43 protein-coding genes, 1 tRNA gene and 1 pseudogene (2 of these 45 running past the window's edge) are annotated in these 57,671 nt (G+C 57.0%); 15 read left to right on the top strand and 30 right to left on the bottom strand.

Features of this window, described 5'->3' with window-relative positions:
• A protein-coding gene (locus tag AWM79_RS15335; RefSeq protein ID WP_060783186.1) for a penicillin acylase family protein crosses the window boundary here: on the bottom strand, positions 1 to 314 show its start. The gene continues 2,053 nt to the left of window position 1, outside the view; only the first 314 of its 2,367 coding nucleotides appear in the window; its start codon is at positions 312 to 314; its stop codon lies off the left edge, out of view.
• 300 nt (positions 315 to 614) lie between these two features.
• Positions 615 to 1,190, bottom strand: coding sequence for a DUF6436 domain-containing protein (locus AWM79_RS15330; protein WP_017132552.1), 576 nt, complete (start codon positions 1,188 to 1,190; stop codon positions 615 to 617).
• 111 nt (positions 1,191 to 1,301) lie between these two features.
• Between AWM79_RS15330 and bipL the strand changes: the two genes are divergently transcribed.
• Complete coding sequence (gene bipL / locus AWM79_RS15325) at positions 1,302 to 2,240, top strand: phospholipase BipL (protein WP_017132551.1); 939 nt, start codon at positions 1,302 to 1,304, stop codon at positions 2,238 to 2,240.
• Between the two features lie 343 nt (positions 2,241 to 2,583).
• Here bipL and AWM79_RS15315 read toward each other — a convergent pair whose 3' ends face one another.
• From AWM79_RS15315 to AWM79_RS15295, 5 genes are all read right to left on the bottom strand, one after another.
• Entirely contained in the window at positions 2,584 to 3,492 is a 909-nt protein-coding gene (locus AWM79_RS15315; RefSeq protein ID WP_017132549.1) for a hypothetical protein, read from the bottom strand.
• Positions 3,493 to 3,736: 244 nt separating this feature from the next.
• Positions 3,737 to 4,204, bottom strand: coding sequence for a glycine zipper domain-containing protein (locus AWM79_RS15310; protein WP_060783185.1), 468 nt, complete (start codon positions 4,202 to 4,204; stop codon positions 3,737 to 3,739).
• Between the two features lie 199 nt (positions 4,205 to 4,403).
• Positions 4,404 to 6,752: an FdhF/YdeP family oxidoreductase gene (locus AWM79_RS15305; RefSeq protein WP_017132546.1), complete on the bottom strand. Its 2,349-nt coding sequence runs from the start codon at positions 6,750 to 6,752 to the stop codon at positions 4,404 to 4,406.
• Complete coding sequence (gene fdhD / locus AWM79_RS15300; RefSeq protein WP_017132545.1) at positions 6,749 to 7,582, bottom strand: formate dehydrogenase accessory sulfurtransferase FdhD; 834 nt, start codon at positions 7,580 to 7,582, stop codon at positions 6,749 to 6,751. The genes AWM79_RS15305 and fdhD overlap by 4 nt, the downstream gene beginning before the upstream one ends.
• A gap of 94 nt (positions 7,583 to 7,676) precedes the next feature.
• On the bottom strand, positions 7,677 to 8,564 hold the full coding sequence (locus tag AWM79_RS15295; RefSeq protein ID WP_060783184.1) for a LysR family transcriptional regulator: 888 nt from the start codon (positions 8,562 to 8,564) through the stop codon (positions 7,677 to 7,679).
• Positions 8,565 to 8,862: 298 nt separating this feature from the next.
• Here AWM79_RS15295 and lysM point away from each other — a divergent pair, with 298 nt between their 5' ends.
• Entirely contained in the window at positions 8,863 to 9,303 is a 441-nt protein-coding gene (gene lysM / locus AWM79_RS15290; RefSeq protein WP_060783183.1) for a peptidoglycan-binding protein LysM, read from the top strand.
• Between the two features lie 51 nt (positions 9,304 to 9,354).
• On the opposite strand, the gene yrfG is transcribed toward lysM, so the two are convergent.
• Positions 9,355 to 10,017 carry a GMP/IMP nucleotidase gene (gene yrfG, locus AWM79_RS15285; RefSeq protein ID WP_060783182.1) on the bottom strand — a complete coding sequence of 221 codons (663 nt, stop codon included), beginning with the start codon at positions 10,015 to 10,017 and terminating at the stop codon, positions 9,355 to 9,357.
• Positions 10,018 to 10,155: 138 nt separating this feature from the next.
• On the opposite strand from yrfG, the gene nudE reads away from it, so the two are divergent.
• Both nudE and cysQ read left to right on the top strand, forming a co-directional pair.
• Complete coding sequence (nudE, locus tag AWM79_RS15280) at positions 10,156 to 10,722, top strand: ADP compounds hydrolase NudE (RefSeq protein WP_060783181.1); 567 nt, start codon at positions 10,156 to 10,158, stop codon at positions 10,720 to 10,722.
• The gene (gene cysQ, locus AWM79_RS15275; RefSeq protein WP_244159563.1) at positions 10,719 to 11,561 is read left to right on the top strand and encodes a 3'(2'),5'-bisphosphate nucleotidase CysQ; all 843 of its coding nucleotides are present in this window, start codon (positions 10,719 to 10,721) and stop codon (positions 11,559 to 11,561) included. The genes nudE and cysQ overlap by 4 nt, the downstream gene beginning before the upstream one ends.
• A 15-nt stretch (positions 11,562 to 11,576) precedes the next feature.
• Here cysQ and AWM79_RS15270 read toward each other — a convergent pair whose 3' ends face one another.
• From AWM79_RS15270 to rfbB, 7 genes are read right to left on the bottom strand one after another with little or no spacing between them, the layout of a single operon-like run.
• The gene (locus AWM79_RS15270) at positions 11,577 to 12,032 is read right to left on the bottom strand and encodes a YiiD C-terminal domain-containing protein (RefSeq protein WP_060783180.1); all 456 of its coding nucleotides are present in this window, start codon (positions 12,030 to 12,032) and stop codon (positions 11,577 to 11,579) included.
• A 22-nt stretch (positions 12,033 to 12,054) separates the two neighbouring features.
• Positions 12,055 to 13,446 carry a sigma-54-dependent transcriptional regulator gene (locus AWM79_RS15265; RefSeq protein ID WP_060783179.1) on the bottom strand — a complete coding sequence of 464 codons (1,392 nt, stop codon included), beginning with the start codon at positions 13,444 to 13,446 and terminating at the stop codon, positions 12,055 to 12,057.
• Complete coding sequence (locus AWM79_RS15260; RefSeq protein ID WP_060783178.1) at positions 13,443 to 15,257, bottom strand: sensor histidine kinase; 1,815 nt, start codon at positions 15,255 to 15,257, stop codon at positions 13,443 to 13,445. The genes AWM79_RS15265 and AWM79_RS15260 overlap by 4 nt, the downstream gene beginning before the upstream one ends.
• 37 nt (positions 15,258 to 15,294) lie before the next feature.
• Complete coding sequence (gene rfbD, locus AWM79_RS15255) at positions 15,295 to 16,179, bottom strand: dTDP-4-dehydrorhamnose reductase (RefSeq protein ID WP_017132529.1); 885 nt, start codon at positions 16,177 to 16,179, stop codon at positions 15,295 to 15,297.
• Entirely contained in the window at positions 16,176 to 16,721 is a 546-nt protein-coding gene (rfbC, locus tag AWM79_RS15250; RefSeq protein ID WP_017132528.1) for a dTDP-4-dehydrorhamnose 3,5-epimerase, read from the bottom strand. Before rfbC ends, rfbD begins: the two co-directional genes overlap by 4 nt.
• Positions 16,718 to 17,593 (bottom strand): glucose-1-phosphate thymidylyltransferase RfbA, encoded by an 876-nt coding sequence (gene rfbA / locus AWM79_RS15245; protein ID WP_060783177.1) that lies wholly within the window; start codon positions 17,591 to 17,593, stop codon positions 16,718 to 16,720. Before rfbA ends, rfbC begins: the two co-directional genes overlap by 4 nt.
• A complete protein-coding gene (gene rfbB / locus AWM79_RS15240; protein ID WP_017132526.1) occupies positions 17,590 to 18,672 on the bottom strand; it encodes a dTDP-glucose 4,6-dehydratase in 1,083 nt (360 codons plus the stop codon). The genes rfbA and rfbB overlap by 4 nt, the downstream gene beginning before the upstream one ends.
• Before the next feature lie 185 nt (positions 18,673 to 18,857).
• Between rfbB and AWM79_RS15235 the strand changes: the two genes are divergently transcribed.
• The 7 genes from AWM79_RS15235 (at position 18,858) to AWM79_RS24470 (ending at position 33,862) form a co-directional block, all read left to right on the top strand.
• Positions 18,858 to 21,770: an aminotransferase gene (locus AWM79_RS15235; protein WP_017132525.1), complete on the top strand. Its 2,913-nt coding sequence runs from the start codon at positions 18,858 to 18,860 to the stop codon at positions 21,768 to 21,770.
• 456 nt (positions 21,771 to 22,226) lie between these two features.
• Positions 22,227 to 23,333 carry an agmatine deiminase gene (gene aguA, locus AWM79_RS15230; RefSeq protein ID WP_017132524.1) on the top strand — a complete coding sequence of 369 codons (1,107 nt, stop codon included), beginning with the start codon at positions 22,227 to 22,229 and terminating at the stop codon, positions 23,331 to 23,333.
• Between the two features lie 246 nt (positions 23,334 to 23,579).
• Complete coding sequence (locus AWM79_RS15225; protein WP_017132523.1) at positions 23,580 to 23,780, top strand: hypothetical protein; 201 nt, start codon at positions 23,580 to 23,582, stop codon at positions 23,778 to 23,780.
• Positions 23,781 to 24,602: 822 nt separating this feature from the next.
• On the top strand, positions 24,603 to 25,889 hold the full coding sequence (locus AWM79_RS15220; protein WP_060783176.1) for an OprD family porin: 1,287 nt from the start codon (positions 24,603 to 24,605) through the stop codon (positions 25,887 to 25,889).
• A 161-nt stretch (positions 25,890 to 26,050) separates the two neighbouring features.
• The gene (locus AWM79_RS25940) at positions 26,051 to 32,527 is read left to right on the top strand and encodes a ShlB/FhaC/HecB family hemolysin secretion/activation protein (RefSeq protein WP_082712627.1); all 6,477 of its coding nucleotides are present in this window, start codon (positions 26,051 to 26,053) and stop codon (positions 32,525 to 32,527) included.
• Complete coding sequence (locus AWM79_RS25020) at positions 32,524 to 32,922, top strand: contact-dependent growth inhibition system immunity protein (protein WP_143063316.1); 399 nt, start codon at positions 32,524 to 32,526, stop codon at positions 32,920 to 32,922. The genes AWM79_RS25940 and AWM79_RS25020 overlap by 4 nt, the downstream gene beginning before the upstream one ends.
• Positions 32,923 to 33,160: 238 nt before the next feature.
• Positions 33,161 to 33,862: a transposase gene (locus tag AWM79_RS24470; RefSeq protein ID WP_074862435.1), complete on the top strand. Its 702-nt coding sequence runs from the start codon at positions 33,161 to 33,163 to the stop codon at positions 33,860 to 33,862.
• A gap of 9 nt (positions 33,863 to 33,871) precedes the next feature.
• Here AWM79_RS24470 and AWM79_RS24465 read toward each other — a convergent pair.
• The 8 genes and pseudogenes from AWM79_RS24465 to pilV all read right to left on the bottom strand — a co-directional run.
• A pseudogene (locus AWM79_RS24465) lies at positions 33,872 to 34,030 on the bottom strand (DUF4172 domain-containing protein); the annotation flags it as partial.
• 122 nt (positions 34,031 to 34,152) lie between these two features.
• Positions 34,153 to 35,181 carry a glycosyltransferase family 4 protein gene (locus AWM79_RS15205; protein ID WP_060783175.1) on the bottom strand — a complete coding sequence of 343 codons (1,029 nt, stop codon included), beginning with the start codon at positions 35,179 to 35,181 and terminating at the stop codon, positions 34,153 to 34,155.
• 1,244 nt (positions 35,182 to 36,425) lie between these two features.
• Positions 36,426 to 37,733 (bottom strand): ankyrin repeat domain-containing protein, encoded by a 1,308-nt coding sequence (locus AWM79_RS15200; RefSeq protein ID WP_017132517.1) that lies wholly within the window; start codon positions 37,731 to 37,733, stop codon positions 36,426 to 36,428.
• 704 nt (positions 37,734 to 38,437) lie between these two features.
• Complete coding sequence (locus AWM79_RS15195) at positions 38,438 to 40,162, bottom strand: DUF2326 domain-containing protein (protein WP_060783174.1); 1,725 nt, start codon at positions 40,160 to 40,162, stop codon at positions 38,438 to 38,440.
• A complete protein-coding gene (locus AWM79_RS25415; protein ID WP_208599908.1) occupies positions 40,153 to 40,392 on the bottom strand; it encodes an ABC-three component system middle component 6 in 240 nt (79 codons plus the stop codon). Before AWM79_RS25415 ends, AWM79_RS15195 begins: the two co-directional genes overlap by 10 nt.
• Positions 40,385 to 41,365, bottom strand: coding sequence for an ABC-three component system protein (locus AWM79_RS15185; RefSeq protein WP_060783172.1), 981 nt, complete (start codon positions 41,363 to 41,365; stop codon positions 40,385 to 40,387). The genes AWM79_RS25415 and AWM79_RS15185 overlap by 8 nt, the downstream gene beginning before the upstream one ends.
• Before the next feature lie 454 nt (positions 41,366 to 41,819).
• Positions 41,820 to 42,920, bottom strand: coding sequence for a site-specific integrase (locus AWM79_RS15180; RefSeq protein WP_156430113.1), 1,101 nt, complete (start codon positions 42,918 to 42,920; stop codon positions 41,820 to 41,822).
• Between the two features lie 160 nt (positions 42,921 to 43,080).
• Positions 43,081 to 44,343: a shufflon system plasmid conjugative transfer pilus tip adhesin PilV gene (pilV, locus tag AWM79_RS15175; protein ID WP_060783170.1), complete on the bottom strand. Its 1,263-nt coding sequence runs from the start codon at positions 44,341 to 44,343 to the stop codon at positions 43,081 to 43,083.
• 41 nt (positions 44,344 to 44,384) lie between these two features.
• Between pilV and AWM79_RS15170 the strand changes: the two genes are divergently transcribed.
• On the top strand, positions 44,385 to 44,723 hold the full coding sequence (locus tag AWM79_RS15170; protein ID WP_060783169.1) for a hypothetical protein: 339 nt from the start codon (positions 44,385 to 44,387) through the stop codon (positions 44,721 to 44,723).
• Between the two features lie 26 nt (positions 44,724 to 44,749).
• Here AWM79_RS15170 and AWM79_RS15165 read toward each other — a convergent pair whose 3' ends face one another.
• On the bottom strand, positions 44,750 to 47,014 hold the full coding sequence (locus tag AWM79_RS15165; RefSeq protein ID WP_060783168.1) for a DotA/TraY family protein: 2,265 nt from the start codon (positions 47,012 to 47,014) through the stop codon (positions 44,750 to 44,752).
• 1,110 nt (positions 47,015 to 48,124) lie between these two features.
• Here AWM79_RS15165 and AWM79_RS15160 point away from each other — a divergent pair.
• Both AWM79_RS15160 and AWM79_RS25410 read left to right on the top strand, forming a co-directional pair.
• A complete protein-coding gene (locus tag AWM79_RS15160) occupies positions 48,125 to 48,352 on the top strand; it encodes a hypothetical protein (protein WP_060783167.1) in 228 nt (75 codons plus the stop codon).
• Between the two features lie 8 nt (positions 48,353 to 48,360).
• Positions 48,361 to 48,792 carry a hypothetical protein gene (locus tag AWM79_RS25410; protein ID WP_208599907.1) on the top strand — a complete coding sequence of 144 codons (432 nt, stop codon included), beginning with the start codon at positions 48,361 to 48,363 and terminating at the stop codon, positions 48,790 to 48,792.
• An 81-nt stretch (positions 48,793 to 48,873) separates the two neighbouring features.
• Here AWM79_RS25410 and AWM79_RS15150 read toward each other — a convergent pair whose 3' ends face one another.
• The 6 genes from AWM79_RS15150 to AWM79_RS15125 form a co-directional block, all read right to left on the bottom strand.
• The gene (locus tag AWM79_RS15150; protein ID WP_060783165.1) at positions 48,874 to 50,610 is read right to left on the bottom strand and encodes a reverse transcriptase domain-containing protein; all 1,737 of its coding nucleotides are present in this window, start codon (positions 50,608 to 50,610) and stop codon (positions 48,874 to 48,876) included.
• Positions 50,611 to 50,775: 165 nt separating this feature from the next.
• Entirely contained in the window at positions 50,776 to 51,948 is a 1,173-nt protein-coding gene (locus tag AWM79_RS15145; protein WP_082712626.1) for a site-specific integrase, read from the bottom strand.
• A 95-nt stretch (positions 51,949 to 52,043) separates the two neighbouring features.
• Positions 52,044 to 52,119: transfer RNA gene (locus AWM79_RS15140), tRNA-Phe, on the bottom strand.
• A 103-nt stretch (positions 52,120 to 52,222) separates the two neighbouring features.
• Positions 52,223 to 52,495, bottom strand: coding sequence for an oxidative damage protection protein (locus AWM79_RS15135; protein ID WP_017132505.1), 273 nt, complete (start codon positions 52,493 to 52,495; stop codon positions 52,223 to 52,225).
• Positions 52,492 to 53,559 (bottom strand): A/G-specific adenine glycosylase, encoded by a 1,068-nt coding sequence (mutY, locus tag AWM79_RS15130; protein ID WP_017132504.1) that lies wholly within the window; start codon positions 53,557 to 53,559, stop codon positions 52,492 to 52,494. The genes AWM79_RS15135 and mutY overlap by 4 nt, the downstream gene beginning before the upstream one ends.
• Positions 53,556 to 55,778: an AsmA family protein gene (locus AWM79_RS15125; RefSeq protein ID WP_060783164.1), complete on the bottom strand. Its 2,223-nt coding sequence runs from the start codon at positions 55,776 to 55,778 to the stop codon at positions 53,556 to 53,558. The genes mutY and AWM79_RS15125 overlap by 4 nt, the downstream gene beginning before the upstream one ends.
• Positions 55,779 to 56,265: 487 nt before the next feature.
• Between AWM79_RS15125 and AWM79_RS15115 the strand changes: the two genes are divergently transcribed.
• On the top strand, positions 56,266 to 57,671 hold the 5' portion of the coding sequence (locus AWM79_RS15115; protein ID WP_017132501.1) for an OFA family MFS transporter. Its footprint extends 256 nt past the window's final position; the window shows 1,406 of its 1,662 coding nt (coding positions 1–1,406); it begins with the start codon at positions 56,266 to 56,268; its stop codon lies beyond the right edge, outside the window.

Here is a 57,671-nt window from a genome sequence, read left to right as displayed (position 1 = left end):
AACAGCTTGTCGGTTTCCAGGGTCTTGGGACCGAGGACCTCGGACAGCTCGCCGCGTGCCAGGCGCCGGATGATTTCCATCTGGAACAAGCGGTCCTGGGCATGCACATAACCCAGGGCACGATACAGGTCGGTCTCGTTCTCGGCACGGATATGCGGCACACCGCGCTCGTCGTAACGCACGGTGACCGGCCCATGCAGATTGCCCAGCGTGACCTGGCCCTGACGCGTCGGCAGTTTGCCCTGGACGTACCAGGTACCCCCGCCGGCCAGGGCGACGACCAAGACGACGAGAATGATCAGGCTGCGTTTCATGCGGGGTTCCTTGTGCGGGCCAGGGCTGCCGGTACGGTCGGGAAGGATCATCACCGGTCGGGCTGGATATGCATTGGGCAAAGACAGGATTTTTTCATGGTACACAGCGTTTGTAGCTTTTTGCTTACTGTGTTGTAGAAGTAGGGTCTCGCTATTTTTTTGTTCCTATCTTTGACGTCGCGAAAGTGGGTAAGTCTCGCGCTTATGCCCATGACAGTCTCTGGTATTTCTCCGGGCTCGTATGGCCGAGTCAGCGTGAGTGGAGCAGAAATTGATCAACAGCACTCGCCACACGGGTCATTAGGTACCCGGCGACCACTGGCAATAACACCCTACGGCCATATTGTTTGTTGCACTGACCGTGCGCCCTTCGCTCAGGGCTTGCAGGATCGGCTCGATAAAGCTGTTGCTGGAATTGCAGGTGGCGCCCTGGCTGTAGGGACCGAAGTAGGCGAGCTGGCCATCGCGGTCCCAGATCGCCACCGCGGGGCTGACCGTCAGGTGTTCGGCACCGGGGAGGCGCGCCAGTGGACGAATGGCGCCCAGAGTGGTGGGAAGTTGGCCATGGGTGCCGGGTTTTTGCACCGAATAGAAGTCCACGCCCAAGGGCGCGAAATGCGCGATCAGTTCGCCCAGGTGCTGTTGGTTGCCGACATTGCAGGGGCAGGTCGGGTCCCAGAAATGCACCAGGCGGATTCTGCCCGGGCCGGCCAGGTCTGCCGGCAGGCTGAGGCGGTCGCCGGCGAACAGCGCGGTCTGGTCGCTGAAGGCACGGATATAGCGGCCCTGGAACCAGTCGTAGGCCAGCCACAGTCCCGCCGCGCAAACCACGGCGAGCAGGCCGCTGAGCAATGTCTTGTGACGAGTCTTGGGCATGGCGATTGGGTCCTTGAAAGTCGTGTAGCTTGCCATGCCCGCCCCGACAGAAGAATATCGCAACTCAGTAAAACCTCTCGACGTTGCCGCACCCTTGCCTGGACGCCCCTTATGCCCGTCACCTTCGCCCCCGACTCCCTGCGCGCCAGCCTGCGACCCTTGGCTGCGGCGCAGCCGCTGTCGGCGTCGGCGCAGGCTTACCAACGCCTCTATGGCCTGGACCTGGCCCATCGCACGGCGCCCTTCAGCAGCCGCCTCGGCGCATTCAAGAGCGCCAGCTTCGATTTGGTCAGCCAGCTCTGGCTGCCGTGCGACCCCGTGGCGACATTGTTTCTGTTCCATGGTTTCTACGATCACATGGGGCTGTATCGTAACGTGATCGACTGGGCGCTGGATCGGGGATTTGCGGTACTCGCCTGCGACCTGCCGGGCCACGGCCTGTCCAGCGGTGAGCGGGCCAGTATCGACGATTTCGCCGAGTACCAGCGGGCACTGCAAGGGTTGTTCGACGAAGCCCGGTCCCTTGACCTGCCACAGCCCTGGCACCTGTTCGGGCAGAGCACGGGCGGCGCCATCGTCGTCGATCACCTGCTCCGGCACGGCCTTGAAAGCCCGGCGCAGGGCAAGGTGGTGCTGTTTTCGCCGCTGGTACGGCCACGGGACTGGGGCTGGTCGAAGTTCAGCTATTATCTGCTCAAACCGTTCGTCAAAGGCATTGCCCGACGCTTCAGCGAGAACACCCATGACCCGGCGTTCATGCCGTTCCTGCAGGCCGATCCGCTGCAACCGCAGCGCTTGCCCACCGCCTGGGTCGGCGCCCTGGCGCGCTGGATCCCAGGTATCGAAGGCGCGGCGCAAAGCCCACGTCGGCCGCTGATCGTCCAGGGCGATGGCGATATGACCGTTGACTGGCGGCACAACCTGACGGTGCTGCGCAGTAAGTTCGATCAGCCCGAAGTGTTGATGCTGGCCGAGGCCCGCCATCATCTGGCGAATGAACTCCCGGAGTACCGAGAGCGCTATTTCAGTTTTCTCGGCGCTCATTTCTGAGCGCTTGTTTGCGAGCCAAGGCCCTTATGACCGAGCACCTGCCATAACGCGCTGATTATCGGTATGTCCAGCCGATCGTCACGCGCTGGCATGACAACGGTGTCGGCGGGCATGTGAACAATGTCACTTACGGAAAAGCGGGGAAAACTAGAAGAAAGTCAGGTCGTTGCTGTCCGCTGCCTGCGGGAGGGGTGGATTAGGCAGAGCGCCGACAACGACAGCGACCCTCAAAGCAGGGTCGCTGTCGATACATCAATGTACAAACAGTGCGATCAGGATAATGATCGGGATGGGCACACCCAAAAAGAACAGTAAAAGTGAGCGCATGTTGATTCTCCTTGGATTAACGCGGGGTCACGGCGTCGGTGTGGTATTCGCTGGCTTGCAGGTACGTCACGCCATCGCGTTGGCGCCCACCGAACGTAGCGGCCAGGCTGGCGAAGAAGGCACCGATCAGCAGCGCGATAAACATCCACAGGGTCGACCATGCGGCGGCTTTGGCAGCCCGGTCGGCAGCCTGCCGGGCGTCTTCGATCGCTTGGCGGGCCTGACTGTAGACTTGGTTCACGCGCTCTTCGGCCTGGGCCTGGCTGAGGCTGGTACGCTGGCTCACCACTTGCGCCAGATAGGCGCGGTCGTCATTGCTCAACTGGCCGTTGCCCAGGCTGCGAACCAAAATCCGCGTGACCACGGCGTGGACCGCGTCTGCACTTACCGCGGCTGGGCGGTTATCGCGAAACAACAGGTCGATAAAGTAGTCGGAATGGCTGTTGGTACTCTGCGCGGCGGCGCTGGTGAGACTGTTCGTGGCCCCGGAGGCCGCCGTCACTCCCGCCTTGAGGCCGCCGCCGAGAATACCGCCGACCGAACTGGCTATCACCGTGACAGTCAGCAAGGTCGCCACCGCCCAGGCTAGAAAGCCATGGGCGGTGTCGCGGAAGTAAACCTCATCAGCGTGCATGCGGGTCCATTTCACCCGCAGGCGCCCGGCCAGATAACCGCCCATGCCCGAGGCGATGATTTGCGTCACGGCCAGCCAGATGATCGCCGAGACGCCAAGCCCCTTGGCGCTGATACCTTCGCCCGACCACGGCGAGACGGCGGAAAAGCCCAGTCCGGCACCGAGTATGAGCAGCAGGAAGGAAAGTGCGGCCGCGGTAGCGGCTCCGGCGAAGATCGCTGCCCAGGAAACTCCTGAGTGATTCGACGAGTCGTGCACTGCACCAGCATAGGTTTCGGGGTTCCCTATCATTGTTGTCGCGCTCCTGAAGTGAAAAGACGTACAGCCTTCATTCAGGAGATAGCAGCGGACATGCCAAGCTATTCCTTGATAAATAGTCAGCTATTTCAACGGGTTAAAAATTTATCTGGGTCTGCGTTCCATGCAATTTGCATGGTCGAGGCCTTTCGCGACGGGTTTTATGCATTGCTTGCCGGGGATGGACGGTACTGCAGCAAAAAGGGACGCCCTGGCGTCCCTTTTGCGGTTGGCTCGATCAGCGCCAATGGCGATCGTGCTTGCGATGGCCATAGGCATGGCCGCGGCCACGGTGATCACCGCGATAGTCGCGACGATGGTCCCGGTAATGATGATCGTCGCGATCACTGGAGTTACCCATGTAGTTACCCAGTGCACCACCGGCGCCACCGCCCGCCGCGGCGCCGATCAGGCTGCCGGTGGAGCCCCCCACGCTGCGCCCGACCACGTTGCCGCCGGCGGCGCCCAGGGCGCCGCCAATAGCGGCTTCGCCACGGCTGTGTCGGTCGGCACCCACCGCACTACCACCCGCGCCGCCCAGTGCCGCGCCGATGGTCGAGCCGGTATTGCCGCCCAGCGACTGACCGACAGCGGAACCCAACACGCCACCCAATGCGCCGCCAATGCCGGCTTCGGTGGTACCGCCAGCCGAGGCGACGCCACTGGCCAGGCTCAGGGACAACAAGAGAATCGACGAGAACTTCATGTGAGAGGAGCCTCAAAGGGATGACAGCGCGATCCTGAGGCTTGTTACGGAGTCGTTACAATGGAAATCCGACGAATAGCACGAATGCTATACAAAATCATAACTTACTGTTTTTACTAAGGAACTTAGTCCCTTCAGGACGGTCTCACTTTGCTTGAACCCTTCTGTTTTCCGGCTGTCAGCGGTTGCTTGTCGTCACCTAACTGGCCCTGGCCATGATCAAACCGGTTTCGCTGGCCATTTCCAGGCGGATCGCGACGAACTTGGAGGTCGGTGTGTGGCTGCCGTCGCCGATGCTCTCCAGGGGCACCAGGGGATTCACTTCCGGGTAGTAGGCGGCGGCCTGTCCGGCGGGAATATCGAAGGCCAGTAGGGTGAAACCCTTGACCCGGCGCTCGCGTCCGTCTTCCCAGAGCGCGACGATATCGGCCTTCTGCCCCGGCTTGAAGCCCAGGCGGATGATGTCCGCTTCGTTGACGAACAGCACGTCGCGCTGACCCTTGACCCCTCGATAGCGGTCATCGAGGCCGTAGATGGTGGTGTTGTACTGGTCGTGGGAACGCATCGACTGCATGATCAGGTCTGGCACCCTGCCGGTGGCGTGGATGCGTTCGTGGATCAGGTCGGCCGGCAGCCGGTTCGAGCGGAAGTTCGCCCGCCCCGACGGGGTATTCCAGCGCCGGGCGCCGGCAGTGTTGCCCAGGTAGAAACCGCCTGGGAGGGCGAGGCGCTGGTTGAAATCCTTGAAACCGGGAACGGTGTCGGCAATCAACTCGCGGATACGCCCGTAGTCGGCCACCAACCAGTTCCAGTCCACCGGCTGTGCGCCGAGGGTGGCGGCGGCGATGCCGGCGATGATCGAGGGCTCCGAACGCATTTGTTTCGACAGTGGCTGCAACTGGCCGTTGGAGGCGTGGACCATGCTGAACGAGTCTTCCACGGTAACGGCTTGCGCGCCTTCGGCTTGCAGGTCGATATCGGTACGGCCCAGGCACGGCAGGATCAGAGCCGCCTTGCCGTGAGTCAGATGGCTACGGTTGAGCTTGGTGCTGATCTGCACGGTCAGATCGCAGTTGCGTAGCGCTTCGAAGGTGCGCGGGCTGTCCGGGGTGGCTTGGGCGAAGTTGCCGCCCAGGGCGATGAAGACCTTGGCGTGGCCGTCGAGCATGGCATGGATGGCTTCGACCACGTTATGGCCGTTGGCGCGTGGCACTTTGAATTGGAAACGCCGCTCCAGGGCGTCGAGGAAGGCTACCGGCGGGCGCTCGTTGATGCCCATGGTGCGGTCGCCCTGCACGTTGCTGTGGCCGCGTACCGGACACAGGCCGGCGCCTGGGCGGCCGATATTGCCGCGCAGCAGCATCAGGTTGGCGATCTCTTGGATCGTCGACACCGAATGCCTGTGCTGGGTGATACCCATGGCCCAGCACATGATGACGTTCTTGCTCTTGGCGTACATCCGCGCCGATTGTTCGATCTCCACCAGGGTCAGGCCCGATTGCGAGACGATGTGCTCCCAAGGGGTGTCGTCGATGGCGGCCAAGTAGTCGAGGACATTGGCGGTGTGCTCGTTAAGGAAGTCGTGGTCGAACACCGACGGCTCGTTCGCCGTCTGGGCATCGCGTTCCCATTGCAGCAGGAACTTGGCCATGCCGCGTAGCAGGGCCATGTCGCCACCCAGGGCGGGGCGAAAGTAGGCGGTGTTGGTGGGTTTGTCGCCGTTGGTGAGCATCTCCAGCGGGTGCTGCGGGTGCTGGAAGCGTTCCAGGCCGCGCTCCTTGAGCGGGTTGATACAGACCACTTGGGCGCCGCGTTTCACGGCTTCACGCAGGGGTTCGAGCATTCGCGGGTGGTTGGTGCCGGGGTTTTGGCCCAAGACGAAAATCGCATCGGCGTGTTCAAAGTCCTCGAAGGTCACGGTGCCCTTGCCGGCCCCGATACTTTGCGCCAGGGCCACGCCGCTGGCTTCGTGGCACATGTTCGAGCAGTCCGGGAAGTTGTTGGTGCCGAATGCTCGGACAAACAACTGATACAGGTACGCTGCCTCGTTGCTGGCCCGGCCCGAGGTGTAGAACTCGGCCTGATCGGGGCTGGAGAGATTGCGCAGGTGTTTGGCGATCAGCGCGTAGGCCGCTTCCCAACTGATGGGACGATAGCGGTCGGTGGTTGAGTCGTAGCTCATCGGTTCGGTCAGGCGCCCCTGGTATTCGAGCCAGTAGTCGGATTGCTCGAACAGCGCGCTGACGCTGTGCTTGGCGAAGAACGCGGCATCCACCCGGCGCTGGGTGGCTTCCCAGTTGACCGCCTTGGCGCCGTTTTCGCAGAACTTGACCTTACCGCTTTGCGGCGAGTCGCCCCACGCGCAGCCTGGGCAGTCGAAGCCGCCGTTCTGGTTGGTCTTGAGCATCATGCGCAGGTTTTTCACGGCGTTGCCGCTGGTCATCCAGGCCTGTGCCACGCGGATCAAGGCGCCCCAGCCACCCGCTGCGCCCTTGTAGGGCTTGTAGCGTGGGGTCGGGATCTGGTCGGCTTGCTGCTGATTGCTCACGCTTGGTTCTCCATCGCGGGGCTGTAGACCCGTGGCGCACTTTTGTGCGGCAGGTGGATGAGATTGAGGTTGTGCCGACGAGCCCATTGCAGGGCCAGGCCGGTAGGGGACGACAGACTGACCAGGGTCTGGATGCCGGCCCGTAGGACTTTCTGGATCAATTCGAGACTGCAACGGCTGGTGACGATGGCCAGGCCGCCTGCGGTCGGGATCTGCTGGCGAACCAGCGCGCCGATCAGCTTGTCGAGGGCGTTGTGCCGCCCGATATCTTCACGGCCCAGCAGCAGTTCACCCTGGTGGTTCATAAACAGTGCGGCGTGTACCGCGCCGCAGTGCTGGCTCAAGGGCTGGAGGGCGCTGATGCGCTGGCGCAGGTTGTCCAGCCATGCGGCTGGCGGCAGGGACGCGCCGGGCAGCGCGTCCAGTTCAGGCAACGCCTGCTCCAGCGCCTCTACGCCACACAGGCCGCAGCCGCTGGTGCCGGCCAGTTGACGACGTTGTTCCTTGAGGTTCCAGAACGCACGGCTGGAGATTTCTACTTCGGCATGTTGCGCTGAACCGCTGCCGCTGAGCTTCAGATCATAAAGCTCGGAGGCGTCATGGATAATCCCGCTGCCGATGCTGAAGCCAACGATAAAGTCTTCCAGGTCCGTGGGCGTGACCAGCATCACCGCCTGGCTGATGCCGTTGTAGGCAATGGCCAGCGCGACCTCTTCGGCCAGCGCCGTCTCGGCGGCTGCGCTGCGGTCGAGGTTGCCGTATTGATAACTCTGGCTGGCGGCGGGCGCTGTCAAGGCAGGGATCGCGCAGGCCTCTGGCTTGGCGTTCATGGAGTATCACCGGTGGAATATCCAGTATCCAGACTAAGCGCGGCGAAGGGTCGCGTCTAATTGCTAGTACTGATCCATCGATAGATGCCCTCGATCAAGATGCGTTCTGCAATTTCTGATAGAGCGCGAAACAGGCCTCGGCCAGGCCCGAGCGTGGGGCGCCACGGCGCATGATCAGGCCAAGACGGGCCAGGGTCTGGGCGTTTTCGATCGGTTGCAGGCGCAGATGATCGGTCAGGCCTTCGAAACCGCCGTGCAGCGGCATGATCGCGCAGCATAGGCCGCCGTGTACGGCTTGCAGTAACTGATGAACGGCATCGGTCTGCAGAAGCGGTTGCGGGCTCAGGCCACGGCTGTGGAAGTTGTGGTCGATGGACTGGCGAAAGTGCATGCCGGTGCTAAGCATGCCCAGGGGCAGCTCGATCAGTGCCTCCCATCTCAGGGGGTGTTCGCCGAAGCTGAAGAAGCGTTGGTCGTAGAGCAGGCCCATGGCGGTTTCACTCAGGGCCAGGGCTTCGAAGCGGTCGGTGTCGAGGCGTTCGAGGTAGGACACGCCGAGGTCGCAGCGATTGCTCGCCAGTTGTTCGAGGATCTGTTCGGAACTGAGGGACGACAGTTCGAAGCGCAGGCGCGGGTGCTCGCCGTGCAGGCGCTGCATCAGTTGCAGCGGGTCGAAGCTCGACAAGGGCACTACCCCCAGGCGCAGGGTTCCAACCAGGTTGCCGCGACAAGCGGCGGCCTCTGCCTGCAATCCGTCATAGGCCGCCAGCACGGTACGCGCCCAGGCCAGCACCCGTTCGCCGGGGGCAGTGAACCCTTCGAAGCGCTGACCACGATTAACCAGTTGCAGTTCGAGTTCCTCTTCCAGGCTGCGCAAGCGCATGGACAGGGTCGGCTGAGTGATATGACAGCGGGCCGCCGCCTGGCCGAAGTGGCGGGTCTCGTCCAGGGCAATCAGGAATTTCAACTGTTTGATGTCCATCGTCGCTCCAGGTGCGGTCCAGGGCGGGATTCTAGCGCGCTTGGACTACGCTAAGTCATTGGGCGGTCCGGAACCTGTCACAGACGTCGCCGGTTGAATGGCCGGTGTGGTGGGTTCTGTTAGTCAATTTCGTCGCCATCAGCCCCTGGCCTGCATTGTTGTTGCTCGCCATAGCCGGCTATGACTCGTCGCAACGCCTTGACCATGGACGTGTGGCATCCGAACTTGAACTGACGAACTCACCGTACAGGCCACTAGCCTTTCGCGTCTGGACATCAATCCATAAGGAGAAAGAACGATGAGTATCTTGAGCTTTATGAAAGAGGCGGGCGAGAAACTGATCGACCTGCTGACCCCCGGCAACGCCAATGCTGGCGAGCAACTCAAAGGCTATATCGCCAAGGTCGGCCTGGGCAATCCGAATGTCCAGGCCACGGTGGATGGCGACAAGGTCACGGTGACGGGTGAAGTGGCCAGCCAGGAAGAGAAGGAAAAAGTCCTACTGGCGCTGGGCAATATCGCCGGTATCGGCGGTGTCGACGACCGGATCACCGTCAGTGGGCAGGCCCAGCCGGCGGCGCGGTTTGTCGAGGTGAAGAAGGGCGATACGCTGAGCAAGATCGCCAAGCAGGTCTATGGCGACCCTAACCAGTACAACAAAATCTTCGAGGCCAATAAGCCGTTGTTGTCGCATCCGGACAAGATTTATCCAGGGCAGAAACTGCGAATCCCTGATTGATCGATAAGTGCCAGCCGTGGCGAGCTCGATCTGGCGGGCTCACCACAATGATCACAAGCCGTTGATCAGTTCGCGGTAGTCGGTGACTGCCGCGAACTCCTCGGTATCCTTGGGCCCCTTGCGACTGTCCGGCTCGCTTACCGCCAACAGGTGTGCCACGCCAAAGCGCCCGGCGCTACGCAGGATCGGCAGGGTGTCGTCGATAAACAAGCTGCGCGCCGGATCAAAGCCGATGTCGGCCTGTAGCGCATCCCAGAACTGCGGGTCTTCCTTGGCAAAGCCGTAGTCATGGGAACTGATCAGCCGTTCGAAATACGCCGCCAGTTCGATTCGCTCCAGCTTCAGCGACAACGAGTCGCGATGGGCATTGGTGATCAGGATCACCCGTTTACCCGCCTGCCTGATCGCCGCCAGAAAGGTGTCGGCGTCCGGGCGCAGAGCGATCAGATCGGCGGTCTCGCGCTTGAGTTCGCGCACGGGCAGCTTCAACTCGGCACTCCAGAAGTCCAGGCAATACCATTTCAACTGGCCGGCATGGTCCCTGAATAACGCTCCCAGCTCTGCCTCGGCCAAAGCCTGGCTGATGCCGTGCAGTTGGGCATAACGCCGGGGCAGGTGCTCCATCCAGAAGTGATTGTCGTAATGCAGGTCGAGCAGGGTGCCGTCCATATCCAGCAGAACGGTATCGATGTCGTGCCAAGGTAATGAAGGCATGGAAAACTTCTCGACCAAGAAAAAAAGTAGGCAACAGGCAATTGGAAAAGCCACGGTATACAGTTTCTTGGAAAGCCTCGCGAGCGCAGCAGCGTTCAAAGAGGCTGTATAGTAACCCGCTCACGCCAAGGAGTTTGCATGCGCCAGAAACCCACCGTACTCGCCCGCGAAATCGTCGCCAGCAGCCGTCTGTTTCGTGTCGAACAGGTGCAGTTGCGTTTTTCCAACGGTGTCGAGCGTACCTATGAACGCTTGGTGGGCAAAGGCGCGGGTTATGGGGCGGTGATGATCGTGGCGATGCTCGATGCCGAGCATGCGCTGCTGGTCGAGGAATATTGCGGTGGCACCGATGAGTACGAGCTGTCGCTGCCCAAGGGTCTGATCGAGCCGGGCGAGGACGTGTTGGCGGCTGCCGAGCGCGAATTGAAAGAAGAAGCCGGTTACGGCGCCCGGCAATTGGAGCACCTGACCGAGCTGTCTTTGTCTCCCGGTTACATGAGCCAGAAGATCCAGGTCGTCCTGGCCAGCGACCTTTATGAAGAACGCCTGGAGGGCGACGAACCGGAGCCGATGCGGATCGACCGGGTGAACCTGCGCGAGTTGTCCGGCCTGGTGCTGAACCCGCAGTTCAGCGAAGGACGCGCGCTGGCGGCGTTGTACCTGGCCCGGGACCTGTTGACCCAGCGTGGAGTGTTTCAACCATGAGTGAGCCGTTGTTGAGTTTGCCGCACCCGTACCTGGCCCCGGTGATCGAGCTGGCGCGCCGGGCGGGCGAGGCGATCCTGCCGTTCTGGCGTGCCGATGTCGAAGTGATGGACAAGGCCGATGCCTCGCCGGTGACGGCGGCGGACCTGGCGGCCCACCACCTGATTCTGGCCGGCCTGACCGCGCTGGACCCGAGTATTGCGGTGTTGTCCGAAGAGGACGCCGATATCCCCCAGCAGGTGCGCGCCGGTTGGCAGCGCTGGTGGTTGGTGGACCCGCTGGACGGCACCAAGGAATTCATTGGCGGCAGTGAAGAGTTCACCGTGAACATTGCCTTGATCGAGCAGGGCCGGGTGGTGTTCGGCGTGGTGTCGATGCCGACCAATGGCCGCGTTTACTTCGGCGGTGCCGGGCTGGGTGCCTGGCGTGCGGATGCCGGCTTGGCGCCCGAGCCGATCCAGGTGCGCGAACTGCCGCCTGTCGGCGCCGCGTTTACCGTGGTTGCCAGTCGTCGGCATTCGAGTCCCGAGCAGGAGCGCTTGCTGGCTGGGTTGAGCGCCAGCCTGGGTGAACTGCACTTGGCGAATATCGGCAGCTCGTTGAAGTTCTGTCTGTTGGCCGAAGGCGCGGCGGACTTTTATCCGCGCCTGGCGCCGACGTCCCAGTGGGACACGGCAGCGGCGCAGGGGGTGTTGGAGGGCGCCGGCGGCGAGGTGCTGGCGTTGAGCGGCGAGCGCTTGAGCTACCCGGCGCGCCCGTCGCTGCTCAATGGGTTTTTCCTGGCATTGCCGGCGAAGGCGCGGTGGCGTGGACAGTTGCCTGATTTACTGCACCCTTGACGATTGGCGCGATGGTCAGCGGTGCAGCACGTACTGCCCGCTGAACTGCACGGCGGCATCCTCGCTGCCTGCATTCATCACCTGGGTTTCCAGGGTCAGGCGCGCCCGCCCGTAACGCTGATAGGTCGCCAGGAATTTCTTCCAGGTCCGGTCATCCGGTGCCGCGCAGCGTGCCTCGGCATCGCCGGTGACCGGCAAGGGATAGCTGATCCGACCTTCGTGGATCACGATATGCCCATCCTCGATCCCTGCCTCGCGCAGGCTCAGATGTAGCCAGCCCCAACCGGCCAGCACCGCGCCGCAGTACAGGCTGCCGCCGAACATCGTGCTCTTGTGGTTGACATTGGGCTCCAGCGGCAGTTGCAGGCGCAGTTGTCCGGCATCCCAACCACTGACCTTGAGACCCATCTCACGGGTCAGGGGAATGTCGTGGTGCAGAATGGACTCCAGGTAACGACTGTCGCGGTTCATGCAGTGACCTCTGTGGGGGGATTCATTCGAGTTCGTCGCTGGCGCCGTGGCTGGCGCTGTCGAAGCTCAGCCCGTGTTTGCGCAGCTTGTCGTGCAGCGTCTTTCGCGGGATACCCAGGGCTTCGGCCAGGCTGCGCAAGGAGTTGTGTGAACGCGCCAGCTCGGTGGCGATCAGCGACTTCTCGAAGCGTTCGACCTGTTCGCTGAGACCGCCGGGGATCACGCCGACGATGTTGCTGTCGAGAGTTTCCGAGAGGTTGTTGTCCAGCGCCAGTTCCAGGCCGAGGGCGAAGCGTTCGGCGGCGTTCTGCAGTTCTCGCACATTGCCCGGCCAGGTGTGGCGTAGCAACAGCGCCCGTTGCGTCGGTTGCAGGCTGCGGGGCGCCAGGCCATGGCGGCGACTGGCTTCGTCGGCAAAATGCTGGAACAGGATGAGCGCATCCTCGCCGCGTTCGCGCAGGGGCGGAATCCGCAGCGGCGCGACATTCAACCGGTAGTACAAGTCGGCTCGGAAACGGCCTTGGTCGGCGGATTGGAGCAGGTCTTCCTTGGTCGCGGCGATGATGCGGATATCCAACGGGATCTGCTGGTTGCCGCCCAGGCGCTCGACCACCCGCTCTTGCAACAAGCGCAGCAGCTTGACTTGGACATCCAGGCTCATGCTTTCGATTTCATCGAGGAACAGGGTGCCGCCGTTGGCGAATTCAAACTTGCCAATACGGCGCTTCTGCGCGCCGGTAAACGCGCCGGGCTCGTGGCCGAACAGTTCGCTTTCCACCACCGACTCGGCCAGGGCGCCGGCATTGATGGCCACGAACGGGCCGGTGCGACGGTTCGACAGATCGTGCAGGGCACGGGCCACCACCTCCTTGCCGGCCCCGGTTTCACCGAGGATCAGCACGTCGGCCTTGGTGGCCGCCAGGGCACCGATCTGTTCACGCAGGCGCAGCATCTGCGGCGATTGGCCTACCAGACGCGCGCTGAGTTGCTGGCGATCGCTCAGCGCCAGGCGCAGACTGCGGTTGTCCAGCACCAGACGCCGCAGGGCCAGGGCGCGGCGCACGCTGTCGAGTAGGGCGTCGCTGGCGAAAGGTTTCTCGAGGAAATCATAGGCGCCGGCGCGCATGGCCTGGACGGCGAGAGGCACGTCACCGTGACCGGTGATCAGCAGCACCGGCAGTTCTGGGTCCAGGGCATGCAGTTCGTTCAACAGCTCCAGGCCATCCATGCCCGGCATGCGAATATCGCTGACGATCACCCCCGGCCAGTCTCTTTCGATACGTCCCGCCAGACCTTGGGCCTCGGCCAGCGGCAGGATCTTCAGGCCGGCGAGGTCGAGCGTCTGGCTCAGGGCCAGGCGCAGGTGGGGATCGTCGTCGATCAGTATCACCTGGAGCTGGTGGTCGATATTCATATCATCGAGTCCTCGGCAGGCTGCCGGCTGACGCCGGGCGAACCGGCGCGCAGCCGCAGCGTAATCAGGGCGCCGCCTTCACGGTGGTTGGCGAACAGCAGTTCGCCGCCGAAGGCGCGCATCAGAGCGTCACAGATCGCCAGGCCGAGGCCGAGGCCCTGGGTGCGGGTCTTGGTGGTATAGAATGGCTCGACGGCGCGGTCCAGGGCTTCGAGACAGAAGCCCGGGCCGTTGTCGCGAAGGGTCAGGGTCACACCTTCCGGCGACGATTGGGCATTGAGCCAGAGTTTGCGCGGCGGGCCTTTTTCGGTCAGGGCATCGAGGGCGTTCGCCAGCAAGTTGCCGAGCACCTGGCGCAGGCGGGTTTCACCGGCTTCGACCCACAGGGCCGCCGCCGGCAGGTCGCGGATCAACTCGACCTCCATGGCCCGTCGACGCTTGGCCAGCAGCGCCAAAGCGTCATCGAGCGCCGGTTGCAGGGCCACGCTTTCCGGAGCATGCCGGTCGCGGCGGGCAAAGGCGCGCAGATGGGCAACGATCGAGGCCATGCGTCCGGTCAGTTCGCTGATCAGCTTGAGGTTACCGCGAGCCTCGTCGGTCCGTTCATGGTCGAGCAGTACTTCGGCGTTTTCCGCATAGCTGCGGATCGCCGCCAGCGGCTGGTTGAGTTCGTGGCTGATGCTCGCTGACATGGTGCCCAGGGCCGACAGCTTGCCGGCCTGGACCAGGTCGTCCTGAGCCCGGACCAGTTCCTGCTGGGCATGTTCACGTTCCAGCACTTCCAGTTTGAGCCGACAGTTGAGTCCTTCCAGGTCGCTGGTCCGTTCGGCCACGCGCATTTCCAGTTCACGACGAGCCTTGGCCTCGAAGGCGATCCGCTCCAGGTAGTGGCGCCGACGTTGCATTATCAGGCCCAGCAGGAGCATCAGCACCAGTAGGGCGGCGCCACCGATCGCGACGACGGTCCGTACTGGGCGGTCGATCAGGGTGCGCGGCGCGAGGATGCTGACGCTCCAGCCGGTTTCCTCGATCTGCCGGGTCTGGGTCAGCCACGCCTTGGGATCGATATCCAGCGGCTGCGGATTGCGCGTCGGGTAGGGCTGGATGACGGTGATGGCCTCGCGTTCCGTATTGCTCAGATTACGGCTCGCGCGAAAGCGCCATTCCGGCCGTGAGGTGAGGATCACCACATCGTTATGGTCGGTCACCAGCAGTTGCTCGGGGGTGTTGCCCCAGAGGCTTTCAGTGTGGTCCAGGTCGACCTTGGCCACCAGTACACCGATGATTTTTTCGCCATCGCGAACGGCGGCGGCAAAGAAGTAGCCGCGCTTGCCCGAGGTGGTGCCGAGGCCGAAGAAGCGACCCAGGCGACCGGCCATGGCTTCGCTGAAGTAGGGGCGGAAGGCAAAATTGCGCCCGACGAAGCTGTCGTGTTTGTCCCAGTTGGAGGCGGCCAGGGTCTTGCCATGGGTGTCCATCAAATACATGACTTCGGCGCCGGTCTGGCGGCAGATATCGCGCAGCAGGCTGTTGGCGCTTTCCACATGTCGGCCCTGTTCCGGTTCGGCGAGGGCCTCATGCAGGGCAGGCAGGTCACCGAGGATCTGCGGCAGGACTTCGTAGCGATGCAGGGTACCCAGCAGGTTGGCTACATAGAGGTCGAGGGTCTGGCGATTCTGGCCCTCCAGCTCGCCACGGTAATACCGCTCGGCGAGGTGTTCCAGCGGCCACAGCAGGGGCGCCAGGCATAGGAACAGCAGGGCCAGGCTGCGCCAGCGGGGTCTGCGGGGAATGGGAGAGGTCGTGATCATCGAGAAACTGCGCCGTTGGAATCCGACGCATTATGTCTCAGCCCTGCTCCGCAAGACACTCGCGTAATGCGCTATGCCAATCTGGCTGGCTCACTTGCCATTGGCGCAGCAGGCGGCTGCAGTCGAGGCGCGAGTTCAGCGGGCGGGGAGCGGGTGTCGGGTAGGCACTCGATGGGATGGCCTCAAGGACTGCGCAAGGTTTGTTCAAGGCCTGCAAGTGCTCGCCGATGGCCTGGGCAAAGCCGAACCATGAGGTTTCGCCGCTGGCGGTCAGGTGGTAAGTGCCCCAGGCCCCAGCCTGGCCGGCCTGCCAGCGCTCGATCAGGGCGCGTGTGCTGTTGGCGATGGTTCCGGCCCAGGTCGGCGCGCCTACCTGGTCGGCGACGATGCGCAGTTGCGGTTTCTCCTGTAGCAGCCGCTGCATGGTCAGCAGGAAGTTGCGTCCGTGGCTGGAGTAGACCCAACTGGTGCGCAGGATCAGGTGCCGGTCGTGGGCCGTGGCGATGGCCCGCTCGCCGGCCAGCTTGCTTTTGCCGTAGACGCTCAGTGGCTGGGGCACATCGTCTTCGGTATAGGGTTCGGCCTTGTTGCCGTCGAACACATAGTCGGTGGAGTAGTGAATCAGCGGAATGCCCAGGTCGGCGGCTTCCTCGGCCAGGATGCCGGGGGCGCTAGCGTTGATCGCGAAGGCCAGCTCCGGCTCGGACTCCGCCAGGTCGACGGCGGTATGGGCGGCGGCGTTGATGATCAGGTCGGGGCGGTGAGTGCGGACTTGTCGGCGGATCTGCTCCGGGTGCGCCAGGTCGAGCTGGTCGCGTCCCGCCACTATTAGCTGACCCAGATCGCCCAAGCGCTTTTGCAACTCTCGGGAGACTTGGCCATGCTGGCCACTGATAAGGATTTTCAGGGGAGATGGGTTCATTCGAACAGGTCGGCCTCGTGCAGGGATTTGCCGTGCTGATCCTTGGCCGAAAGTTGCACAATCCCTTCGAATTCCCAATCGATGGCCAGGGTCGGATCGTCCCAACGGATGCAACGCTCGGCGCTGGGGGTGTAGTAGTCGGTGGTCTTGTAGAGGAACTCGGCGTAGTCGCTGAGCACCACGAAGCCATGGGCGAAGCCTTCGGGTATCCACAACTGGCGATTATTTTCGGCTGACAGGCGTATGCCGACCCATTGGCCGAAATGCGCCGAGCTGCGCCGGATATCCACGGCCACGTCGAGGACTTCGCCGCTGATGACGCGCACGAGCTTGCCCTGGGTGTTTTCCAACTGATAGTGCAGGCCGCGCAGTACACCTTTCTGCGAGCGCGAATGGTTGTCCTGAACGAAGTCCAGGTCCAACCCGGTGGCCGCTTGGAAGGCTCGGGCATTGAAACTTTCGTAAAAAAAGCCGCGCTCATCGCCAAACACCTTGGGCTCAAGGATCAGCACCTCTGGCAGGCGTGTCGGTGTCGCCTTCATCGTTGCTCTCGTGCGAGGGTGAACAGGTACTGGCCGTAGCCGGTCTTGCCGAAATAGCGGGCGCGCTCAAGCAGGTGATCACGATCGATCCAGCCATTCTGGTAGGCAATTTCCTCCAGGCAGGCGACTTTCAGTCCCTGGCGGTGTTCGATGGTCTGCACGTACTGCGAGGCTTCCAGCAAGCTGTCATGGGTACCAGTATCGAGCCAGGCAAAGCCACGACCGAAACGCTCGACGTGAAGATCGCCACGTTTGAGGTAAGCATTGTTGACGTCGGTGATTTCCAGTTCACCGCGTGGCGATGGCTTGACCGCCTTGGCGATCTCGATCACGTCGTTGTCGTAGAAATACAGGCCGGTCACCGCATAGCTGGATTTCGGCTGGGCGGGCTTCTCTTCGATGGACAGTGCGCGACCTTCGCTGTCGAAGTCGATCACACCGAAGCGTTCCGGGTCTTTGACCCAGTAGCCGAAGACCGTTGCGCCCTTGGGCTGTTTGGCGGCGTTTTTCAGTTGGCTGCTGAAAGACTGCCCGTGGAAGATGTTGTCGCCGAGGATCAGGCACACCGGATCATCGCCAATAAACGCCTCGCCGATCAGGAACGCCTGGGCCAGGCCATCTGGAGACGGCTGCTCGGCGTAGTTGAAGCGCACGCCGAACTGGCTACCATCGCCCAGCAGGTTGCGGTATTGCGGCAAGTCCTGCGGGGTGGAAATCACCAGGATCTCGCGAATGCCGGCGAGCATCAGCACCGAAATCGGGTAGTAGATCATCGGCTTGTCGTAGATCGGCAAGAGTTGCTTGGAGACTCCGAGAGTGATCGGATGCAGGCGGGTGCCGGAACCGCCGGCCAGGACAATACCTTTCATCATGCCAACAATTCCTTGTGATCGAGGGCGCCCAGGCGTTCGCCTTGGTAGCTGCCGTCCTGGACCCGACGGCACCATTGCAGGTTGGCCAGATACCATTGGACGGTCTTGCGCAGACCGCTTGCGAAGGTTTCTTCAGGTGTCCAGCCCAGCTCACGCTCGATCTTGCTGGCGTCGATGGCGTAGCGCAGGTCGTGGCCTGGGCGATCCTTGACGAAAGTGATCAGGTCGCTGAACCGCTCGACCCCGACCGGACGCGCCGGGGCCAGCTCCTCCAACAGGGCACAGATGCCACGGACTACGTCGATATTCTTCTGCTCGTTATGGCCGCCGATGTTGTAGGTCTCGCCCACCACGCCGTCGGTCACCACCTTGCATAGCGCGCGGGCATGGTCCTCGACGAACAGCCAGTCGCGTACCTGCAGGCCGTCGCCGTACACCGGCAGGGGCTTGCCGGCCAGGGCATTGAGGATCACCAGCGGGATCAGTTTTTCCGGGAAGTGGAACGGACCGTAGTTGTTCGAGCAATTGGTCAACAGCACCGGCAGACCATAGGTACGGTGCCAGGCGCGAACCAGGTGGTCGGACGCAGCCTTGCTCGCGGAATACGGCGAGCTGGGGGCATACGGGGTGGTCTCGCTGAACAGATCGTCGACGCCATGTAAGTCGCCATACACTTCGTCGGTGGAGATATGGTGGAAGCGGAAGGCATTTTTTGCTGGCGTGGCGAGCTTCGACCAGTAGCCGCGAGCGGCTTCCAGGAGGCTGTAGGTGCCGACGATATTGGTTTGGATAAAATCCGACGGGCCGTCGATGGAACGGTCTACATGGGATTCGGCAGCCAGGTGCATGATCGCGTGGGGCTCGAAGCGCGCCAGGATGGCGCTGACGGTCGCCTGATCGACGATATCGGCCTGGACGAACTCGTAGCGGGTATCGGTCGCGATGCCGCTCAGCGATTCGAGGTTACCGGCATAGGTCAGTTTGTCGAGGTTGAGGACTTCGTGTTCGGTGTTGCGGATCAGGTGTCGGATCAGGGCAGAGCCAATAAAACCGGCACCGCCGGTGACTAGAATACGCATGTCGGGATGCCTTTTCCTTAGACAGACATTCAATTAATGCTGCATAGCTTGTGGGTAGGCGCTCGGCGGTGCAAGTACGATTGCTCTTGTATCGATGCCGGTCCCGCCTACTTTACTTCTTGCTTGCGTATTGACGACAGCAATGGCGATATAGACAGTCAATAAGAATTTCAGGGAATCGTTACATGTTGCCCGCCACGTTGATCCGTCGCGCCAGTCTGCCAAGCCCGTCTGTCCCGATGGCGTGGGCGCTGCAACTACTTGAGGAACATTACGGACTCTGTGCAACCTTGCAGGCGTTGGGCAGCCAACAGGACCTCAACTACCGGGTCGACAGTGCCAAAGGTCGATTCGTCCTGAAAATCTGCCACGGCGACTACCCCATCGTCGAGTTGCAGGCCCAGCATGCCGGGTTGGCGTACCTCGGCGGTCGCGATGGCCTGCGGGTGCCGCGAGTGATTGCGGCGAACAACGGCGAGGACCTGCTGTCCCTCGAACTCGACGGGCAGCGGCTGCATGTGCGTTTGCTGGAGTATATCGAAGGCCAGCCGCTGACCCGCCTCAAGTACCTGAGCCGCGACCTGGTGATCGGCCTCGGTCGCCTGTGCGGGGAAATCGACCGCGCCCTGGCGGACTTCCGGCATCCGGGCCTGGAACGTAGCCTGCAATGGGATGCCCGCCACGCCAGTGCGCTGATCGACCACCTGTTGCCGGTGATCAAGGACCCGTTGCAGCAGGCGGTCATTCGTGAGGCGGTCGCCAAGGCCGGGCGGCGCCTGCAACCGTTGCTGGACAAACTGCCGGTGCAAGCCGTTCACCTGGATATCACCGACGACAACGTGGTGTGGCGCCGTGATGGACAACGACGCTGGCAGTTGCAGGGCGTTATCGATTTCGGCGACCTGGTCCGTACCTGGCGCATTGCCGAGCTGTCGGTGACCTGCGCGGCCTTGCTGCACCACGCCGAAGATGATCCCTGGGTGATTTTGGCGGCGATCCGAGCCTATCACGCGGTCAATCCCTTGCTACGCGAGGAGCTGCTGGCCCTGTGGCCGCTGATCGTGAAGCGCGCCGCGGTGCTGGTGCTCAGCGGCGAACAGCAGGTCAGTATCGATCCGGCCAACCGCTACAGCCGTGACAACCTGGCCCACGAGTGGGAAATCTTCGAGGTGGCGACCTCGGTGCCCGCCGAACTGATGGAAGCGGCGATTCTCACGGCGCTCGGGCAACCTCTGGAGGCAATCGGCGGCGAAGGCTTTGCGTCCTTGCTGCCGGGGCTGGCGGGACAGGCGTTTGCGCTGGTCGACCTGGGCGTGCTCAGCCCACATTTCGCGGCGGGCAATTGGGAACAGGACGGTATAGACCGGCGCCTGCTGGCCGAAGCGGCGGCGGCCAATGGCCTGGCAGCCAGCCGCTACGGGCAATACCGTTTGTCTCGCACCCGGCCGGACAGCGCGGTGGAACCTGATACCTGCCCGTTGCACGTCGACGTGCAGGTCCCGGCGGGCACCGTCGTGGCGTCACCCTTTGCCGGGACCTTGCACGCTCTCGGCGAAGGCGGCGTGCAGTTGGTGGGCAAACCCCTGAGCCTGCGGCTCTGGGGCGTAAAGGCGTCCCTGGAATTCGGCGCCGCGGTGGTCAAGGGGCAAGTGCTGGGTGAGTCCGGCGGCGTGCTACGGGTGCAGTTGTGTCGACATGCCGAACTCGATCCGCCGTTGTTCTGCACGCCTTCGCGCGCCGCCGCCTGGCAGGCCCTGTGCCCGTCGCCGGCGACATTGTTGGGTCTGGCTTGCGACGCCGAACCGGCAGCGGATGCGAGCGACCTGCTGGCCCGTCGCGCCGCCAGTTTTGCTCGCACGCAGAAGCACTATTACGTCGACCCACCGCAGATCGAGCGTGGCTGGCGCAATCACCTGATCGATATGCAGGGCCGCTCCTACCTGGACATGCTCAACAATGTCGCAGTGCTCGGCCATGGTCATCCACGGATGGCCGCCGAGGCGGCGCAACAGTGGTCGCGGCTTAACACCAACTCGCGGTTTCATTACGCTGCCGTCACCGAGCTCTCCGAGCGGCTGCTGGCCCTGGCGCCGGACTCCATGGACCGGGTGTTCCTGGTCAACAGCGGCACCGAGGCCAACGACCTGGCGATCCGCCTGGCTTGGGCCTACAGCGGCGGGCGCGACATGCTCAGCGTGCTGGAGGCCTATCATGGCTGGTCGGTGGCGGCCGATGCGGTGTCCACCTCGATCGCCGACAACCCCAAAGCCCTCGACAGTCGCCCGGACTGGGTGCACCCCGTCACTGCGCCCAACACCTATCGCGGTGCCTTCCGTGGCAGCGCCAGCGCGCCGGACTATGTGCGCAGTGTCGAGCACCAGTTGGCGAAGCTGGCCGAAGAAAATCGCCAACTGGCCGGCTTTATCTGCGAGCCGGTGTATGGCAATGCCGGCGGGATTTCCTTGCCGCCGGGTTACTTGCAGCAGGTGTATGCACTGGTGCGGGCTCGGGGTGGTGTGTGTATCGCCGATGAAGTGCAGGTGGGCTACGGGCGCATGGGCAGGTTCTTCTGGGGTTTCGAGGAACAGGGCGTGGTGCCGGACATCATCACCATGGCCAAGGGCATGGGTAACGGCCAGCCGCTGGGCGCGGTGATTACCCGGCGGGAGATCGCCGAGGCGCTGGAGGCCGAAGGCTATTTCTTCTCCTCCTCGGGTGGTAGTCCGGTCAGTTGTCGTATCGGCATCGCGGTGCTGGAAGTGATGGCCGAGGAAAAGCTCTGGGAAAACGCCCGGGTCGTCGGTGGCTACTTCAAGGAACGTCTGGAGGCCCTGATCGATCGGCATCCGTTGATGGGCGCGGTGCACGGCTCGGGTTTTTACCTGGGCGCCGAACTGATCCGTAATCGCCAAACGCTGGAGCCGGCGACCGAAGAAACCGCGTTGCTATGCGACCGGCTCCGGGAACTCGGGATCTTCATGCAGCCCACGGGCGATTACTTGAACATCCTCAAGATCAAGCCGCCGATGTGCACCACGCGTCGGAGCGTGGACTTTTTTGTCGATATGCTGTCGAAGGTGCTGGACGAAGGGTTGTAGAAAGCATCGCCTGCAAACGGAACGGCTCCTGGCTGTTGTCTAGTGGCCCGTGTGGTGAGTTCTATGAGTCCATTTCGGCGCCATAAACCCCTGGCCTGCGTTGCTGTTCCTCGCCATAGCCCGGCTATGACTCGTCACAGCGCCTTGGCCAGGGACTTATGGAGTCCGAACTTGAGCTAACGAACTCACCGTACAGGCCACTAGGGTTCTCGGGGCGCGGAACAGGTAACGGCCGCCTTGACTGGGTGGCGTGCGCAAGGGTGTCATCCTCAAAAGTATCGATTCTTATCGGTAAAATTATCGCCATGTGCATCGGCTCTTTGTTTTTTAACTTTAAAAGTCGATTTTTATCGCCTATAAAGTCTCTTGTTGTTCCTACATACACTTGTCACGACCGCCGTCCGAACCTCTCAGCGCCTTGAAAACTCTTGACGGTTCCCTGGAGTCCCGAATTCTATGACTATCTTGCGCAGCACCCCACGCGCCGACGGCTTTCATATGCCCGCCGAATGGGCGCCCCAGACCCAGGTCTGGATGATCTGGCCCGAGCGCCCCGACAATTGGCGCCTGGGCGGCAAGCCGGCACAGGCGGCGCATGCCGAAGTGGCCAAGGCCATCGCCCGGTTCGAACCGGTAACGGTCGCGGTTTCCGCGGGCCAGTATGAAAATGCCCGGGCGCACTTGGACGTGCCGAATATCCGCGTGGTGGAAATGTCCAGCGACGACGCCTGGGTGCGCGACAGTGGGCCGACTTTCGTCATCAACAACCAGGGCGAAATCCGCGGCGTACACTGGGGCTTCAATGCCTGGGGTGGCTTCGACGGTGGCCTGTACGCGCCGTGGAACCGCGACGAACAGGTCGGCGGCAAGATCCTCGACCTTGAGCGCTGTCAGGCATATCGCCCCGAAGGTTTCGTGCTCGAAGGCGGCTCGATCCATGTCGACGGTGAAGGCACGCTGCTCACCACTGAGGAATGCCTGCTCAATCGCAATCGCAACCCACACTTGACCCGCGAGGAGATTGAACAGGTTCTGTGCGAGCACTTGGCGGTGGACAAGGTGATCTGGCTGCCGGACGGCCTGTTCAACGACGAGACCGATGGCCATGTGGATAACTTCTGTTGCTACGTGCGTCCGGGCGAAGTACTGCTGGCCTGGACCGACGATCCGCAAAACCCCAACTATCAGCGTTGCCAGGTCGCCTTGCGGGTCTTGGAGAACAGTGTGGATGCCAAGGGCCGCCAGTTCGTGGTGCACAAGATGCCGATTCCCGGCCCGCTGTACGCCACCGCGCAAGAGTGCGCTGGGGTGGATGCCGTTGCCGGCAGCCAGGAGCGCAATCCTTCGGTGCGCCTGGCTGGCTCCTACGTGAACTTCCTGATCGTCAACGGTGGGATTATCGTGCCCAGCTTCGACGATCCGTTGGATAGCATTGCCAGGGACCTCTTGCAGGATCTCTTCCCGCAGCACGAAGTGGTGATGGTGCCAGGTCGGGAGTTGTTACTGGGCGGTGGGAATATCCATTGCCTTACACAACAACAGCCTGCAACGTACCAGGAGTGAGTGGAGCTGTAACAAATAGTGTTATTTCGCCAGTGATGGCATTTTTGCATCATTGGCGAATGTTTCTTCACCTAGCCCGCGGCCCTTGTGGGGTGCGGGTTTTTTTCCGTGGCGCGGTCGACAAAGCTGGCATTTTGGCATAACTCTTGTATCAGCTTTCTCTATGAGCGAAGCGTCTTTTAGATTGCGACGTTCTGTCATAAACCTTGAGTAAGTTAGCCGTTCATGAACCAGGAGAGCGTCGATATGAACGTAGCCAGCGAGCGAGTTTCGCATCCCCTGTCGGTGACGAGCGAGTCGCTTCAAGTTCTGGCCCAGTGGTTGAAAAGCGATGGAACGCCTACCACCCGAGGTCAGGAACCTTGTCGCATTATTATCGACCGCTATCCCGAAGGACTGTTCAGCGAAGCTGAACTGGAAGCCCTGCTAGGGGTTTTGCAGGGTTAAAGGACTAAAGAAAAAATACCGCTGCCCGGAGCGATCCTGGCGGCGGTATTTTTTATCCGTTTCAGAAACCCTGGTGGCCTGTACGGTGAGCTCGTTAGCTCAAGTCCGGATGTCACACGTCCATGGCCAAGGCGCTGTGACGAGTCATAGCTGGGCTATGGCTAGGAGCAGCAACGCCGGCCAGGGGCTTGTGGCGCCGAAATTGACTAATAGAACTCACCACACAGGCCACTAGGTGTCGGTGACCGCTGGGGCGTGCGTATGCAGGCCGTCGTCGCGGATAGCCCAAGGTCGGTATCGGCGCGATTGCGGTGTGTCACGTCGAGCGTGTATCGAGAAAGGCGGGAAAATTTACGCTTAGTCACTATTAAAAAAGCTGCGCAATTACCTGCGTGTTGAGCTTTTTTCAATATATCTTGATGGCTACATAAGCGCCCACCTGGCCTGTTATACGGCTCCGCGAATCAGCCCGCATCCCGGCAATCACCACGGCGGGAGCGGTCCGCAGCCTGGAGGGTCGTGTGCACCGAATACTGGAGGGCACCGTTGCGAGTCGACTATGACGTTGGCTGATATATCTTTTTTTGAGGTTGGCGAAGAGCTTTTGTCTAATTGCCTGGGATTCATGAAATTGACACTTTAGTTGTGTCGCAGATACGATTCGCGTCACGCCTGTGGCTATAAGCCATATAATAAAATACATAAAAGGCCCGCTGCACACCCCTGCAGCGGGCCTTTTTGTTTCTGCTTGAAGCCACTCACATACACAGGTTCAGCTCGAAGTCGCAGGGCGTATCATCCAGTAATAAGGAAAATAATAGTATGTTGAACAAACGGATCAGTCTGCTCGCACTGGGCATCCTCAGTGCTACTCAGGCCATGGCTAGCGAGCAATCGGAAGCCAAGGGCATTGTCGAAGACAGCCATCTGAGCATTCTGCTGCGTAACGCCTATATGAACCGTGACTACAAACGCCATAACCAGGACAAGATCGAGTGGGGCCAGGGGGTTATCGGCACCTTCAAATCCGGCTTTACCCAGGGCACCGTCGGCGTCGGCGTCGATGCTTTCGGCCTGTATGCCCTGCGCCTGGACGGCGGGCGTGGCGAAACCGGTGCCCAAGGCATCGACTTCTTCGCCCAGGACAACAAAGGCGACCCGGTCCGTGATATCGCCAAGGGCGGCGCCGCGGTGAAATTCCGGGTGTCCGACACCGTGTTGACCTACGGCGATCAAATGCCGTCCCTGCCGGTGCTGAACTTCGACGACTCCCGCCTGCTGCCGGAAAGCTACACCGGCACGTTGATTACCTCCAAGGAGATCAAGGGGTTGGAGCTCAACGCCGGTCACTTCACCGAAGCATCGCGCAAGAGCGATGAAGGGCGTGACAGCGGTGGCCTGAAAAGCCTCAATGTGCTGGGCGCCAGCTATCAATTCACCGACAACTTCAAGGCCGCGCTGTACGGCACCGACTTCGAAGACGTGATGAAAAAGCAGTACGTGAACCTGAACTATGTGGTCCCGGTGAGCCAGGATCAGTCCCTGAGCCTGGACTTCAACGGCTACCGCACCGAGCTGGATAAGGATTATGCAGCCAAGGCCAATGCCGGCGGCCAAGACAACAAGATCTGGAGCCTGGCGGCCACCTACGTCCTGGGTGCTCATTCCTTCACCGTCGCCCATCAGCGCAGCACCGGCGACAGCTTGCTGGGCTACCCGTATGGCGGCTACCTGCGTGGCCAGGGGCGTGTCGGCGATGGTGGCAACACCATCTACCTGTCCAACTCTTACTGGTCCGACTTCAACGCCTCCGACGAGCGTTCCTGGCAGTTGGGTTATGGTCTGGATTTTGGCGCTTTCGGCGTGCCTGGCCTGAGCTACAACGTGGCGTATATACGGGGTGACAACATCACCACCTCCACCAGCACGGGCGGTACCGAGCGCGAAATCTTCAACCAGATCAAATACGTGGTCCAGAGTGGCGCTGCCAAGGGACTGAGTGTGAAGGTGCGTAGCTCGATCCTGCGTGTGTCGGAGAAATCCAGCGAGTACAACATCAGCGGTAACGAAGTGCGTGTGCACATCAACTACCCGATCAACGTGTTCTGATGGGTGCGACGACGCTGTAGCCAGTTGATGCCAGTCTGAACAGTTGCCCCGATGTGACCGTATCAGTGAGAGATAAATAGATACCTCTAATTGACGCCAGTAAAGGGTCCCTCTATGATCGCGCCGGAATAGTGGCCTAATGCCATCTAGAAGGATCTGGCATGTTGGGGTTTGTGCTCAGGACGAGGCGCGGTCTGCTGTCCGCTTTATTTTGCCTGGGCACGTTCGATGTGGCTCATGCGGCCTCATTTGATAACCCCGGTGTGACCGATGTGATCCGCGATCGCCAGGATCGGCTCCTCGAAGAACAACGCCGGCGTCTCGAAGAGCTCAAGGACTTGCCCGGCAAAACCGCAGCTCCCGTAACACCACCGGTTCTGCTCGAGAGCCGTTGTTTCCCCATCAAGACTATCGAACTCAAGGGCGCCGATTCGTTGTCCGAGGGCGAACGCACACGTCTGCTCAGGCCCTATATCGGCCAGTGTCTGGGCGTGCCGCAGCTCAATGAACTGCTTAAAGTCATCACTGACCGCTATATCGAAAAGGGTCTGGTCACCAGCCGCGCCTACCTGCCGCAGCAGGACTTGTCCGGCGGTAAGCTGAAGGTGCTGGTGGTCGAAGGCAAGCTCGAAGGCTTGAAGGGGGCTGACGGCAACGGTATTTCCGATCGTCAGTTGGCGATGACGTTTCCGGGCCAGCCGGGCGATCTGCTCAACCTACGGGAAATCGAGCAGATGGTCGATCAACTGAACCGCCTGCCGTCGAACCAGGCGCAGATGGAACTGGCACCGGGCAAGGCAGTCGGCGGCAGCGAAGTGTTGGTCAAGAACCACCCACAGAAACCCTGGCGGGTTGGCCTGGCCCGGCATAACGATGGTCAACGCAGTACCGGCGAACAGCAATGGGGCACCAGCCTCGACTGGGACAATCCCCTGGGGCTGGCCGATCAGCTATCGCTGCGCGGTGGCCATGATGCCAGCAGCGATCACCAGAAAACTTCGCGCAACGCGATGCTGTATTACAACCTGCCGTTCGGCTGGTGGAACCTGAGCTACACCTATAGCGAAAGCGAGTACCGCTCGTTGGCCAAGGCCAGCGGTTTCGACTTCAAGCAGACCGGCGACAGCCAGAATCACCAGTTGAAACTGGAACGGGTCATCTACCGCGATGGCCTGAGCAAGACCTCGCTCAACACCGGCCTGTCCTACCTGCGCACCAACAACTTTATCGAAGACAGCAAGCTGGACCTCAGCAGCAACCGCATCAGCGAAGCGCAGTTGGGCATCAACCATGGCCGGCGGATCGGCGGTGCCTTCGTCAACGTCGACCTCGGCATGCAGGAAGGCATCGGCGCCTTCGATGCCCAGGGCAATCACGACCCGAAGCCGGGCCAGACCGATGCCCGCTACCGCAAATACACCGCGACGCTGAGCTACCTGCAACCGTTCAAGCTGTGGGGCGAGTCCCTGAGTTTGAGCAGCCTGATGACCGGCCAGCGCAGTGAGGACGTGTTGTTCAGCTCGCAGCGCATGAGCCTGGGCGGACAGTCATCGATTCGCGGCTACAAGGACCAGACCTTGTCCGGCGACAGCGGCGGTTACTGGCGCAATGACCTGCGCTGGACCCGTCCGGTGGCCTGGGACTGGGTGCGTCCGGTGTTTGCCGAGTACGGCACCAGCCTCTCCATGGCCAATCTCAACGATGTCGGCGGCCAACTGGTCACCCATGGCGACCTGACGCTCGACGGCGACCGTTGGACCAACAGCAGCTCCCTGCAGGCCAGCCACCTGACCGTCAACGTCAATCACCTGAGCCAGACCGCGACCGGTCAACTGCTTGCCACCGCCGGCCTGAACGGCAGTGGTATCGATTGGAACAACGATGGCCAGATCGGCACGGACGGTAACGCCACGCTCGACCTGAGCGGTGGCTATGGTGGCCAAGGGCGTCTGAGCAGTGCCGGTGCCCTCGATCTGCACGCCGCCTTGATCAATCTGGGACAGGCCGGCAGCATCGCCGGAGGTGGGACCAGTACTGTCAACGTAGATGGCGTGCTGACCAGCCACGGCCGCCTCACTTCGGCTGCCGATATGACGCTGAACGCGGCGGCTATCGACAACTATGGCGCACTCGGCGGCGCGCAAAAGCTCACGGCAACTACCGGCGCGCTGCTCAATGATCATGGCCTGATCTTCAGTGGCGGCGATATGGGGCTGCGGGTCGATTCGTTGAGCAACAGCTACGCCAGCATCTACAGCCTGGGCAACCTGAGTATCGACCGCGACGGCCAAGGCGCGTTGGCCAGCCGCATCGTCAACAGCTCCGGCTCGATCCAGAGCGACGCCAGCATGAGCCTGACGGCCAGCACGATCCAGAACGTGCGAGCGGTATTGACCACCAACAACCAGGGGATCTACACCGCTTCGATTGTCGAAGTCCAGTGCATCGAGGGTTACAACGCCGGTGACTGCGGCGGCAAGCAGAACCATGTCTGGCAAATCACCCAGCGTGACAAGTTCGAAGTGACCGAGGCCAGCGCGGCATCCAGCATCACTTCCGGCACTCACCTGAGTATCCAGGGCGGTGACTTGCTGAACCAAAGCAGCACGATTTCCGCTGGTGGTGCCCTGAGCGCCACGGTCCTGAACCTGACCAACAGCGGTATCGAGACCGGGGAAACCGAGACTTCACGTACCTTCATGTCGGAGCGTACCCGCAACGCGGATATGTGGTACGCGTCCGCCGCCGCGTTCAACAACAGCTACTGGTTGCAGAGCGCAGGCTATAACCCCAATAACCTGGGCGGCCTACCAGGCGCCCTGAGTGGCTTTATCGGGCTGACCGAGATCGAACTGAGTCAGTTCCGAACCTCGCGGAACATTGCCTCCAGCGACCAGAGTTATGCCGCTGTCATCCAGGCGGGCGGGGCGGTCAGCGTCAATGCCCAGAACGGCTTCAGCAGCAGCGTTGTACGTGCGGGCTACACCTATGTCGGCGCCGGGCCGCGCACCGATACCCAGGCGCCGGCCAATACCTTCTCGACCCACCTCACCGTCAACCGGCAACTACCGCCGGACTTGGCACAGCAGCAGGTCAATCCGCTCAGTCTGCCGGGTTTCTCGCTACCTGTCGGCGAGAACGGCTTGTTTCGCCTCAGCGGCCAGACCAGCACGGCCAATCAACCAGCGGTTCACGTTCCGGGCCTGCCTGACACCTCTGGCCGGTCCAGCCCACAGAAATACCTGATCGAAACCAACCCGCTACTCACCGACCTCAAGCAGTTCATGAGTTCGGACTACCTGCTATCGAACTTGGGCTACGACCCGCAGGCCAGCGCCAAGCGCCTGGGTGACGGTTTCTATGAACAGAAGCTGATCCAGCAGGCCGTGACTGCCCGCACGGGCCAGCGCTTCATCGATGGCCAGACCTCCGATGACGACATGTTCAAGTACCTGATGAACAACGCCGTCGCCAGCAAACAGCAGTTGGACCTGCAACTGGGTGTCAGCCTGACCTCCGAACAGGTCGCGGCCCTGACCCACGACATCGTGTGGATGGAAAACGCGACGATGAACGGCGAGCAAGTCCTGGTGCCGGTGCTGTACCTGGCCAACGCCGACAACCGCCTGGCCGCCAACGGTGCGCTGATCCAGGGCAGCGATGTGACCCTGATCGCTGGCAAGGACCTGGTCAACGCCGGCACCTTGCGCGCCAGCAGCAACTTCACGGTCGCCGCTGGCAACGATCTGGTCAACAGCGGGCTGCTGGAGGCGAACAACCGCCTGGATGCACTGGCAGGCGACAGCCTGACCAACAAGGCAGGCGGCATTATTGCCGGGCGGGACGTCAGTGTGACGGCGGTGGTCGGTGACGTGACCAATGAACGCACGATCACCACCCATGAAAGCAGCACGGGCTATAAGACCGAGCAACGTACCTTTGCCGACAATGCGGCGATGATCGAGGCTACGCAGAGCTTGAGTGTAACGGCGGGGCGTGACCTCGATAACATCGGTGGCCTGCTGAAAAGTGGTACCGACACCACCCTCAAGGCTAACCGCGACGTCAATATCACCTCCGTCGAAGAGATCAACAGCAACACGCGGGGTACTCGCTATCGTGACCAGAGCATTACCCAGGATAGCTCCAGCGTTTGGTCAGGTGGCAATCTCACCGTTAACGCGGGGCGCGATCTCACGGCGGTGGCCAGCCAGATCGAGGCCAAGCACGACGTAACGTTGTCGGCGGTCGACAACCTGACCCTGGCGTCAGCCGCAGACGAAGAACACGACTATAGCAAGACCAAGAAAGTCACCTCCCAGCTAGACCATGTCAGCCAGGTAGCGAGCAGCGTCAGCGCCGGTGGTGCTGTCCGGCTCAATGCCGGCAACGACCTGATGCTGGTATCGAGCAAAGTCGATGCTACGACCGAAGCCTATCTGGTGGCGGGCGGGAAACTGGGCCTGCTGGCGGCCCAGAACAGCGACTATTCGCTGTATGACATGAAGAAAAAGGGCAGTTGGGGCCGCAAAAAGACCCAACATGATCAGGTCACGCAAGTAACCAATGTGGGGAGCGAGATCCAGGCCGGTGGCGATATCGGCCTGATCAGCAGCGGTGATCAGCACTACCAGGCGGCGAAGCTTGAGAGCGGCAATGACCTGACATTGCAGAGTGGCGGGAGTATCAGCCTGGAAGGGGTCAAGGACCTGCATCAGGAGGATCACGCCAAGAGCAGTACCAGCCTTGCCTGGAACACCATGAAAGGCAAGGGCAGCACGAACGAAACCCTTCAACAGACCCAAATGAGCGCCAAGGGGCAGATGGTCATCAAGGCAGTCGATGGCCTGCATATCGACGTCAAACAGGTCAACGAGCAGACCGTCAGCCAGGCCATCGATGCCATGGTTCAAGCCGATCCGCAACTGGCCTGGCTCAAGGAGGCCGAGAGACGCGGTGACGTAGATTGGCGACAGATCAAGGAAGTTCACGACTCCTACAAATACAGCAGCTCAAGCCTTGGGGTTGGGGCGATGTTGGCGATCATCATCATTGTCACGGTGCTGACGGCGGGAGCGGCAAGTGGGGCTATCGGTACTGTGGCGGGCGCTGGTGCCGAGGCCGGCAGTGGTGCGGCGCTGGCCGCAGCTGGCAGCGAGGCCATGGTCGTTGCGGGTACGGCAGTCGGGACCGTGTCTGCCGGTTGGGCCAATGTGGCGCTGACTTCGGTGCTGACTTCCATGGCCAGCACCGCTGCGGTCAGCACCGTTAACGACAGGGGTGATCTTGGCGCTGCGTTGAAAGACACGTTCAGTCGCGACAGTTTGAAAAACGCTGCTATCGGTGGCTTGACCGCCGGAGCCATCAGCTACGCCGATAGCACTTGGTTCAGATCGGCAGAGGCTGCCACAAATGGTGGTTCGCAGGTCATTGGCGCGGGACCGATACAGAACCCAGGTTATTCCAGTGACATGCTCACCTGGGGCAACGCCACCGACACCATTGTGCGTAGTGGGGCACATGCGGTTATCAGTAGCGGTATCTCCACGGCCATCAATGGCGGCAGCTTTGGCGGCAACCTGGGTAGCGCGCTTATCAATGAAGGGATAGATTTCGCGGCAGCGGCTGGCAACAAAAGCGTCGGTGATCTGGCCAAGATACTCAATGCCGATCCGGGGACCGCCCAGACCATATTGCTCCATGCCGCACTGGGCGGTCTGATTTCGGTTGCCAAGGGACAAGACTTTACCAGCGGCGCTATCGCAGGTGGCGTTGCCGATGGCCTGACACCGATCGCCAACGGGTTGCTGGCCCAATATGCCAGTGACCTGTTCGCCTCTGACAATCTGAGCCAGCAGGGTAGCCAGAGCAAGATTGCAACCGCCCAGATTATCGGGTTGATCTCTGCCTCGCTGGCCGGTGGCGATGCGTCTACGGGAAGCATGATTGGTGGATATGGCGAGAAGTACAACCTGCTGCTTCATGCGCAGGAAATACAGGATGCAGCTAAGAAGCTGTTCACGACAACCAAAGGCGGAAACCCCGAGGGCGATATTGCGGGGCAGGATCCTACCAATCAATCTGATGGCATAGGGATGCCTATTGGTGGATCATCTTCGGTAAACCCTGCGAACCAGACAGCCTTGATGGCCGCAGCCCTCATGGGGGGATTTGCCGGTAGATTTGGTGCTTTGGCATCTGTGTCGATGGAGGAGGCGCTGGCCTCGCTACCGGCTTTTGGAGGCTTGTTTAGTGAGGTGGGTGAGGGAGTTACTGAAGGAGGATTAACGAGCGGATCTGCAATTACTTCCGCTGAAGCGACGGGAGAAGGAAGCGATGCTGTTATCCGGCTAAGTCAGGGGCAGCAGCGCGCAATAAATAAAATCGACAATATTCTAAATAATTTCAAAAGCAGTGATATAGAGGGTGCATTAAAAGATATGGCTGGAGAGCCCGTGCCAAAAAATGACGGAACTTACTGGGATCACCTCAAGGAAATGAATGATACTTTGCGTGGATTAAGAAATCATGCGGAAACTCTAAAAGGGCTAGGTGATCCCGCTGCGCAAGCTGCACGGCAGCAGGCGCTGGATGCTATTGATCGTGTTGAGTCAGCTATGAAAGGTTTCGGGATATGAAAATAACTTTCTGCGATTTGGAAAAAAAATATAAAATTAACTGGCAATCTAGCAGTTCGTCTTCATCGTTGACTGAATGGTATAGTTCTATTCGCAATACTCCTGTTGAGTCTCTTGCGGTCGGTGATTTATGTCGTGCTATTAGGCAGGGAATTTATGTGCTCGAAGTTGTTCCAGTTGCGCTTGAGTTTCTTAGAGAAGATTTTCTGGCGGGATTTAAGTATGATGGAGAGTTGATTGTCGCCCTTGGTGAGTTGAGTAGTGAATTTTGGTCTGAAAATAGGGTGATGGCTGATGAGGTTTTTCTAATAGTTGACTCGTTTGTTTATTCTGGTATAGATGCGAGTCTTGCGATAGATATTTTGGTTTTGAAAGAGCGTACTCGTGGGCGATAGAAGAGTAAAGAGGACAGACTATGCTGATGTTTCCGGGTAAAAGGGAACGGATTTGAATGGCACTTACTTAACCTTCTTCAGGTGTCCATTTTTCCTGACCTCAGCCCTTGCTGATCGACGTGTTTTCATCAACATGGGGCATGATAGTTAGTTGATAAAAGTAAAAGGGGACGGATTTATTTTTTGATTTATTTTTTCCTCCATTTGCTATGCTGATATTTCCACGGAAGGAGGTTTTATGCCAAGAATGGGGCGTGTTGTCTTACCAAACTACCCTCATCACATTGTTCAACGGGGGCACAATCGTCAGGTCGTGTTTGCGAAGGCTTGTGATTTCCAGCGTTATTTGTACGATTTGCGTGAACTCAAGGACGTATTCGGAGTCAAGGTCTACGCGTACTGCCTCATGACTAATCATGTACATTTGTTAGTCGCTCCAGATGAGTCAACAGCTGGCCTTGGACAGTTGATGAAAGCTCTAGCCGCACGAATGACCCGCTATCGCAATAAGCTCGAAGGGCGTTCCGGCACTCTGTGGGAGGGGCGTTACAAATCAAGTCTCGTGCAATCAAATTGCTACCTGCTTGCGTGCAGTCGTTACATTGAACTAAATCCGGTTCGAGCAAAAACAGCTGTTCGGCCCGAAGATTATACTTGGTCAAGTTACCTGTCACGGTTTAGTGAGAAATCCTATGATAATTGGCTCGATACGGATCCTTGCTTTGAGGGTCTTGGTCACACCTTGGAGGATAGAAAACTTAAATATCGGAATTTTGTGAGTCAGGGTGTTTCATCTGAAGAGTTAACGTTGATTCGCGAATCGTTACAACGCGGACAACTGACCGGAAACTCTCGTTTTGTTGATGAGGTTGAGAGGATTATGGGCTTACGGATTGAGCGGCGTGGGCAAGGAAGGCCCGCCAGTCGTATCCGAAAATAAATCTGTCCCCTTTTTGTGTCCCCTTTTTGCACGGCCAACAGCACCGAGCATCCCGAGCAAGCGGCCCTGAGCCTGGCCGCAAGCGCGCAGCAGCGGGGCAAGCGCTTCGGCTTGCCAACTGAAGTGCGGCCAGTTGGGTTGCTGCCAGATCCAGAAAGGGCCATTCATAGGGGCTGCTCATCTGTGAGCCGATTAGCGCGAGTCTATTCGGCTCACTGTCTAATCAAGTCATTTTTGTAGGCTCTGACCGATATTCGCAGTGGCCGCCTCTTATACCGTCGCGTGACCGACTATTGAGATAGCAGTTCTTCGTATGAGTTGATGTAATTTTGGGCCATGATCTTTGCCGAGAAGCGCTCCTCGAAGGCTTTGCGCACTGTTTCGCGCGACAGAGTGTCCAAGAGCTGTAGGGCGGCAATGGCACCGAGTTCGTCTTCGACGATGAACCCCGAAATACCGTTGTCGATCACTTCAGGCACCGAGCCGCGGTTGAAGGCAATCACTGGTGTGCCGCACGCCATGGTCTCTATCATCACCAAGCCAAAAGGCTCGGGCCAATCGATCGGGAATAACAAGGCCAAGGCGTTGCCAAGAAAGGCGTTCTTTTCCGATTCGTTGATTTCGCCCACGTACTCAACATGGGGCAGGGACATGAGCGGTTTGATCACGGCTTCATAATAAGCGCGGTCAACATTATCGATCTTCGCGGCGACCTTGAGGGGAAGGCCGGCTTGTTCGGCGATACGAATGGCCTTATCGAGCCGTTTTTCCGGCGAGATGCGGCCAAGGAAAGCCAGGTAGCCAGGCCTGCTCCCGGGAATCGGCTGAAGCAGGTTTTCAGGTAAGCCGTGGTAGATGGTGGAGAGCCAGTTTGCCTGTTGTAACGGCAGGCGTTGGCTGTTGGAAATCGACACCACCGGCACCTGACTGAATCGGTTGAAGATGGGCTGATGCTCTGGCAGGTCGAGACGGCCGTGCAGTGTCGTTAAAAACGGGACCGGCTGGCGGGTGAACAGCGAAAACGGATGATAATCGAAGTGAAAGTGCAGCATGTCGAACGCGCTCGCCCGGCTGCGCACTTCTTCGAGCATTAGCATATGGGGCGCCAGGGTGTCGCGAATTGTCGGATCGAGGCGCAACGCCTGTGGCCAGAGCGCTTCGAGTTTGGCCGAGGTCCGTGAATCGCCGCTGGCAAACAGCGTGACCTCATGCCCGAGTTCAACCAAGGCTTCGGTCAGATAGGACACAACGCGCTCAGTACCGCCGTAGAGCTGAGGTGGAACGGCTTCGTACAGTGGCGCGATTTGGGCAATGTGCATTGTGGCAATCCTTGTCAAGACGCCAATCGGCGTATGGGGTCTGGTAGATCGACCTTCCCAGGTTGGCCATGCAAGCGACTGCGGGTTGCAGTGGCGCGGGAGCGACTTCTGCTCGTGTCGGGGAAATTTTTTTGGTCGCTATTAAGAACGTGAGTGACTAGGGGCGAAGAAATATAAATATTGTGCATGGAAACGCCGGTTTGTTAGATGCGTTTGCTCGCACGAACATCATTAATAAAATCGGTGTTCTTGTTTCTGTGCTTCCAAAAATCCGTGAGAGGCTTTTTTCGATGAGCCTTTGTCTACAAAATATCAATGGGGCAATAGTCTGTTCATGTGTTGCTGCTTGATTCATGTGCAGTGATCGTTTGGCCTTCCCGATGCAGATGGGGAGCTGCTGCCCTGGGCGTCCGCAGTTGTATTGCCGAATAGATAGCCATGATTTTCCTTGTATATGCCTGCGGTGCCGTTAGGTTGAGCCCCACCTCCCGGCGTACTGGATTTAATTGCTGTCATAATTTATCTATATTTTTAGTAAAGCACTGATTTACAAAAAAATAGCTACCACAGTCTGGCTTGTGTATTTGCAGTATTCTCCCTATCAATTTTCCACAAATATGTTGAAAGCTTTTTTAAGTGCTTACGGATATACATTGCATTGTTATCGGCCTCTATTAAGGTGGACTTGGTAGTGGTCATTTTTACTTGATGTATTCAAGATCATCCAAATACATCCGGGTCGCAACCTAATGCAAGGCAGCAGTATCCGCGCAGGCAGTCCGCCCGCAACGCCACCATCATGAACATAATGGGTTTGTCGTATTTTTTGGTGAGCATCTTTTGTGGCTCATTGAAGTTTTGATGTTAAAGAGCTTACGGTTACTCCGTCTACTGTAAGAATTGACAGGTGTTTAGGTTCTTTTGGAATAATGTTAATTCTTGATAGCGATAACTAAAGCCGAAGGGGCTGGGACTGGATGAGGTTGGGAGCGTGGTGGCTGCGGGCGTCATCCGCTTGGACTTCAGGATCAGTCGCGGGAGAGGAGCGGCTGACCCGCTCGACCCCAGCGAGGCTTAGCGCTGTTGAGGGGTTTTTGTGTGCCGGCCAGCGTTATCAGGCCGGCTCCAGCCACTCCATGGCTCCAGGGGCCCTTGTGGTTGGCCGTCTGGTGGACCGGTATCGGTTTGATCAATGTTTACTGTCCTGATGGAACAGGGCCAGTGGTTGATTTTCCTGGTTCCAGTCAGAAATACGACATCAAATCGCTGGAGCGTAAATGCGCATTAACGGCCTGTAAGCGTTCCAAGCCCTCCTTGCTCAAGTCCCTGGCGCCTGTCAGTTGAGCGGCACTGTGCAGTACGGTGTTCTGAAACCGCTCGACTTTCTGGGGGGCAAGGTATTGCGCCTTGACTTGTTTATGGGCCTTGATTCGAACGACCACGCCCTTTGGCAGCGCGATGCCTTTGGCGGCACAACCCAGGCACAAGGTGGCCAAGTCTGGCAGGTCCCGCACCTCGATTTCCTTGAGCTTTCCGCCTTTGGCGCTTCCGGACAACGGATGGGCTTCGTTTTGGTAAGAATAACTATTGATTTTCTGGCTGAACCCGGAGCGTAGTGAGTGTGAAGCCAGATTTTTAATTTTCTCGAAGCCGAATACCACGGGAACAATACGTCCTTGGTTGAGCATTCCCAGGTAGGGCGCCTTGCCGTTTTCCAGGGAATGTTGCAACACTCTCGCGGCGCGGCGATAGAATTGCATCAATTCAGGACCTTGAATGACTCGGCTCTGTTCGCCCGATCGTAGCGTGACGCTGGCGGGCATTTGCAGTTCGTGGATGTGCTGATTCAGAGGCGCGGTGATGAATTTTTTACCGCCATTGCCATAGATGTGCTTTTTGTGCAAGAACGTCTGCAACCAGGTGGTACATTCCTCGTCGCTCATGTGGCCCAGATTGGCGACATCTATACGAACTCCTGGGGCGTTGGTTTGCAGCGGTATGCCTGCTTTCAGCGCCGTGAGCATGACTTGCGTCAGGCGATGTTGCTCTGCCCTGGAATATGCATTGCTGGATTTCTCGCCTTGACCTGCCGCGTAAATCCTCGGCTTGGAACGAAATCCCTTGCGTGTGGTTTGGTCGCCCGTGCTTTCCCGGGTGCGGTCTGAAAAGAACACTTTGCCTTCCAGTGACTCGCTCCCACCCTTTTGATCCGTCACGCCACCGATCAATGCCTGGGATTGCAGAATTTCCAAACCCCACGGGCTACCGTGAATAGCTTCGGGCTTCATGTAACCTAGCGGCGCGGTCGGGTTCAGCGATTGCAACAAGGCCATGCGCAGCCCCGACCGGCTGCGTTGGTCGATATCCCGTTTGCTGTCGAGCACATCAAGCGGCGAGTGACCAGCTTCATCCAGTGTATTGGCGCGCGCACCCGCGTTGCGCAATTGCCTGATGAGCTGCTCGTTGTTGTTTTCGACAGCTGTATGAAGGGGCAATTTGTTCGAGTCATGACCATATTGCGTGGGGGTCGAACGCGGACCGATGCGATTCATGGATTCCTCATCAATAGAAAATTAATCTGTGTGGTGAAAAGTACGCATCAGGTTCCATTGCGTGAGCCTACGGATAACCGATAGCGTCACAGCTTGGAGCCGGTCGGGGTTACTTCAAGGCATAGGTCCTTGGCGTCGATAAGCCGGTAAAGCTTGTCCTTCGGCTTGGCGGTGCGGACGGTGGTATCTGATAGTGGCAAAGCAGCCCCCTTGCAGGCCGCACCAGGCGGGCATTTAGCCGACGTGGTGTGAGTAGATTTCTAGACCGAACTGGATCTACTCACATCTGTTTGGGCTTACAAGGGAACGGTGGGGGAACCATGGAAAGCAAAAAGCCCGCACGAGGCGGGCTTCTTGTGGGCTTCCGGGTGGTTTTGGCACCACCTGAAATTAATTAGTGGTGCCCAGAGACGGAATCGAACCGCCGACACGGGGATTTTCAATTCGCCAATGTCGTTGCAACGCTAGATTACACTGGCGTTCGCTTGAGTAAGGTACAGCACGGTAAAGTACTTATCAAACAGTGCTTTAGCGTACGGTACGCTAAGTTCGAGCTCGTTCGTGCTGTACCGCTGGTGTACCTGAAACACCATGGGGCGGAGCCTGGCTTGGAGGCGGTGTTTCATCGCTCGGCTCACGATCCGCGTACCAACCCTCGACTGGCTGCGGCAGCAGAGCTGCCTTGGTCTCGGGTTTTCGATCTGTTATCGGTCGTAGTGCATATCAACCTGAATTCCTAGGAGCTTGCTCTGAGGGCAATCGTCCTTCAGTTCAAGAACAATATTGTCTTGTATCAACGATTTGTACTCCTCTGGCGTAAACTCCTCGTCCATTCCTGATATTTGATCTGGGTTCAACGTTGCAATGTATTGCAGATCGTTCCTCTGTGTTGTTTCGCTTGCAATTCGGAAAAGTTCGGCTCTTTGCCGAACGTCCATGTTCGAATACAATCTACTATCATGGAAGATGAAGTCCATTCTGTGGTTTTCACGAAGAGATAAAATGGTCATGTCATAACAAAATATTCTCACTTCATTGATTCCGTCCGAACTATCATTTTCAATTCGTATGTCGAAATCAAATCGTAGCTTGTTTTTCTTTCCTTCGTTGTTATGCAGAGTTATCCCAGATGGCGAATTCGGATAAAATCTATTGGCATACTCTTTGAATACTTCAAAATTCCCTTCTCGTTCTTCTTTTGTTTCTTCGAGATAAGTATTAGTTTTGATTATTTCTTCGCTCATCTGGAGCTCTAGGTTCGCTTCTTTGTTGCTGTATTCAATCGATATGGCGTTGTAGTCTTTAACTTTTTGTAGCTGTGCAGTTAAATCGGCAATTTGATTTACGATGGTTGTATACTGATCGAGCGCGCGAGACTTTCCGAGTAGCTGAAGTTTTGCGTCAAGCTCGGTCTGTTTGCCTTTCAAAGTCGACTCTTCTAATTGAAGCTCTCTTAGTATTCTCAATTTTTCTTGGCTGAGCCGGGAAATTCGATTTTCTAGCAGTTTTTTATGAAAAGCGGATACTTCGTCTAAACGTTTTAGAGCTTCTGGTTTAAATTGCTGTAAGAGTTCATCATAGATGGTTTTGATCCGCTCCACAGGTAAGTCGGGCTGTTCTTTGATACTTCCATCTATATTTGTTATTGCGTTTTTCAAGAGAAAAATATTGTTCTTTATTTTCTCTGCAGTTTCCGAGAGTGCATCCGCATCCTTTTGGATGTCGTAATAGTCCTCAGCGACGATAAATGCGTCCCGGTTCTTTTCTAACTCTGAAATTTTCCGCTCTAGGTGGCGCAAGTGTATGTCAGGATCTTTGCCTCCGGAATAAAACTCCCTAATTAGCGGGTCATTTTTAAAGTTTTTTCGGAGTTTTTGAAGGTCATTTATTTCGTTGCGAATTTTGTTTTTGAGTGCGATGAGGTGTACATCGATGCCGAGAAGCAACGCATTTCTAATTAGGCTGTCATAGTCAGAATAGTCGCCGGTATCTCTAGGGTCTGTGTACTGTTTCAGGCCTCTGCGTATAAATTTTGGTATGAGCGAACGGAATGTAAGGCCGGGAACTCCTTTCGGGATCAAGAAACAATGCTGCTCCAGTAACTGATTTAAGGCTGCTAGCTTAATTTCCTGCTCGTCAAAATATACCACAGCTTGATTAGAGGTATTTCTTGAAATTGTATGTGAACCCGCCCCACTTTCAATTTCAAGTGAGAATATCCAGTTTGGGATTTTTTTCTCAAATTCGGCGTTTTTGCTAGAGCCTAAGCAGAAGTGAATCAACTCAGCTATCAGTGATTTTCCCACACCATTATAAGTTACAGACTTCGAATCCTGGGTTTTAGATCCAACAATTAGAGTAAGACCTGTCCGGTTGAATTCGATAGTTTTGAAGGAATCATGATTCGCGGTTAGGCGGATTAGGCGCATTTTTTTAGAACTCCCAGTTTGGCTGGTTCTATAGCACCAATAGCGAACAGAACGTCTACGGCTAAAACCAAACTTTCAAATGAGTGGGGCGATGGATATTCTTTTGCCAGCCGTGCTTGTCTAAACGCGTCCCATAGAGTGTCAATGCTCTTTGGTTCATCCAGTTCTTCCAAGATAAAGGAACCTAGACCAATCAGCGACTCGGCGAACTTAATGTGCTTGTCAGGCATTAGCACAAGGCGGCTCCTCAAAAATATCGCACGCTTCGAAAAAGAATGACATCACTACGAGCGCAGCATCTTGTAATTCCTTTTCAAGTCTGGCATCACTCACTGAAGGTTTTGGTGTGATCTCTTTTAAAATATAAAATAAGCGGTGATCTGATTCTGTAGCCTCATCAGCACTGCTGAGAGGGAATTCTATTTTCTTGCTAGACTCATATATCGCTTTTAACTTGTCTCTGATTTCCTGGCGCGTAAAGGTACTGTTTGCCCCGAAGTAACTTTCTAATGTGCCAGTTCTATAGTTTGCAGTGGTTAGCCATGAGCTGGTGACGTTGAGCCCGTTAAATTCTAATTTGGTTTGGAAGGATGGATTTGCCAAGGTCTGTAGAAGAGAGCGTTGAGTAGGATTTTCGGCAATATGTTTAACTACTTCATCTACAAGGCACAGACTCAAAACTTTTATGTCAGCAGGGTTTGGAAGAAATCCAATTACTGAGTTTATTTTATCGTCTTCTAGGTTAAGTAACTTGTCTTCCAGGTCTTTCGACAGAAAAGGTCGGCAGACAGAAAGATTATGGGTTTGCCGAATTTTTTCTAGTTTTGCTAGTGTTGTTGGATAACTGCCAGGCTGAATTCGATAGGCGTCATTTATCACGAAATAAAATTCTTTAACTCCTGCGGGGTAAACCTGATTGTTTCCCCACTTGGATAAGAGCCCGTTGAAGTCTTCTTCAATTTTTGACACAGCTTTCGCTTCATCAAAAACTTCAGGTGCATACACTTGATAGTATCTTCCTGATAGCGGTTCATGACCATCATTTTTCCAATCGCCCTCATTTCCTTGAGGCTTAACTGGCGCAAAGTCAGTGGAGTGATAGGTCATAATATTGGTGAAAAAATTCTGAAATGCCATGCCAGCCAGTGTTGCAACATGAGCTTTGAATATTATCCGTGCCAATGCCTTTTCTGTTCTATCCATGACAGTCTCCATGTTTTACTTTGCGCCTTGTGCGCTGCGCGCAACTTATAACATATTTTCTTGAGATTTGCTACTGGCCAGAGGGGTCTTAGTTGATATTTTTATAAGTTGTATTGAAGCTTTCGTCTTATACTAATTTTTACCTTTTAAATTAGATATGTAGTTATTGATATTTCTCTTTTGAATAGGAAACCCGAGACCAAGGCAGCTTTGCTGCCGCAGCGTGTCGAGGGTTGGGGCACGGTTTAAGCAGTTACAAGAGTCCACAGGTAAAGGCAAGGTAGCTGCAGATATTATTACGACTTCGCTGCTATCAGTTGTATCTCAGCGATTGCTCTCTACGTCTTTTCAGTCTCACTTTTGGAGGCGGAGCCCTTCATACTGTTCTTTTGCCTGTTAGAGTTGATTTTTTCAGGGCGTGCGCGATGTGGAAAATTGTCCAATTTCGGAATTGTCATAGCTTTGCCCGTGCTTGTTTTCGAGGTATGGGGCTGCGGGTTTGTAGGATGGACCGAGCTGCGTTGATGGCGCTAGGTACCACTCCGGCTCCGCCTGACTTTCCGATCTGAAATTGGCCGTAATAGCTTGCCGTCTTATTCACACAGTGCCCCATTGCCGCTGAGATATCGTCCTGAGCTATATGTCGACCGCGCTTGAGATCGCTAGCGAATGCATGGCGTAAACAATAGGGAGTCACCCTCGGTCCGTTCGGCCAGAGCTTTTTCCCTGCTGCAGTCATGGCCGCTCTGAAATTTGTTTGCTTCTCGATAGAAATGATAGCGCCACCGCTTGCCACCTGGTGCTTACCTTGGAGCACCTCGATGAGGCGGCGTACCAATGGATGACTGTGATCATCCAGTGAGTATCGAAGCTCCCTCCAAGGTTGTCCTTTACTTGCTGTGACCTTGATTCCACTGTCGATTCGTACCAGCAGTTCGGTAGCAGAAAAAGTCACGTTCACGCCTTTTTCAAGCTCACCTGGTCGACATCCGCAAATTGCGCTGACAAGGTAGGGGATCTGGTATTTGCCATGCTCAGTCTCGTCGGCCATCAGATCGCGCCAGTTGGACGGCAGTTTATGAAGATCTTGGCGCTTTGACCTTCGTCTTTTAGTCTTTTTTAGTGGGCAGGCATCTGTACTCTCTGCGATCGCATTGAGCATTTTCAAGGTGCCATTAATGACCTCTATATGCCGATGGAAATCCTCTGTGTGCTGCCCTCGCTGCGCCTTATCCTGAAGGCGAATTTGCCTCTCAAGCACCTGCATCAGAACGTATTTAATGGCCGCTTTGCGTCTGTGATATGTCGACTTGCTTGTTGTATCTCGGATGGCAGGAAGTATTTTGTCGATATCCGATTCGCTTTTGGCGAGCAGCCGCTTAGCCTCGCTCTCATAGCCTTTTATGGTTTGCTCAGATAGAGAATTGGACACCTGATCCTTTAAATGCTGTCTGGCCTCTACGATGAGAGCAAATGCTTCTGACTGTGTCCTCATACCTGTTCCTTTTTTGTGACCTGAGACTTTTCTGTGGCTGACGGAAAGGGCGCTTTTCACTACGTGAATCGACTACGTCGACCAGCGCCCACATTCACGCAGGTGCGTGAATGTGTTTTATCTTTAGGTCACATGTGGCGTATCTTTTTTAGGTCACTGATGACTATCGTATTTAGGTCACGAGTGGTCCTATTTACATGTCCTGAGATTTGGATTTTTGCTATGGCAGGACGCACGAGTACATAAAGCAAGGTTGGCAACTACCGTTAACTTGCCCGCCTGTGAGGACCGGGATTAATCCCGCAGGGCAATTAAATCCACCTGTCATTTGGTTTACGTAAGTCCCGGCTCCACCAGTCATGAATCCGCTGCCAATGCCGCGGATGCTACCCGCCCCTTTCCATGCGCCGGATTGGCAAGATAGTGTTAGGCCTGCCGCATTTCGACCGACTAGGCCATTGGGGGAGCACGCCGCGCCTTCAGTCGCGACGCCGTTGAGCTGTAGATACTCACCTATGGTGGTTCTGCCGTTAGACTGCAAAGTCCCACCCGCAATCGCCCCGCCGGTGTAAACGCCCTTGTCACCATAGGAGCGAACCCAGCTAGGATCGGTCATGTACCAGCCGCCGTTCCACTTTTCGTTGTACCAGCCAGTGTCGCCGCGAGTCCTGAACCAGCCGCCGGTATAGGTTTCACCGGTGGTGTCCGTTGTACCCGCTTTAACTGTGCCGGTAACCGCAGCGTTGCTGGCGTTTACGGTCGTTGCATTGACATTAGTGGCGTTCACATTTGCAGCGTTGTTGAGGTTGTTTCCCTTCATATCGATCGAGGTGTTCATTTCATTGACTTCCGGATGGCCCGGCACGGCGTTCCGATAGAGGTAGTCGTTGGTGAGGGCTCCATCATCAAAAAACAGCGCGGTCGCAAGATGGCCTTCACCTGGTGAAATGCCATAGGGCGCCAAAGAAACATTCCACCCTCCATATGTACCTTCAACGACACTGGTATCGATGTTCGAAATGTACCCGCCTCTTGCACCCACCTGCTTGGAGATTCGACGGATGCTGGTTTCCGGAATTGTTTCCCCTCCGGTAGTGATGACCAAGGTTTGAAGCTTGTTTGCTGTTGGCTTAATAGCAAGCACCGAATAGCTTTGGCCAAAGTTATTTATGTCAGTCATGCTAGGTGGTAGATAACCGGTGTTTTTAAGCATGCCCACGGTAATGTTGGCCGGCTCCGTCGGTGTTGCGACATTGAGAACGGCGGCGTAGTTGTCTTTAATGTATGCACTTGCTGCATCCGAAATGATTTTTTGATGATCAGCCGCGGATTGTCCCGCCATGTTATCTGCATGGTCGAACATCGCTTGAGAGCCAATCCCCAATGCGGCTACCACCAGTATCAGTACAACGATCATTTCGATTGCGGCAAAGCCTGATTGCCCACTGGATTTTAAGTTGATTTGCTGCTTGAATCTCCGCATGATTTCTCTCTTTGAGTTTTAGTCTGCTTTGGAGGTTTTGAATGAGTAACTCTGATTATCAAGGTGGTCTTGGTGCCGGTTTTGCTCGCGCACGATCCATCCAGAATGAATATGAATCTAAGATTGCTGAGTGGCGTGCTTACTCAAATAAATTAAAGACTCAAGTTTCTGCACTGAATGAGCGTGTGGTAATCATGCAAGCCGATTTCGACGCAAATAATCATTTGCTCCGCTTGCTCATGGATGAGTTAAGGGCTGTAAAGCCAAACTCTCATCTGTTACTCAAGCAAAATCGTGATGCCATTCGCCAAGAGGTTTTCGAGGAATGCATGATTGAAAGTGGCTATGAAGTTTCAAGCCCGAAAGGCTTTTCCCGGTAATAACCTCTTTCCCCAGGACTGAGTTCTCAGTCACCTGGTCTCGGGCCACTTCCAAGAAGATCTTTATTGCTTGGTGAGTTTGAGCCGCTCGGCCCCGGGGTGCCGCTTCCCTCCGGCCCAAGTGACTTATGCCCGCCCCCGCCTAAGCCTCCAGACGCCCCATGTTTGGCCTCTCTGACACCACCGATGAAAACATCGTGACCGCTGTCGCCAGTGCTCTGGGCGTCTCCGATGCCGCCGGCAGCGTGACCAATCCACCGAATGATGTTGTCTGGCACCCAATGGATCAGGCTAAAAACAATGTGCACGACAGTGGTCATCACGATTACATAGATGGCCACGTAAGCTACGAAGGAGACTATCCCAGTCATGGAATCAGCCTGAATGCCTGCCACAACGGACATGAAGCCAACGTTGATGAAGCCCACAATCGGCTGCGTCAGTAGCATTCCGCCTATCAGTCCAAACAGCATGAGCGCTGGGCGCATTACCAGCGAGAGGATCATCATGTAACCCTGGCCGGCCTTGCCGACTGCATCGTCGCCGTCCGGGTGAATGTGCGCAACGGCGAACAGGGGGGCGGCAATCACTGACTCAAGCACCAGGACGAACCAGTTCACTACGGAGGTAATCCATGTGATAAATGGGATCATTGGCACATAGGTGCCCAACGTAGCGCCGAAGAAAAATAAACTGATCAGTAAGACTGTGATCAATGAGGAAAGAAATTGGAAAACAGCTCCGGCGTCGAAGCCGACCTTCACCGTCGCCTGAGCTGCCCAAGAGTTTGAGACGCCCACCGCACTTGCCATTGCAGCCATCATCACCTCACCGGTCGTGACGATCACATCTCCGAAGGATTTCATCTGGCTCATGTGGTTCAAATTCGAGCCGGCAATGCTTTGAGTCATCTGGTTGATAGCACCCATGAAAGGCGCCGAAAGCATTTTTTTGACGTACTCCCATGCCCCTTCGCCGTCCCTTGGTGCGCGAATGTTCGTATCGGTGTAGTAAACGTTTCTGATGGACTCAACCCGATTCTTTGCGTATTCATCGGCTGTCGTGATGACGTCCTGATACGTCTGCAGTGACTCCTTCGTTTCCTTGTCGACGATGTCGATGGGCTCGGCTGCCGGTAGAGCATTCAAGGTCGACTGCATGACGTCGTTCATTTTGACGATGTGGTTGTACCATGTTCCGGCAAAGAGCCACCCGCCGTCTTTCGCGCCTGAGAGGAAGTCAGCCCGGGCTCGATCGCTAGTCTGCGAAACGGCTGTTTTGGCTGCCGCCCGAAGTGAGTTTTCATACTTGTTTGCCGCAGAGTCGAGGGCACCAGCTTCAGGCTTCTGCCCTGCAACGATCTGCTGAGCCGTCGGACGAATATCGAGGATCATCTGCTGAACGGCTTTTGCATGGGCTGCGAGGATCGGCTCCTTGATGATCTTTGTGTTGCTGTTGCCTTCCGAGGCCTCCCAGCTTTGTTTCCAGGTCAACGCGCCGCAAACATCAGGATTCATGTAAGAGCTGTCGTTGGCTTTCCATTTGTAGTCGATGACTGTGTACGAGGCATTGGCGTACCTCTGGATCATATTCGCCGCACCATAAACTGGGATGGCGTCCGGAAGAGCCACATTGAGCTCTCCGGTATTTACCACTTTGCGTGGTGAGGAAACCGCCTGAATCTTGGTTGAGCGCCCTGAGGCCGCAAACTGTTTGTTCATGGCTGCGGCGCACACCTCAAACTTCAGAATACTGGCCGCCAATGGTCGCGAATCAGGAATCATTGGGCGGGTGAGCATCCCGTCTTTCCCCATCTGGTCCACAGCCTGGCTCCAGATCGCGTCACCGATGCCGACGCCTTGAATTGCGAGCCAGAGCACGATGATTTGGATCAGCGAGTAGCCATGCCCGAGGGGGAGCAGCAGGGCGGTACCGCCGACAGTCCGAAGCGGAATCCAGATAGAGCTCATTTTCTTGCCAAGCACCTCTCCGTCATGCGCGGAGTCGATCGTGCCTTTGATCGTGGTGTAGCCCACGAAAAGCATGCCAAGGAAGAGCACTGCGCCACCGAAGACTCCCATCATGGAGCCCATAACGTCCTCGGCTTCCCCTGTTTGGACATTGCCTCCTGAATGGATGGTGCCGACGATGGATCCGAATACTTCCTCCAGAAAGTCGATCGACGTATCACCTGGTGGTGGAGTGAACTGCTGAAAGGGGCCGCCTGCGGCTAGGACTGGTCCGCAGGAAAGAGCCGCAAGCAGCGTCAGCAAATGGAGGGATAATTTCATTTCTCAACACTCGATCTATTGGCTGAAACTTCGGTTACCGCCAAGGCGTCGTGCACGTACAGCAACGCGTAGGGCACCCCGGCAAGCCTCCAATACGAGCCGTGGCCATTGAGATAGAGTTGCATCGATATGTAGGCTGCGGCCGCGGTCAAAGGAAATATCCACCATCGGCTGAGACGTCCCCATATTCTATGTTGCCCTGCGGGTAACAAAATATTAGACAGTAGAAGTAATAGATAGAACATCCGATTTGTTAAAGTTGTAAGTTGGGGCGAAGAAAGAAGTAATTTTACGCGCGGCATGATAGAAGCTCCGCAACTTCAATGGTTCGGTAGAAGATCCTCCGTCCGACCTGAACTTTGCAGTTTGAGAGCCCTACGGCAAGCTTTGAACGTTGAAGTAAAAAAGCTCTGAGACCACCTGGGGTTTTTTCCAGAAGATTGGCCATCTGGTCTTGGGAAAGAAGCGGCCCATAGCGATGTAAAAATTCGGATTCGAATGTGGGCTTAAGATTAGTAGCTGCGTTCATTGACGGGCTCTCGAGTTAGGAAGAGTGCGCCCAGATCATTTGGAGTTTGTTTGTTTTTTGTCAAATGTATTGTTGCGTATTATTTTTTATGCGCTTTTTGAGTTTATGGGTGTTTGAGCTGAATTTTCGAAAAAACCCTATAACGAGTGATTATCAAATTTTAGTTGTTATAGGGTTTGTGTGGCGAAGTGTGCTGTAAACCCCCAAATTTAAAATTTTTCATAAAGGGCTTTCAGTTGGGCGGTTGTGCCCCATATCCATTCACCTTGCTCCCCATAGACGTTCACTTTACGCTCCCCATAAGCTTTCACCTTACAAGAAGCTGCTCCCCATAAACGTTCACCATACGCCCCATATCTGTTCACCTTCTCCCCATAAGTATTCACCTAACTGGTACTGTGGGCCACGTAGATCAAGGTGTGGAGTGTGTCTAAAGCTTTGTTTTGTATTGGCTAAAAGAAAAACATACAAACAGCACTGGACGGGAGGGAGGTTATTACCGAAACTAAAAGAAGTCAGCGCTTGCCCGGGGCGGCAACCCCAGGCAGCGCCTAACCACCAAGACCGCAGGAGGTCCTGAAATGGCTATGTCGATTGTATCTGAAAATCTTGTTGAAGATCTTCTCTACGAAGCGTCCCCGGAAGCTGATGCTCCAGAGTTTGACCACGAAATGAAGGGGCTCTGCGCCACGCTTCAACCGGCTCTTGATCAGGTTATTGCTGCCTATCAAGCTGCGGCGACGACGCTTTACACCGAGCGTGCGTTTCGTCTGTTTCTGTCAAACTTGATTTCGGCTGTGGAAGATTGATTGGAAAAATGAACGCTCCCTCTCATTCTCATCCGCTATATCGATTAGCGTGCTGCCCCTTTAAGCACGCTGAAATAGAGACCTTTGTAGAATTTGCTCTATTGATATGGTACTCGGATAATCTGCGGCCTGAAGAAGTGTTCAGAGATCTGGGAGGGGATGAAACCTCAAAGCGGAGGGCGATTTATTTAATCGATCGATTTCGACGTTATCCTTGCTTGACGGATGAGCGCGCAGAAACGTTAAGGCTGTTCGTTATGGGGTGGGATAGTTTAAAGCCAGAGACTAAAGTTCAGCGTAAAGACAGCTCTATAAAAAGCCTAGACAAGCTAGCTTTTGAGTGGGGCCTAGATGAAGATGTGGTGCTTTTGGCCAAACATGTTTTGAAATATCAAACTAGGCATTACGCAGCGACTGTCGGGATGAGAGCGGGATATTGAAAGGGGCCGTTTTAATGCTAACGCAGCTCGTGTCTAGGCCTAGATTTTTCGACCTAGACTGAGCTTTCGAAGGTAGGTCGTTTAGCGCTTGTTCCCGTAGGATCTCGCAATTTCTCTGATCTGCTCAAATGTACCGGTGAAGCCTGACAGATCAATTTTATCGAAAGGCGCGACTCGCGAAAGGATATAGTCAGCAAATTTGTTTTTTGAAAGAGCTACGTTGACTTTTTTGCTCATGTCAATTATTTCACTGTCGTAGATTAGAGACTGCTTATTTGGTAATCGGCAAAATAGCGGTTTTTCACCTTTAAAGCAGCTAAGAGAATCGAATTCGTCCTTTGAAAATAATCTTCTACCTTCAATGTCCTCTTGGAACAACTGTTCATCTTTATAAAGGTGTTCAATACAAACAAACTGAGTGTCACGAAAATCAGGTACAGGGATCACCAGGCTGAACACGTTGTTTCCGTGATCTTTATAGCTTCCCGGAGAGCCACCCATGTTACTAATTATGTCTTTCTCATCCCGGTCGAATATACAGATAGTCAGATGGCGTTGCAGTGCTTCACTTAAGTTTTCACATAAAGCCTTAAGTGCGGGGCTTCCGGATTTTTTTGTCTCTTTAAAAAGTATATTTAGGTCGTCGAACTGGTTGGATCTTTTAAAATGCTCATAGGCATTTTTTAGGTGTTTGTTGTCTGTAACACCTTCTGTATAGATATGAATTTCCTGGGCAATAGCTACGGTTATTTTTCTTTCGTCTAGCTTGTAGGTGTCATCAAGAGCTTTTAGCCTTCGAGCAAGTGAAAGAAAAACTGGGTCTGAGTAACCTTTTACGTGACCAATATGGTTAATCTTCCCTCTTACGACCCATTTAAATCGGGAGTCTGACTCGCTATGGCGGCTTTTTTTGTCGACTTTTTCTTTCCAGAAGTTTTCTGCAGACTCTAGTCCATGTTTTTCCCAAGAGTATAGTGCTGCCCTCACTTCTCGCGTGAACTCGCGAGGGACGTTTACTTTCTTATTAACTACTAAGCCAGTAACTATTTGCCGTTCAGCCCGGCTTCGAAGAAATGCCTTTTCCTCGTTTATAGCAAATCCCGCGCCTTCGATTAAGTTCTTAAGTTCTTCTCCAATTTTTACGCTCCCGTCCTCCATCTTTTCAGCTATTATTCTCGGAAACATTGCACCGCTATTGGAGAAAAATATGTCATCGGCATAACGGGTGTAGTAACACTTGTTTTTGGCGGCAAGCTCTTTAAGGGTGTAATCTAATCCCTTGCACACAAGATTGCTAATTAGAGGGCTAGTAGGGGCGCCCTGAGTTAATCTTCCATCCTTCGTGCATAAAAAGCTAAGTGTTCTAGCGGCATCTCGGGATAATGAGAAAGGGGGGCTGGAAAATATGCCAATAACTCTTCTTTGAGTTATAGAGTGGAAAAAATCTTTTAGGTCTACTCGCAAAACCCATCTCTGAAAATCGTGGACGTCTGCATTTTCAACAATTCCTCGATCTTGAACATAGGCAAATACACATGCCCTTGGCTTATAGTAGGGCTCGAATTTACCAAGGATGGTTTTCTGCAGGTCTTTTAACCCTTTCACTGGCGCTTCGATTATGCGCTCGCCGCCGCCTCTTTTGCTTATAGTGAAAGTTTTATATTTTTTATGATCTGGCAGGAAGTATGCGTAATAAGTAAGTCGGCCTAAACTGATCCCCAGTTCCGCAGCTAGTTCTTTATTGTTTTTTATTTTTACAGCGGGGGCTAGGAGATCTAAAAATGAGGCGGGTAGAGGACTTACTTCGGGGACAGACATGCTTCCATTCTCTGCTGCGGAATTAGGTGGACTGCCCAGGACTCCAACTCCGGAGAGATGACCTCTATCCGGCCAACTCGAAGAGTCAAAGGTAAAAGCGCTACAAGCCAAGGCGAATTCGCCTCAGAAATGCGAGTCCTGAACAGTCGCGTGTCTATGGTAGTATCAAATTGATGGCTCTGGAAGCCCCGTCGTTAAATCTGCCGCAGGATAATTCGCCTTCATTGGATTGTTTAACAGCTCTTGCTTTTTAGAGTCTGCTTTATCGAGCTTCTTGACCAGATCGTCTGTTCTCAAATGCGTATAGCGTTTGAGCATCTGCATTGATTTGTGGCCACTGATAGCTGCCACCTGCTGATCTGAAAACTCACCGGTTTCAACGAACCGACTCACTGCCTCATGACGGAGGTCATGAAAGTGAAAGTCCATGATCCCAAGTTTTTTCTTCATTGCATTCCAGGCATTTGAGAAGACGTAGGGGTGTCGTTTGCCATCCTTGCCGGGATTGCCAAAGAAAACCAAATCGCAATCTGTTGGGCGAACAGGGTTGTCTAGGGCTTGAGCCAGTACGTTTGTGGCGATCTTACTGAGAGGTACTGAGCGATACCCGCCATTCTTGGTGTCTGGGAGGTTAGCTACGCGTTTTTTTAGGTCGACCAGGTGCACGCGTAGGGTAATAAACTCTGAAGTGCGCATACCGGTTTCTAGGGCGATTCTGAAGATCCAGCTGAGCATTGGGTTGCTGTATGTGCTGACGGCTTTTAGCAGACGTATTTCTTCATCGAGTGAAAGGCGTCGATTACGCCCTGGCCCTGGACTTGGCTTGCGGATGTTTGCTACCGGATTTTGTGGGAGGCCGATACGCCATTCTTGAATGGCCACAGTGAAGAGGTGGCTCAGCAGAGCTAGCTCAAGGCGCACAGTGTTGTTGCCGACATTTCGCGGTATGACGAGGCTGTTTTCCTTGAGCTTTGTGTTTACGGGCTCGCTTAGGCGTTTATCGCGGTAGCCGGCGACGATGTCTGGGGTTAAAGCTGCGAGCGAATAGCTTCCCAGTAGGCGAATGAGCGGCTTGGCCTTGGTCTTTTCAGATTTTTGTGTGGAGGCTTTTTTGGAGGGGGTTACTTCAAGGAGGTAGCGTGTTAACGCTGCTTTCAACGTCATTTTTTCTGAAAGGGTGCGACGTATGTATAGTCCGCGGACCATTTCGTCCTCGGTACCACGAGCCCAGTCTTCGGCATCACGTTTGGTTCTGAATGTCTTGGAAGCTGTTGGCCATCCTTGTTTTCGGACGACTGCTTTCCATGTTGCGGAGGGGGTCTTTACTATTGTCGCCATCGCTGTCTCCAGAGCTTACGTATCGGCACTGTACCGAAACTGTACCTCTGGAGCGAGGGACTAAGGCTTAGTGTTGCGCTAAGCCTTGAAATTAGTGGTGCCCAGAGACGGAATCGAACCGCCGACACGGGGATTTTCAATCCCCTGCTCTACCGACTGAGCTATCTGGGCAACGGGGCGCATTAAACGGGTTTTTCGAGGATGCGTCAAGCATGATTTCAAAAAATATTTAACTATTACCGTCGCTTACGATCCAAACCTGGCCCCGCCGGGATTATTCGGCGGGTGGAACGTAGCCTTCGGCCTTGGCGTATTCCTCGCCGGAAAAGAACTTGTCCATCTCGCCCTGGAGGAACTTGCGATCCTCGGGATTCATCATGTTCAGGCGCTTTTCGTTGATCAACAGGGTTTGGTGCTTCTGCCAGTCGGCCCAGGCCTTCTGGGATACGTGGTCGAAGATATCCTGGCCTTTGGCGCCCGGATAGGGAAGGCGCTCCAGGCCCGGCAGTTGTTCGTGGTACTTACGGCACATCACGGTGCGGGTCATTGCAACTCTCCTGCATTCAATACGTCGGCTGCACGTTTGAGCAGCTTTTTCACCGGGGCGGCAAGGCCCAGGCGCGGTGGGGTGGCGAGGTTATACCAGAGCCAGTCCGCCTCGGCCACGTGATGGGCGGACTCTTCGACCCGCACCAGCCACGGCTCGATGGCCAATTGGAAGTGGCTGAAGGTGTGGGTCAGGCTCGGCAGTTCCTGCGGGCGCCCAAGCTCCAGCGAGTGTTGCAGGGCAAGATGCGGTAGGTCGTCGAGGTCGTCCAGTTCCGGCAGGCTCCATAAGCCGCCCCAGAGACCGCTGGAAGGCCTGCGATAAAGCAGGATGGCGCCTTCGCGGTTGGCCAGCAGCGGCATCAAGGTGCGCTTTTGTGGCACGCTCTTGCGCGGTTTGGGAATCGGGTAGCGGCTCTCCAGGCCGTGCTTGTGCGCTTGGCAGCCATTTTCCAGCGGGCACAGCAGGCAACTGGGCTTGGTGCGGGTGCAGAGTGTGGCCCCCAGGTCCATCATCGCCTGGGTGTAGTTGTTCACTCGGGCGTGGGGCGTGAAGCGCTCGGCGTTGGCCCAAAGTTGCCTGGCCACCTTCGGCTCGCCGGGATAGCCCTCCTGGGCCGTATAGCGTGCCAGCACCCGCTTGACGTTGCCGTCGAGGATCGGCGCGCGCAGGCCCATGCTGATGCTGGCGACGGCACCGGCGGTGGACAGGCCGATACCCGGCAGTTGGATGAGCTTCTCGACATCCCGTGGGAACTCGCCGCCATAGTCGGCCATGATGATCTTCGCGGTCTTGTGCAGGTTGCGCGCACGGGTGTAGTAGCCCAGCCCGGTCCACAAGTGCAGTACTTCGTCTTCCGGTGCGCGGGCCAGGGCCTCGACTGTCGGCAGGGAGGCCATGAATCGATCGAAGTAGTTCAGCACGGTGCTGACCTGGGTCTGCTGCAACATAATTTCCGACACCCACACCCGGTAGGGCGTGATGCCCTGTTGCCACGGCAGGTCATGGCGCCCGTGACGGTCGTACCAGTCCAGTACCGCCGTTGAAAACTGCTCGGCTCTCATCGCTTGAACAGCCCCTTGAGCGCGTTTTTCAGTTCAGGGCTGACCTTGTCGCCGAGCTTCTCGTCGATCTTCTCGCTCAGTTTGTTGCCGGCCACGCGTGCGGCCACCTGGCCGAGAGCGTCTTTGTCGATGCGACAGGCCTTGGCGCCCAGCTCCAGCGGACCACGGCAACGCAGCGGCCACTCGATCCCGGCGAATTTCTCGCCGACCTGGCAGGCCGGGTCCGGCATGTCGCTCTTGTCGCCTTCGACGACGATGCCGACACGGTAGTCCATACCCAGTACGCGCAGGTCGATGTCACCGTTGCCGTTGACGGCCAGACCGGGGATGCGCACTTTCATGTCGGGGTTGCTGGCAACGCCGTTGCGTATCGTCAGGCTGCCCTTGAGCTCCTGGAACGGAGTGTCCTTGCCACGCGGCTCACTGCTCAGGGCCTTGCGGTTGAGCAGGGCGATGCCGCTGCACAGTTGCTGTTCCAGATTGGCATTGAGCAACACGCCGTCGTTGAGGACAAAGCTGGCGGTGCCGTTGAGGCTGTCGATCAGGGCCTTCTCGCTGTTGCCGGTGCCGCTCAGGTCGCTGCCGAGGGTCAGGGCGCCCTTGATCGGAGGTTTCTGCCCGAGCGCTTGCAGCACACGCTCGACCGGCACCTTGTTCAGCCGCGTTTGCAGGTTCAGGCGTGGCTGATCATTGCGTACATCGAGGCTGCCCTTGGTGTCGAAACCGCCGTTGTAGAGATCGCCCCGCAGGCTGGCGAGGGTCAGCAGGCCGCCCTGGCCGGTGGCCTTGAGGGCAGCGTTGTCGATTGGCAGTTTTTTCAAGATCAACTGGTCGAAGTTCAGGTCCGCGTCTACATCCAAGCTACGCAGACGCTCGATAGGCAGCAGCTTGTCAGTGCTCCAGGCGCCTTTAGTCGGCGCCTCGGGCAGTGGCGTGGTGCCGGAAACGGCATTGGCTTCGCTGCTTATGACTTCGGCCTGACGGACTTTCGCGGCGCTGTCGGCTTGCGCTGACTTGGGTGGCAGATAGCGGTCGGCGTCGAATGTGTCGGCCTTGAGCCGCACGCGCAGAGACTGCTTGGCGAAGTCATCGACGGCGATCCGCCCACTGATACTGCTGTCGTCGAGTTTCAGGTTGATGTTGTCCAGCGCCAGGCTGGTCGGCGTGCCGTTCAGTCGGGTCACCAGCTCGACCTTGCTCAGGCTGCCATCGGCCATCGGTGGCAGTGGTTGGCCGACGCTGTCGAGGAATTTCATCAGGTCGAATTGAGCAATCGACAGACCGCCGTTGATCTGCGGTGTCTTGTCGAGGTCATTGGCTTTCAGTTCGCCGATGGCGCGTAACTGGTTCACCGATAACTTGAGGTTGGTCCATTCGGCGACGTTCGCCGCCATATCCGCCAGCAATTGCCCCTGGACCGAGAAAGTCACGCTCTTGCCCTGCAACGGCTCGCCAGAGGCTTCGCCGCTCAGGCGCATGTCGGCGAGCTGGTAGCGCTTGAGTGTGCGATCGAAACGCAGCTCGCCGTTGAGTTCAGTCTTGGCTCGCAGCACCGGTTGGTTGGTGCCGAAGAAGGCCGTCAGTTTCACCGAGATGTCCTTGCCCTCATGGACCGGGCCGGTGCTTAGCTGGATGCTTTCCGAGGTGATCTGGCGTCCGCTCTTCTCATCGTTGAATTCGACCCGGGCGTTGTTCACGGTCAGGCTGTCGATATCCAGACGAATCGGCTGCGAAGGTTTTTCCGCTTCGCGATGGCCGGCCACCTCGGGTGTGTCGGCGCTCTGGCCAGGCGCGCCGGTCACTGTCGCGCCCGGCAGTGGGCGGCCGATGTCCTCCCAATTGCCGTGGCCGTCTTTGTCGCGGTTGAGCATCAGGTTCAGGCCTTCGATGCGCACGTCGCTCATCTGCACTTCGCGGCGTAGCAGCGGCAGTACGCGGACCGACAGGCCAAGCATCTGCAGGTCGGCGAACGGCTGGGTCGGATTGGCCAGGGTTGCCACGCTGGCATCATGGAGTTCCAGGCCCAGCCACGGGAACAGACTCCAGCCGATGTCGCCATTGAGGGTGAGCTCAATGTGGGCCTTGTCGCGGGCCATCTGGCGAATCTCGTTTTTGTAGTCGTTGGGATCGAACCAGTGGGTGAGGGCGAAGCCCAGCGCCACGATGATCAGCAACAACCCGAGAAGTACCAGACCCAGGATTTTGCCGAACGCTTTCATGGGCGAGTCCTTGTAGTCAGTCGAGTATGAAGTTAGCTCGCAAGTATAACGTTACGGACAGATGGCAGGGCAGGGATACTATCGACGGAGTGTTCAGAAGCAAATGGAGCTTGGCTATCGGCCCCTGGGGTCTGGAGATGGGCTGCGGGAGCGGCTCGGCCGCTGGTGGCGAGGTCATTGGCAACGTTTTGCGAGCAGACTCTATGGTTGCCCTGTGACGGTGGGTAATTTTTCGCACGCATAATTCAGACAGGCGCCTAGCAGGCGCTCTGTAAGGTTTCCATGCTGTTGTATGACAAAAGATGATATCAATTTGGTTTTTCTGCCTCGATCAAGTGCTAATCTTTCGTCGTTCGTCAGCCCTTCTGCGACGTATTGTCGCGTTTCTGAGCTTTTACTCAACAAAACGACCATGCCTGTGTGCACTGTCAGAGGTCGGAGTGAAGTGTTGCTGTCGAATCATTATTTCAATGGGGGGGGAAACATCATGAGCATTAGCACCACGGCCGGCAGGCTGGCTACCGAGCCAGCATTCCTGTCAAAAGAACGTATCATCGCCAAGCCAGGTTTTAATCGCTGGCTGGTCCCACCGGCCGCCCTGGCCATTCACCTGTGCATCGGCATGGCCTATGGCTTCTCGGTGTTTTGGTTGCCGCTGTCCAAGGCTCTGGGCATCACCGCGCCGGTCGCTTGCGCGCCGGACATGAGCTTTGTCGCACAGGTGTTCTCCTCGCAATGTGACTGGCCGATCTCGATGCTTGGCTGGATCTACACGCTATTTTTCATCTTTCTCGGCTGCTCGGCGGCAATCTGGGGCGGCTGGCTGGAACATGCCGGGCCGCGCAAGGCTGGTGTGGTGTCTGGATTGTGTTGGTGCGGTGGCCTGCTGATTTCGGCTCTGGGCATCTATACCCACCAGATCTGGCTGATGTGGATCGGCTCCGGGGTGATCGGTGGTATCGGATTGGGCTTGGGCTATATTTCGCCGGTGTCGACCCTGATCAAGTGGTTCCCGGACAAGCGTGGCATGGCGACCGGTATGGCGATCATGGGCTTCGGTGGTGGCGCGATGGTCGGTGCTCCGCTGGCGGCGGCGCTGATGGGGCATTTCGCTTCGCCGACCAGTGTCGGGGTATGGCAGAGCTTCGTGGTGATGGCGGTGATCTACTTCATCTTCATGCTCGGCGGTGCGCTGTCGTACCGCGTACCACCGACCGGCTGGCAGCCCGAAGGCTGGACCGCGCCGGTGAAGAAGACGAGCAATGCGATGATCACCCATCGTCACGTGCATGTGAACGTGGCCTGGAAGACCCCGCAATTTCGCCTGGTGTGGTTGGTGCTGTGCCTGAACGTTTCCGCCGGTATCGGTATCCTCGGCATGGCTTCGCCCCTGTTGCAGGAAGTCTTCGCCGGTAAATTGCTCGGCAACGGCCTGACCTTCGGTCAACTGGATGCGGCGCAACTGGGCCAGATCGCGGCCATCGCCGCCGGCTTCACCGGTCTGCTGAGCCTGTTCAACATCGGTGGCCGCTTCTTCTGGGCCTCGTTCTCGGATTATATCGGCCGCAAGGCGACGTACTTCGTGTTCTTTGCCCTGGGCTTTGCGCTCTATGCGTCGGTCCCGAGCCTCGGCCATTTGGGTAGCATCGCCCTGTTCGTGGCGGCCTTCTGCGTGATCTTGTCGATGTACGGCGGTGGCTTCTCCACGGTTCCGGCGTATCTGGCCGACCTGTTCGGCACCCAGATGGTCGGCGCGATCCACGGTCGTCTGCTGACTGCCTGGGCTGCGGCCGGGGTGCTCGGTCCTGTGCTGGTGAACTACCTGCGTGAGTATCAACTGAGTGTCGGCGTGGCACGCGCCGACGCCTATGACATCACGCTATATATCCTCGC

It is taken from the genome of Pseudomonas agarici, from assembly GCF_001543125.1.
GTDB classification, from domain to species: domain Bacteria; phylum Pseudomonadota; class Gammaproteobacteria; order Pseudomonadales; family Pseudomonadaceae; genus Aquipseudomonas; species Aquipseudomonas agarici.
The sequence above is the reverse complement of the archived record's forward strand: the minus strand, read 5'-3'. Positions and strand labels throughout refer to the sequence as shown.

Excerpts from the sequence above, each read along its gene's own strand:
- AWM79_RS15330 (WP_017132552.1), bottom strand. The coding sequence starts at position 1,190 with ATGCCCAAGACTCGTCACAAGACATTGCTCAGCGGCCTGCTCGCCGTG.
- bipL (WP_017132551.1), top strand. The coding sequence starts at position 1,302 with ATGCCCGTCACCTTCGCCCCCGACTCCCTGCGCGCCAGCCTGCGACCC.
- AWM79_RS15315 (WP_017132549.1), bottom strand. The coding sequence starts at position 3,492 with ATGATAGGGAACCCCGAAACCTATGCTGGTGCAGTGCACGACTCGTCG.
- AWM79_RS15310 (WP_060783185.1), bottom strand. The coding sequence starts at position 4,204 with ATGAAGTTCTCGTCGATTCTCTTGTTGTCCCTGAGCCTGGCCAGTGGC.
- fdhD (WP_017132545.1), bottom strand. The coding sequence starts at position 7,582 with ATGAACGCCAAGCCAGAGGCCTGCGCGATCCCTGCCTTGACAGCGCCC.
- AWM79_RS15295 (WP_060783184.1), bottom strand. The coding sequence starts at position 8,564 with ATGGACATCAAACAGTTGAAATTCCTGATTGCCCTGGACGAGACCCGC.
- lysM (WP_060783183.1), top strand. The coding sequence starts at position 8,863 with ATGAGTATCTTGAGCTTTATGAAAGAGGCGGGCGAGAAACTGATCGAC.
- yrfG (WP_060783182.1), bottom strand. The coding sequence starts at position 10,017 with ATGCCTTCATTACCTTGGCACGACATCGATACCGTTCTGCTGGATATG.
- nudE (WP_060783181.1), top strand. The coding sequence starts at position 10,156 with ATGCGCCAGAAACCCACCGTACTCGCCCGCGAAATCGTCGCCAGCAGC.
- cysQ (WP_244159563.1), top strand. The coding sequence starts at position 10,719 with ATGAGTGAGCCGTTGTTGAGTTTGCCGCACCCGTACCTGGCCCCGGTG.
- AWM79_RS15270 (WP_060783180.1), bottom strand. The coding sequence starts at position 12,032 with ATGAACCGCGACAGTCGTTACCTGGAGTCCATTCTGCACCACGACATT.
- AWM79_RS15265 (WP_060783179.1), bottom strand. The coding sequence starts at position 13,446 with ATGAATATCGACCACCAGCTCCAGGTGATACTGATCGACGACGATCCC.
- AWM79_RS15260 (WP_060783178.1), bottom strand. The coding sequence starts at position 15,257 with ATGATCACGACCTCTCCCATTCCCCGCAGACCCCGCTGGCGCAGCCTG.
- rfbD (WP_017132529.1), bottom strand. The coding sequence starts at position 16,179 with ATGAACCCATCTCCCCTGAAAATCCTTATCAGTGGCCAGCATGGCCAA.
- rfbC (WP_017132528.1), bottom strand. The coding sequence starts at position 16,721 with ATGAAGGCGACACCGACACGCCTGCCAGAGGTGCTGATCCTTGAGCCC.
- rfbA (WP_060783177.1), bottom strand. The coding sequence starts at position 17,593 with ATGATGAAAGGTATTGTCCTGGCCGGCGGTTCCGGCACCCGCCTGCAT.
- rfbB (WP_017132526.1), bottom strand. The coding sequence starts at position 18,672 with ATGCGTATTCTAGTCACCGGCGGTGCCGGTTTTATTGGCTCTGCCCTG.
- AWM79_RS15235 (WP_017132525.1), top strand. The coding sequence starts at position 18,858 with ATGTTGCCCGCCACGTTGATCCGTCGCGCCAGTCTGCCAAGCCCGTCT.
- aguA (WP_017132524.1), top strand. The coding sequence starts at position 22,227 with ATGACTATCTTGCGCAGCACCCCACGCGCCGACGGCTTTCATATGCCC.
- AWM79_RS15225 (WP_017132523.1), top strand. The coding sequence starts at position 23,580 with ATGAACGTAGCCAGCGAGCGAGTTTCGCATCCCCTGTCGGTGACGAGC.
- AWM79_RS15220 (WP_060783176.1), top strand. The coding sequence starts at position 24,603 with ATGTTGAACAAACGGATCAGTCTGCTCGCACTGGGCATCCTCAGTGCT.
- AWM79_RS25940 (WP_082712627.1), top strand. The coding sequence starts at position 26,051 with ATGTTGGGGTTTGTGCTCAGGACGAGGCGCGGTCTGCTGTCCGCTTTA.
- AWM79_RS25020 (WP_143063316.1), top strand. The coding sequence starts at position 32,524 with ATGAAAATAACTTTCTGCGATTTGGAAAAAAAATATAAAATTAACTGG.
- AWM79_RS24470 (WP_074862435.1), top strand. The coding sequence starts at position 33,161 with ATGCCAAGAATGGGGCGTGTTGTCTTACCAAACTACCCTCATCACATT.
- AWM79_RS15205 (WP_060783175.1), bottom strand. The coding sequence starts at position 35,181 with ATGCACATTGCCCAAATCGCGCCACTGTACGAAGCCGTTCCACCTCAG.
- AWM79_RS15200 (WP_017132517.1), bottom strand. The coding sequence starts at position 37,733 with ATGAATCGCATCGGTCCGCGTTCGACCCCCACGCAATATGGTCATGAC.
- AWM79_RS15195 (WP_060783174.1), bottom strand. The coding sequence starts at position 40,162 with ATGCGCCTAATCCGCCTAACCGCGAATCATGATTCCTTCAAAACTATC.
- AWM79_RS25415 (WP_208599908.1), bottom strand. The coding sequence starts at position 40,392 with ATGCCTGACAAGCACATTAAGTTCGCCGAGTCGCTGATTGGTCTAGGT.
- AWM79_RS15185 (WP_060783172.1), bottom strand. The coding sequence starts at position 41,365 with ATGGATAGAACAGAAAAGGCATTGGCACGGATAATATTCAAAGCTCAT.
- pilV (WP_060783170.1), bottom strand. The coding sequence starts at position 44,343 with ATGCGGAGATTCAAGCAGCAAATCAACTTAAAATCCAGTGGGCAATCA.
- AWM79_RS15170 (WP_060783169.1), top strand. The coding sequence starts at position 44,385 with ATGAGTAACTCTGATTATCAAGGTGGTCTTGGTGCCGGTTTTGCTCGC.
- AWM79_RS15165 (WP_060783168.1), bottom strand. The coding sequence starts at position 47,014 with ATGAAATTATCCCTCCATTTGCTGACGCTGCTTGCGGCTCTTTCCTGC.
- AWM79_RS15160 (WP_060783167.1), top strand. The coding sequence starts at position 48,125 with ATGGCTATGTCGATTGTATCTGAAAATCTTGTTGAAGATCTTCTCTAC.
- AWM79_RS25410 (WP_208599907.1), top strand. The coding sequence starts at position 48,361 with ATGAACGCTCCCTCTCATTCTCATCCGCTATATCGATTAGCGTGCTGC.
- AWM79_RS15150 (WP_060783165.1), bottom strand. The coding sequence starts at position 50,610 with ATGTCTGTCCCCGAAGTAAGTCCTCTACCCGCCTCATTTTTAGATCTC.
- AWM79_RS15145 (WP_082712626.1), bottom strand. The coding sequence starts at position 51,948 with ATGGCGACAATAGTAAAGACCCCCTCCGCAACATGGAAAGCAGTCGTC.
- AWM79_RS15135 (WP_017132505.1), bottom strand. The coding sequence starts at position 52,495 with ATGACCCGCACCGTGATGTGCCGTAAGTACCACGAACAACTGCCGGGC.
- mutY (WP_017132504.1), bottom strand. The coding sequence starts at position 53,559 with ATGAGAGCCGAGCAGTTTTCAACGGCGGTACTGGACTGGTACGACCGT.
- AWM79_RS15125 (WP_060783164.1), bottom strand. The coding sequence starts at position 55,778 with ATGAAAGCGTTCGGCAAAATCCTGGGTCTGGTACTTCTCGGGTTGTTG.